Genomic DNA, 57,671 nt, shown 5'->3' on the forward strand with positions numbered 1-57,671 from the left:
ATGAAATTGTAGATGATTTAATTGATATTGTTAGTAAGAATGGAAATCTCTTATTAAATGTAGGGCCAAAAGCTGATGGTACTATTCCAGAAGATCAGCAAGCTATATTATTTCAAATTGGCGATTGGTTAAAAATTAATGGCGATGCAATTTATGATACTACCTACTGGAAAACTTTTGGTGAAGGACCTACCGAAGTAAAAAAAGGACATCATTCTGAAGGCGATAATGAAGGTTTGTCTTCAAAAGATATCAGATTTACAACAAAAGATCATAAGCTATTTGCTATCGTTCTTGATTGGCCAGAAGATGGTATTGTAAATATTGAGTCGCTTGCAAAGAATTCAGAATATGTAAAAGATTTAAAGATTACCAATGCGAAAGTTTTAGGTAGTCCGGACAAAATAAAATGGAGTCAAGAGGCTGATGGTTTAAAAGTAATGATGCCAACAGAAAAACCAGGAGACTTTGCTTATGTTATTCAATTCGATTTTTAGTAGTACTGTAGTTTAATTTTTAGTAGGTGCCAAGGCTTTGTTTTCTGACGAGTCTTGGCATTTTTTTTTAACCCTAATTTATACATGATGAAATTTAGAAATTCACACTATTCAAACATACTGGTGTATACTTTAATCGCCCAATTACTTTTTTTTATAGGATGTAAAAGTGCTGCAGATGTAAAAGTAGAAACAGCCAAAAATAGCCTAACAACAAATATGTTTGATGCAGAATTAACTAACTGGGAAGTCTGGATAGGAGCAGTTCATACTTCAGTAGATTTAGATGTGGATAAGTTTGACAATGTTCAAATAGGTAAACCTCTAGGGTTGCATAAAGATTTAAAAAAGGTCTTTTCGGTGCAAGAGGAAAACGGAGAAGCTATATTAAAAATTACAGGAGAAATTTATGGAGGTTTAACTACGAAAAAAGAATATGGTAATTATCACCTATCCGTACAATTTAAATGGGGAGATAAGAAATGGGAACCAAGATTAAATACAAAAAGAGATAGTGGCATACTCTATCACGCTAAAGGTCCTCACGGCGCTTTTTGGAATGTGTGGATGGCTAGTGCGGAGTTTCAAGTTCAAGAAGGAGATTGTGGAGATTTTATAGCTTTAGGAGATGTCTATGGGGATGTTCCTTCGGATAAAAAAATGAAAAGTGATGGGAAGCCTTATTTCGTTTATAATCCAGAAGGACCATTGATACCTTTAAAATGGGGAGCAGATTTTGAATCGGGACAAGCTAGTAAAGCCACCTTGCATGAAAAGCCACATGGAGAATGGAACAGGTTAGAAATTTATTGTTTGGGAAATGAAAGTCTGCATGTGGTAAATGGTATTGTAGTGAATAGGGTACAGAATATTCGGTATGATATAGATGGCAAAACAATTTCTGTGACTAAAGGCAAGATTCAATTGCAATCAGAGGCAGCAGAAGTGTACTATAAAGATTTAACACTAACTCCTATTACAATGCTTCCTCAGAAATATAAAGGTTTATAAGGCTTTCTTTTGTAATTAATCATTCGTTCTATATTCTAGAACATACGTAGTCTGTAATCCTAGTCTGTTAAATTAATTTTGAGTGTGTTACATGAGTAATTATTCCAATTTAAAATAATAGAATGAAAAATTTCTTTACAGGCTGTTTTTTTGCAGTGGCATCTTTTTTATCTGCCCAACAAAAGCCAAACGTTATTGTGGTATTAGCAGATGATATAGGAGTAGGAGATGTTTCTTATTACCGAAAGATGCATTCTGACGCTATAATCGTAGAAACACCCGCTTTAGACCAACTGGCAAAAGACGGTATGGTCTTTACTGATGCACATTCGCCTGCAGCACTTTGCGCACCCTCAAGATATGCAATCATGACGGGTAATAATTGCTACCGTAGTTACGCACCATGGGGGGTTTGGGGTGCGTACCAACCATCGCCAATTGGGCCAGATCAATTAACCCTTGGTAAGCTCATGAAGAACGCCGGATACAGCACAGCGTTTTTTGGAAAATGGGGATTTGGAATGGATTTTTTTAGAAAAGATGATCCCACGCAAATTTATGTAGCTCCTAGAAAACATATAGAACTTGACGTTGACATTCGGCAAATAGTAGGAAAAGGACCTATTCAAAACGGTTTTGATTATAGTCTAACATTTCCGGCCGGAATTCAGAATGTTCCCTATGCCGTATATGAGAATGAAAAATGGATGCCGTTAACACCAAACTCCGAAATAGGGTATATCTCTCAAGAGAATATGACAAAGCTTGGGGTTAAATTAGATAAGGATGAAGGTTTAGGAGATACCGCTTGGGATCCTCACAATATGGGGCCTTTATTGGTAAACAAAGCTATAGATTTTATAGAGAACAGCACAGAAGACCAACCCTTCTTTATGTATTATTGCTCTCTTGCAGTGCATTTACCTCATACGCCTTCTCGTGAACTTAATGCCGTTAAAATAGCAGAAACTACACCTTCTCATCATCTTGATCTTGTTAAAGAATTGGATGTGCAAATGGCAATGATAATTGAAACGCTTAAAAAGAAAGGAATTTATGAGAATACCATGATCCTATTTACTTCTGATAATGGCGGCCTACTCCGGAAGGAAACTATGAGTTCAGGACATCAATCTAATGATATTTATAGAGGAGGAAAAAATCAAGCTTATGAAGGCGGACAAAGAGTACCCTTTATTGCATCATGGCCTGGGAAAATTAAACCAGGAACTACATCTAAAATACCTGTACTGGGATTAGACGTTTTAGGAACCCTTGCCGCAATTACAAACCAAGAAATTGAAGAAAACCAAGCGTATGATTCCGCTAATTTATTACCTATTTTACTAGGTGAAAATTCAAAAGAAGTACACCCGTACTTAATCAATCAATCAGGAACAGGTAGAGAAGCTATGATTGTAAAAGATGGTTATAAATTAATTATAGCTTTTGATAAAAAGGATAAAACAGATCATACAAGAAAACCAATAGCACTATTCAATTTGAAAGAGAATAGTGAGGAGAACGAGAATCAAAATTTGATTCATAATCCTAAATACAAATCAAAAGTTGAGCACTTATTTTCTTCATATAATGAAACAAGAGCAGCCGGAACAAAGACAAAAATATAGTACTACTATTCTGGTATATACTGCTATTTTTTTTAGTAAAGTATGAATAGCTATAATACAAACAAACCACTTTTTGAAAATGATAAAATTAAAATTTACACTTTGCCTATCAATGGCTCTTTCGCTTAGTTATGGTCAAAAAGAAAGCATTCCAGCTACTAAAGACGTCAAGCATTTTGAAGAAAATTGGGATTCTTTAGAAAAGGTAAATGCATCACCTAATTGGTTCCAAGATGCTAAGTTTGGAATTTATGCGCACTGGGGTCCTGTATCTTCTGCTTTTGAAGGAACAAATCCTGATGAGTTTTATGCAGGGTGGCATGGCATGAAAATGTATGAAGATGGTAAAAAAGTTCCAACAAAAAATGGGAAGCCGAGTTCTAATTTTATTCATCATTCTAAAAAATACGGAAACCCTAAAAAGTATGGATATAAACATATTATAGAGCAGTTTGATCCATCAGCATTTGATGCCAAAGAATGGGCCGATTTATTCGCTAAATCAGGTGCCAAATTTGCAGGGCCTGTGGCTATGCACCATGATAACTTCGCCATGTGGGATAGCAAAACTACAAGATGGAATTCTATGAATTATGGAGGAATAGATCCTTCGGCAGCATTAAAGAAAGAAATTGAAGCTAAGGGCTTAAAGTTTATGGCTTCTTTTCACCATGCATTTACTTGGAAATATTTTGCACCAGCACATAAGTACGGTGGTGTAAAGGCTGAAGATTATGACTTGTATACCAACCCACATTCTTTAGAATCTGATACGCCAGATGAACAATTTTATAAAGATTGGTGGGCAAAAATGAAGGAGTATATAGATGTTTATCAGCCAGATTTAATTTGGTTTGATTGGTGGCTAGAAAATATGACCGAAGCGTCTCGACTAGAATTCTTGGCGTATTATTATAACAAAGGAATAGAATGGAATAAAGACGTTGTGGTTTCTTATAAAGAGTCTACTTTTCCAGAAAGTGTAGCAATCAAAGATTATGAACGTGGCAGACCAAATCAGCCTAAGTCTCCTTCGTGGTTAACAGATACCTCTCCAGGGGCTTGGTTTTATAGACCCAATGCAAAATTTAAAACTCCAAATGAACTGGTAGATATTTTGGTAGACATCGTCTCAAAAAACGGATTGATGCTTTTAAATGTGCCACCAAATCCAGATGGTTCTATTCCGCAAGAAATGAAAGATTTATTAATTGAAATGGGCGGATGGTTAGCTATTAATGGTGAGGCTATATATGGGACAAGACCTTGGACAATTTTTGGAGAAGGACCAACAAGATTACCGGAAGGCGGACATAAAGTAGAGAAATTTAAAATTGAGTATAAGAATACCGATATCAGATTTACTAGAAAATCTGACAAAGAATTTTACGTGATTGTATTGGATACACCAAAAGAGGAACTTATTGTAAAATCATTATCTACTCAAATTGGAGTTTTAAATTCTAAAATAGAACATATCTCTCTTTTAGGAAGTGATGAAGAAATTAAGTGGACAAGAGATGAACGTGGTTTGGTACTACAAGCACCTAAAAAAGTACCTACGAAATATGCACATGCTTATAAAATTCAATTGGAAGGGTATGTAGAGAACAACATTGGAGGTAATGTAGATTCTCATGTTGATTAAATTAAACTAAAACCGAATTATGAAAAAAAACTCCATTTTAGGTCTAGTTCTTGTCGTACTACTAGGGACTATAACTAGTAGTCGAGCTCAAGAGAATTCTACTATAGCACCGGGACCCTTTACCGCAACCGATGCTTCTTTAGAAACTTATGAATTTCCAGATTGGTTCCGGGATGCAAAATTTGGAATATGGTCTCATTGGGGTCCACAAGCGGTGCCAAGACAAGGAGATTGGTATGCAAAAAAAATGTATCAAGAAGGTAGCACTGTGTATAAGTATCACTTAGAACACTACGGTCATCCTTCAGAATTTGGTTATAAAGATATTATTCCGCTATGGAAAGCAGAGAAATTTGATCCAGAGGCATTAATGGCATTATACAAAAAAGCAGGTGCCAAATACTTTGTAAGTATGGGGACGCATCATGATAATTTCTTCTTGTGGGATTCTAAAATTCACGATTGGAATGCTGTAAAAATGGGACCTAAGAAAGATATTGTAGGCCTTTGGCAAGAAGCTGCAAAAAAAGAAGGTTTAAAATTTGGAATTTCAGAACATTTAGGAGCCAGTTATACTTGGTTTCAACCAAGTCACGGCGCAGATAAGGAAGGGAAGTTTAAAGGAGTTTCTTATGATGGTGCTAATCCTGATTATCAGGAGTTATACCACCAAAAAACAGCTGAAGGTGACACGGAATGGATGACTACGAATAAAGAGATGCAGAAAGAGTGGTTAGCGAGTATTAATGAAGTAGTTAATACCTACAAGCCAGATTTATTATATTCAGATAGTGAGATGCCCTTTGGTGATACTGGACGCGCAATGATCGCTAATTTTTACAATACAAACTTAGCTGCTAATAATGGTATATTAGAAGCAATTTACAACTGCAAAGAACCATCTGGCGGTAAGTGGGTGCAAGATATGGAGCGTGGTGTAATGGATGAAATTAACCCACACCCGTGGCAAACAGATACCTCTATTGGCGATTGGTATTACCGAACAGGGCAAGAATATAAAACAGCAACCTATACCATTCAGATGCTTTGTGATATTGTAAGTAAAAATGGAAATTTATTAATCAATATTGTTCAAACTCCAGAAGGTGATGTAGAACCAGATTTATTAAATACCTTAGAAGAAATTGGAGATTGGATTGCCATTAATGGAGAAGGTATTTATGGCACACGGCCTTGGAAAGTTTTTGGAGAACGACCAGCAAAAGCAATAACCGTAAAAACAGCGAAGTTTAATGAAAAGAACATTACCTATGGTGAAGATGATATCCGTTTTACCAAAAAGGGAGATCATTTAATGTACGCATTTTGCTTAGAGCAGCCCACGAAAGATATTACTATAAAATCGCTAGGAAAAACTGCAAACCTGAATACAAAAAAGATACGTTCCATTCAACTTCTAGGAAGCGATGAAGTGTTAGAATGGAAGGTAAAGAAAGATGCATTGATCATCAAGAAACCAAAACAATTACCTGATTTTAATGTAATCGGGCTGAGAATTGAATTTGAATCGTAGTTATTATATATAAAGGATTAGCAACGGCTTTCAATTTGAAAGCCGTTGCTAGTTAAAAATACTATCTAAACGTTAGAATACACCCTAAAATTGGTCGATTATTTGGTCTTGCGTACTACATAGGTATGTGTTTTTGGCTGTCTTTTATCCTGAATACTACTTCTTGTGGTCGTCAATAGCTTCCAAAGTTCTTCCTCGTTAGGCTTTTCTTTAAAATAGCTGTTACACATTTTTACTAAATAGGAATACCAGCTTTTTTCTTGTTGTTTCTCTAGTTCTTGATCTAAGTATATTCTCTTGCCCTCAGCGGTATCAGGACCAGTATATTCTTTTAAGTTCTTGTATTCAATAAGTGCAATGGTTCTTAATTTAGAATTGATGTTATGATAGGCCTCACAGAGTTCAAAGACCTCTAGTGCTTGTAGGTATTGTGGCGTATTTTTATAGGCAGATAAATCTATTCCTGAAGCTAAAGATGCGGCAGAAAATTTGCCAATCAAATAAGAGTCAAAGTGCAATTGATAGTTCCCTTTTTTCAAGTCCGTAATCTTCAAAATTTCTTCATTAATAGCTAAGGCGCTACTATATTTTTTTGCTCTTTAAACCTTTCGAGAATGGGGAAGGGGAGTGCTTCTTGTGTAACATCAAATTTAATTTTCTTTCTATTACTTACGAGTCCGCTTATGCTGCAATTACTTGCTAATGCTATTTTATTAGACGGAGCGTTGATTTGTATAGAAGACAATTTTTTGGGATTGAATACCGAAGTAATTATTTTGTAGCCATCGCGAAATGACCTAAATCTCCAGGGTGAATTCTATCAGGGCCAATAATAGTAAACGTGCTATCTTTTTGTTGACCCGTATGATTTATTTCATTTAAATAATCATAGAAATCTACTAATGGAGCTTCGTTTTCCTTAGCTAACATTTTAATATGAGCAGCACATTTAGCCAAAGCTTCATTACAACCAACATCATTAACTTGATCTATTTTTGCCGTTTGATCATAAATGGTGGGCGTCAGAAAAATAGGTTTTATAGCATGCTCTTTTAATAAGGCTACAATATGCGTAGTCTGTGAATAGTAATGTGCTAATGCTTCTTCTCTTTTTTTTAGTATCTCTTGGGTAACTTCAATACCTTCTGCATACAGCTGTCTTTGTATATCATTCATACCTAACTTCAAGAAGGCGTAATCTGGTTGTAATGAAAGGATATCTTTTTCAAACCTGTACAGAACACCATCAGCAACATCACCCGAAATACCATTATTATAAACTTCTAAGGCTAAATCTGGATATCGGGTAGTTAAATAAGATTGCAGGATCATATGATATCTGCCGTCTTGAGTTATACTATTGCCTATAAAACTTATTATATCATTGTTTTTGAGTTTAATTTTATTTTGGCCTTGTAACGTAAATACCAAAGCAATAAAAAGGACTAAAAATAACCTCCCATCACCTTTTGTTACTGCTTTAGGTAACTCCATTTTTTAATTTATAATGATTGGTTTGTATTTAATAAAAATCCCAAAAGTCATATTTTTCACCTTCAATATTTTCTTTTTTATCACCTAATTCCAATGCCTTTACTTTCATTTCGTTACGCATTTGAGTAAGCAGAGCTCTGTGTTCGGGAAAGAAAGATAAGTTTTGTGTTTCCCAAGGATCTGTTTTAATATGGAATAACTGTGTAACCTTTGAACCTGCTTCAGTTTCTCCATCTTTTTTAGAAAAATCTTTAGCACGTACATACTCTATTAATTTATAGTCCCCTTTACGATAGGCTCTTTGAAACTGTCGGTAGGCATGATACGTATAATCACGAACCCCTTTTACTTTATTCGTCATGATGGGCAATAGACTTTTACCCGAAACTGTATTTGGTGCGTCTACGTTGGTAAAATCACAAATGGTAGGAAAAATATCATGGATATAGGCAAAGCTATCATAACGTGCGCCCTTATTCTTAATAAGATTACCAGAAAAAATTAGAGGTACATGAATACCATCTTCATCATAGCTATTTTGTTTTCCCATTAAGCCATGGTTTCCTACTGCTAAGCCACTGTCTCCAGACAAAACAATCAATGTATTTTCATATTGGCCGCTTTCTTTTAAAGCCTTAATAACCTTTCCTATTTGTGCATCTAAATGGGAGATAATCGCATAGTAATCTGCTAATTGTTGTTTAGCTACTAGTGGAGTTCTAGGCCACGGAGCCAATTCTTCATCTCTTAGAAACATATGTCCGTTATCAAACGGATGTTGCGCCATATAAGAAGGTGGTAATTGTATGTTTTCTGTGGTATAGAGTTCTTTATATTCTTGTGGTGCTTGACGCGGATCATGTGGAGCATGAAACGCCAGATACATTAAGAATGGTTTTCTACTCGTATAAGATTTAAAATATGAAGCTGCTTCTTTAGCAAATACTTCAGAAGTATGTGGACCATTTTTTTCTGTTCCTGTAGGGCCTCTTTTGGCATCTTTAGGAATTGGTGCTTTGACTATTTTTCCTTGTTCATCATACACCAGTAAATAGGCATTTTCTTTTTTAAATTCTCCTGCAGTTTCGTAATCATAGAAGGGCATTCTAAAATGATCTACGAGGTAAACTCCTCTGCCCATTATTTTATCGCCAGAGGTAAAACTACGTTTTAAAGAAGCTCCATCTTGATGCCATTTTCCAATAATATGGGTGTTATATCCTGCAGCTCCAAATACTTCGCCAAAAGTGGCATTCTCTTTAGGTAGCGTATGTCCAGTTCCTTCTAATTCAAATACGTTAGTTCCTGTGAGCAGCATAGCTCTACTAGCCACACAGGTAGCACCCGTAAAAGCACCCATCAAGTAGGCGTTTTCAAAAGCTACCCCATCTTCAATTAATGCATCCATATTTGGAGTTTTAACTTCCATGCCTCCTAGTGCATGAATTCCTGAATATCTATGGTCATCCGTATAAATCAATAGAACATTTGGCTTTACACTTTTTTTTTGACTGTATGTAAGTGTACTTGCTAATGCTATAAATAGTATAGTGATATTTTTTATAGCGTGATAGGACTTTATCATTTTTTTGATGTTTTTGTTATTCTAATTCAAATTTAAAAACTGTGGCTAAGTCGTTCATTTCAACATTGGGCATGGTTAAATAAAAACTCTCTGAAGTAAGCTCCCAATCTACAGTAATGTCTGAACCTAATAAGCGTACGTTCTTTATTTGAGAAGGTGGTATGTTTCTATGATACCCGCCAATAGCGCGCATTTCTATTTTCTTTCCTACCTCTGGTTTACCCAGAAAAAATACGTGCATCGCCTTTTTATCTTTTGCAATGGTAAAGCGAACATCATCTGCGGTGTATTTTATTTTAGAAGATTGTCCGCCGTGAGAGCCATCTACCGCTTTAGCAGGTCCATAACCAAAAATAGTATGTGTTCTGGTACCATAAACAGCTTCACCATGTACTTTTAACCAATCGCCAATTTCTTTGAGAATGTTTCTTTGTTCTTGATTGATAACCCCATCTGCTCTTGGAGAAACATTTAGTAGTACAATTCCATTTTTACTCCAAACATCAATCATATTTCTAACGACTAGATCTGCTGTTTTGTACGGATGCCCTTCAACATACATCCATTTACTTTCTCCTAAAGTAATATCTGTTAACCATGGCAAAGGGTGTATATCTCTTCTTCCACCTTGTTCAAAATCTAAAACGCTATAGTCTAAGGGTAGATCATCTTGTTTATGTGCTGTAACCACTTCTTTGTTTTGTTTCAGCCCATTATTAAAATGATGTGCAGCCATTTCCATTCTTTTATCTTCAGGAATTAAATTCAGCCAAGAGTCATACCATAGAATATCTGGATGGTATTTGTCAACCACTTCATTTACTTGATCTAACCAATATTGATTAAATTCTTCTATGGTTTCAAAATTACCGAACAGTTTGCGCAATTTCGGGTCTGTAGTGGCGGTCGGTAGATCAGGGTGATACACATAATGACTATCATACGCTGTTTTCCAAGCCTCAGGCTTATGAGCATTTCGTTGCCCATTTCTTGCATGATGAAATGTGGCAATGGTTTTTATGTTTCTTTTCTCTAAAGAGGTAAAGAGTTCACCGAGAATATCTCTTTTCGGACCCATATCTGCTGCATTCCATGGGTTTACATCACTATCCCACATGGCAAAGCCATCATGATGTTGCGCTACAGGGCCAGCGAATTTAGCACCTGCCATTTCAAACAAGTCTGCCCAATTTTCGGGATCAAATTCTTCTGCTTTAAACATGGGTATGAAATCTTCGTATCCAAAGTCATGAATACTACCATAAGTCTTTTCATGATGTTTACGAATATCGCCTTGGTCTTTATACATGTTATGCGGGTACCATGCACTACCATAAGCTGGTACACTGTAAGGTCCCCAATGAAAATAGATACCTAATTTAGAATCCTGAAACCATTCTGGTGCGGCATCATGTTTTTTTAAAGATTCAAATACAGGTTCATAAGTAGTCTCCCTGTTAGTTTTACAACCTAGAAGGAGGATGGAAATAGAAATCAATAAAAGCTTAGTTGCGTTCATTCTGGTCTTTTTAAAATTCAAAAGTCAATGCTATTTGTATGGGTTCGTCTGAATTGCCAAAATAATTTTCAGTATTTCCCTGTGGTCCCATAGTGTCTGGTTCTTGAAATTTGGTGCCAATACCAGGTATGTTTTTTACAAAAGAAATGTCGCCTTCTGGATATTCAATACTCACTCTTTTGTTAGGGTCTTCGGATGGGTTTTCTGGGGTTAGCATGCGTAGAAATGTGTTTTCAGAGTTGCAATAGACGGTAAAACCATTGTCATTTTTTCCTTTAACTTTCACCCAATATAAGCTTGAGAAAAAGCCTTTAAATTCAGGATAAACATATTCAGTTTCACCAGTAATGGTATTGTTGTAATCATTCTCCCAAACCTTAAATTGGGTACCTTTCATTCTGTTTCTCCAAACCCGATACGGGCCATCGCCCAACCATTTCATACCACTTACCTCAGACTCAGGAAAAGAGAATGTAATGCCCTTGTATCCTTTTATAACTCTTTTGCCTTTAAAATCAACTGCCAAATCAAGTAAACCGTTAGAATGAATGGTCCATTTGATAACATCTGAGGATAACTCTTTGTGACTCGCCCAGGTAGGTGATTTATCTTTTAGCTCAAAAACGGTTGTGATCTCTATGCTGTTTTTTAAACTTTTAATAGCTACCGAAATTACGCTGTCATGCTGTGCTAAAATGATGGGTCCGTTATTGAAAGGAATCACCTTTCCGTTTTTGATGACTTCTTTTAAGAGACCAGTCTTTGTTGAGAATGTATAGTGAATGCCATTGGCTTCTATCGCAATACTATTATCCTTTATTGTCTTTTTAAATTTACTTTTTTCGGAAGAATTAATATAGGCAGCATTTAGTGCTTTGGGTGTTTTTACGGGATAGCTCCAGGTAAATATTTCCATGCCTTGAGCATCTACAGCAGTCAGATAAAGTACATCCGCCGATTGCCAATTGTCTGGTTTGGTAACCGAAAACGTTCCTTTAGTATTTGGTTCTAAAGCCGGTAATTCAATTTCAGATTCAGAAAGTACTTTAAACTTATCGCTTTCATCAGGACCATTAAATTGAACCCATTTTGCGGTCATTTTATTTTCATTCAAATTCGTAAAATGATACCTGTTCTCTACTTTAAAGATCCCATTAAAATTTGGGGTTATAAATCGATCTTCAATATAAATAGGAGACCAAACTTCTTTTATCGTGAAATAACTGGCTTCTTTTTCTCCATATGGGCCTACAATACCATCGGCAGCGTGATTGCCATCAGTGTCAAGCGTGTTATTTTTATCGGTACGAACGATGGCTTCATCAGCAAAATCCCAAAGAAAACCTCCTGCAGAAAGTGGCATGTTCCGCATTTTAGACCAGTAATCGTCTAAGCCTGCACCATGGCCACCATCATATAAGCCATGTAAAAATTCTGTTGGAAAAAGTATTTTATCTTTCGAATAACCGTCATTGGCTAAAGCATGATACTGAAAATAATGCAGCGTATTTGTTTTCTTGAAGATATTCCATGGGTGAATAACTTCTCTTTTCTGAATATCCCACAGGGCATAATCATCATCTAAATCGGTGTTCCAGCCTGTTTCATTACCATTTGCCCATAATAAAATAGAGGGGTGGTTAACATCTCTAACCACCGTTTCTTTCACTATTTTCTCTCCTACTTCAGTATCTAAATGTGGCGAGTGCCAGGTGCAGACTTCATCAATAACAAATAGTCCCAAAGAATCACAGGCATTTAAAAAATGAACATCGGGCGGGTAATGAGACATCCGTACCGCGTTCATATTCATGTCTTTCATCATTTTAATATGCTCAATACTCAATGCTTTTGGCGTGGTTCTGCCTGATGAAGGATGAAAAGAATGCCTGTTTACCCCTTTGAATTTAATTTGTTTTCCGTTGACATAAATTCCATCGCGTTCGCGAACCTCAACCGTTCTAAAACCAATACGATTGCTAGTGGTATGCAGCACTTTTTTCTTTGCGTCTAAGACCTCAATAGTTAATAGATAAAGGTTCGGCTTTTCAGGATTCCAAGTTTTAATGTCATTTGCTGTTGTAGTTACATGCCATGTTCCTTTTTCCTGTTTATTTTCGGTTATAGTTAAATCTTGAATTTTGTTATTATCCAAGTCAGATAGAAACATGTTTACAGATTTAACCTTGTTCGATGAAGAGAAAATATCGGCATTGATGGTACCATCCGCTTGTGCATCTATGGCAACCCGTTCTATATATTCTTTCGGAGAAATTTTTAGATACACAGGTCTAAATATTCCACCAAAAACCCAAAAATCTGCTTTTCGTTCGGCATGATTGATAGATTCATTGGCCGAAACTTTGTTGACCTTAACTTCCAATAAATTAGTTTTCCCAAATTTTAATAAATCGGTTATGGTATATTTAAATTCATAAAAAGCACCTTGGTGAATCTCCCCTGCTAACTTTCCATTAATTTTCACTTCGGCGTCGGTCATGACACCTTCAAAAATAATTTCTATCGTTTTATTTTCCCATTCTTCGGCAGCCAGAAATTCATGTTTATAAAGACCAAATTCTTTATGGCGTGTAGCAAGGTCATCTTGCCCATAATTGTAGCCGCCAAAACCTTGTTGTTCCCAGCAAGAGGGTACACTAATGGTGGTCCAAGAGCCACTGTTCATTCCTTCAGAGCAGTAGAATTGCCAATCTACTGTATTGTCTTTTCCAGTACCCGATAGGTATTGTATTTCTGATTTGACACTTGAGGTTTGCCCAACAGCTAAGAGGTGTATGAGAATAAAGAAGCTAGCGACGAGATATTTGAATTTTGTCATTACTCTTTTTCTTTTAATGCTTCATTTTGCAAACGAATACGCTCTTGCTGTTCTTTATTTAATCCCTGCTTATAATAAAATTCGGGCCTGTGATAGACATGGGCTTTTTTCATGCCTTGATCGTCTACATCTAAGCTTAAATCACAATCAAACCTGGTTAAAACAGCGTGATTTGTGTCCCAACCATTTACACTAGTAAAATGTGATATCCCCCAAGTAATACCTCTACCATCTTTGGTGTCTGTGAAAGCATCAGGAATAAAAGGACCTGCAGCATCTGGCATTAATTCTGTAATAGCGGCAATATTAAAATTGATGCCGTCTTCTGAATATTGTATGGTATTGTGTTCATTTCCATCTCTAATACTTAAGGCAGCTATACCGGTTTTAAAAGGAAAAAGGGTAGTCTCGTGCCCAGAATTCAATACTGGGTTTAAGGGATTTTTAGTAAATGGTCCAAAGGGATCTTCGGCAGTAGCTAGACCTTGCATTCGTACTAAGTTTGGTCTGCCCACAAAATCAGATTTATAGTATAAATAAATTTTACCTTTATAAACCAGTGGATAGGGGTCATGAATAGAGTATTGATCCCATGTATCTTTTGCTCCATTAGGAATAACAATTTTGTTGGTGGCGGTCCAAGGTCCATCTGGTGAAGTAGCATAAGACATCAGAACAGGGCAATCATCGCCTCTTGTTCCACTAGGCTCACTAAAACCTTGGTAATACATATAGTACTTTCCTTTCCATTTAAGAATATCGGCTGTTGATACGGAACGGTGGCCTAAATTAGGTTTTGGAGGTCGAGGAATAGCAACACCTTGCTCTTTCCAAGTAAAACCGTCTTTGCTCGTTGCATACCAGATCTCAGCCAAATCCCAATCGGCAGAAGGGATTGTTTCTGTTGCAGATGCTGCACCTTTAGGAGGGGTAGCGGTATGTCGATAGGTATACCAAACATAATATTTTCCGTTTTCAAAAATCACTTTAGAAGGATCTCTCCTACTAATGGTACCATCATGATTATTATAGTCTAAGCCTTTTAATTCGGTATATTTAAATTGAGAATAAAGTTCATTATCTTTTGGTTCTGGTGCTAGGTACCCATCATAATTACGCTCCATTGAAGTACTTAGCGGTATTGATGGTTTTTCTTTTGGTAGTTTATAAGGGAAAGATTGTGCGCTTGCGCTACACGCAATTAAAAAAAACAAAGCGATAATGGGTGTGTGTATTTTCATAATATTTAATCTATAATTAGTGTTTCTGGTCGTAGGTCTATAGTCTCTGTTTTTATATCAAGACTACTTATTTTTAACTCTTTAATGTGTCTTGCATACATTCCATATGCTGGTAATACGTTAAAGAAACTAAATTCTGGGTACCTAGTTTCGTCTTCAGGTACTTCAAATAGGTCAGACAATTTGCCTCCGCCAGGTAAGTCAATAGTAATATTCTCTAAGGTCAAAGCACCTATTTTATGCTTTGGAGTTCCTGTAATTAAAATTCCAGAGGGCGGTGAAACTCTTGAGCTATCTAAGCCTCTAGTAGTTGCTTTAATATTTTTTATACGAACATTATGAATAGAACCTACCGCCTGTTTGTCGGTGGTTCTGTAGGTTCTTAACCGTTCTCCTAAGCGCACAAAAATGGGCATGTCTACATGATTCATTTCTATATTTTCTATGAGTACGTCATGAATGTTAGCACCATCTACACTTAGTATTTTTATGCCGCCCCCTTTGGTATCTTCAATTTTACAATCACGGATATCAATATTATAGAAATCTCCCATAGATTCGGTACCAAACTTTATAGCTCCCCAATCACTCTTTAAGGTGCAATTGGAAACCTTGACATTATAAGTAGGTAATGGACTCGTAGATTTTATGCAAATAGCATCGTCGCCAGAATTTATGTTACAGTTTTTAATAATGATATCATGGCTAGAATCTAGATCAATACCATCATTATTTTGGTTTGCATGATTGTAAATAGATACGTTGTCTACAAGGATATTACTTGATTGAAAAAAATGACAGGCCCAAGCTGCGGCTTCCCGTAAATGGATGTTTTTTAATGTAATCTGAGTTGATTTTACAAAACGTAATAAAAAAGGACGATTACCTCCAAATCGATCCTCTCCCGAAATACCTAATGCTTTTTTTTTGATAAAAAGATTTTCAGGAAGAAAGGCTGTGCCGTTACCATCGATACTTCCTGAACCAGAAATACCAATATTTTTAGCACCCATTGCGCCAATCAAACAGGTACCACGTTTTTGCCCTGTAGCATCTACAAAAGTATCTATACTTTGATAATCTTGTGGGTTAGCACTGCCTAGAAGCTTAGCGCTTTTATCAATCTGAAGGGTAACATTATCTTTTAAAAGAATGGTGCCACTGCTATAAACACCCTCTTTAATAACTACAATTCCTCCACCATTTTTTGAACACTTATCAATAGCTTTTTGAATAGCCTTTGTATTAATGGTTATACTATCTCCTTTGGCACCAAAGTTTTTTATATCATAAATCTTTGGCTTCAGACTAAAAGAAACCATGGCTCCTAAAAGAAGCAGAGCAATAAATAACGAGGTTATGTTAAAAACAACTAATTTTTTCATACTATTTTTTACCATCAACTAATTCCCAAGACCGTACCCAATTGTAAGTGGTCGTTCTTTCGGCTTCAGTGCCGTTCATTCCGCCATCTTCTGGAACAGGATTCCAGTTGTACGTTTCTACGACCATTCTTAAATACATTTCAATGTCATAATCTGCAGGCGGCGTTACTTTTGCAAGAAAATTACCGTCTAGAAAAAACTGTACTTCATCTTTTGATTTCCACCATACACCATACACATGGTAATCATCATATACTTTTCCACCCACCAAAGCACCAGATTTATTCGAGCCTTTTTCGTAATCACACCCTTCAGGAATATTTCTGCTGTGTGTGTTGGAATTCATAGATTGGTCAAAATTCTTCATCCATTCGGCATCATTGGTAATTTGTCCAACACTCTCTTGAATATCTAACTCAGTAGTTCTTTTATCACAACCTTCTAATTCTTTAGACTCGTTTATGAGCCAAAAAGTAGAAGACATGAAGGTTTTATTGGCTTTCATTTCGCATTCATAGTACCCATAGGTCATGCCATTAACAGAGCCAACATAACCGCCACCGTGTGTGTATTCTTTACCTTGTTTTGTTACGGGCTGCGGTAGCAGTCTCGTAGTGATTTTTAAGCCACCATCTTCCACTTTTATATTTTCTGATTGAAATAAGCCGGGAGCTCTACCTATCCAACCTTGCCCAGAAATTTGCCATTTTTTCTCGTCTACTTTTTTGCCCTCAAATTCATCGGACATGTTTTTTACCAGTTTCCATTTTTGAGTGGTTGGTTTTGGATCTTCACCATCATTAAAGTGTGGAGATTTTTGTGCGATGACCGAACCGGCAGCAAATAGGCAACTAGTAAGTAGGGTAATCTTTAGTTTGTTTAGAATTGATTTCATAAGGATTGGTTTTATCGTTTTAATACTGTAATTCGTGATTAAGATATTTGAGCCTTTCTTGAATTAGTTTGTTGTTGAAAACAGCCTTGTCTAATTTTTTGATGTCTATATTAAATTGGTATTTCTGATAATAATCTTGTTGTAAAGCGATAGTGTTGAGTATTAAAAGCGCCTCTTTTTCATTGGTAGAGTCATATAACATCTCTGTTAAATAGTTAGAACTATCCAATATTCCGGTAATACCAAAAAATTCTGCAGCGCGCATTCTATTGATCAACAAAGAGTCAGACCTCATTATTTGCTGAATTTGATTAGAAAATACAGCTGCTTGTGTGCTAAAGCTAGAACACGTAATCAATGCCCAATAGCGTTCTAGATCATCAGAAGAATCTAAATACTTAGCTAATTTTGGTTTTGCCTTTTCAAACGGAATAAGCTGTAAATTGGCAATTTTTAAATAATTAGAAATTTCTTTTTTGTGGGCTGTCCCGAAAGTAATAGGGTCATTAAAAGCCTCGTCAATAATATAATTTTCAGGAAATAATGACAGGTCTGGCATTGATCTCATCCAACCACTTAGGTTTTTTCTAAGCTGTTTTAAGCTTTTTTGATATGCAGGATTGTTCGCAAGATTGATGGTTTCATAAGGGTCATTTTCAACATCATATAATTCTTCGGCAACCTTAGGTTTGAAAAATTGCGATTGTATGTCGTTAAGTTTTCCAGTATCGAAAAGTGCTTTCCATTCTTTGTACGCCAATTGCTTGTACCTATAGTTATTCATAAGCCCATCTACCATAAAAGGTTGAAAATTTCTTATATATTTTAAGTTGCCTTTTCGCAAGCTTCTGACCATGTCATACTTTTCATCAAACCGATCTGCATAACCATACGTTTCATTATTTTGCAGGGTGTTTTTTGAGATGTTCGTACCTAAAAAAGGTGTTCCGTCTATGGTTTCAGGTATTGTAATACCAGCTAAGTTTAATACCGTAGCACTAAAATCTATGAAGCTAACGAAGGTATTTGTTGCCGTGCCACTTGAAAAAGGGGATAGGTTTTGGTATTTTTCAGGAACGGAGACTACTAAAGGAACATGTAAACCAGTTTCTTTTAAATAGCCTTTGCTATTGGGTAAAACTCCGCCATGATCTCCATAGTAAAAGATGATAGTGCTTTCTAATAGGTTGTCACGTTCTAATTCCCGGATTACTTCGCCTACTTCAGCATCCATCTTAATAATTCTGTCGCGGTAAAATGCATTTGTATATGAAAAGGTTTTTGTTTGTGGATGATTGGGTTGTACAAATACAGATTCTAGGGCAGTCTCCGTTTTTAATGTCTCCATTTCTTTCTGAGAGAAATGTAAACTTCCTTCATGGGTGGTGCCTATGTTATACACATGAAAAAAGGGCTGTCCTTTTTTTCTGTTTCTCCAGCTAGCTTTGTTGGAAGAGTCATCCCAGACTTCATTGCTTTTGTGAATATTATAATCTTCCTTTGCATTATTGCTCGTATAATACCCGGCATCTCGCAGGTATTCAGGAAACATTTTAATGTTTTCAGGTAGTGTTACTTTTTGTTCTGATCTATGATAATGTGTTGCTAGTTTCGGTCCAAAAACACCCGTAATAATACTAGACCTTGCAGCACAGCAAACAGCAGCATTTGAAAAAGCGCGGTTAAACTGGATTCCGTTTTGGGCTAGTTTTTCAATATTTGGAGTGTGTACACCATGTGCATCAAAAAGTTTCATGTAATGTTTGGAATTGTCTTCTGAAACAATCCAAACAACGTTAGGCTGTTGTGCTTTAAGGTTGGCGAAACAACAAAATAGGAGTGTGGAGAATAAAAAGCGATAGTTCATCTTTTTAATTTAATTTTAATTCAGGATTCGTTAGCTCTTTTCCATTTAGATATACATTCTTGGCGTTTCCATTTATGACATCATCTAAAACTATAGCCTTACGCTTATCATCTGAAATAGTGATTAATTGAAAATTGTTGATATATAGCCCATCAATATGCCTAGCATAAACTCCAGAAGCGGGTAGTGTACCTACTTTACTAAATTCGGGCCACCAGCCATTTAAGGTTTCCAGTGTATATTCATTGATTTCTTTTTTAGTGGCATCTGCAAAAGTACCGCCACCAGAAACCGTCATTTGAATGTTATTTAATTGAATATCTCTGATGTAATTATCGGGCATTCCCGTTAAAAAAATAACTGAATTTTTATCGAGTTCTCGGTTGTCTATTATCATATTATTGAAAGAGAAACTATGCATTTCTTTCATCGGAAACATGGTTTCCGGAGTATCTACACCAGCGCGTTGCTGGCAAAAGGTCATGAAAATTGGTCTAGGAACATTTTTCATGACTATATTCGAAAAAATCATATTTTTCATTTCTCCACCTTCATTCATTTGAATTTTTAACCCTGAATCTTGTATGTCATGAAAAGTGCAATTGCTTACGGTTACAGATTCAAAGTCTCCTCTAGAGGCTAGACCAATACGCATAGCAGCCCATTTACTGGTAAATACACAATTGGTAATTACAATATCTTTACAGGGTTTATCGGGTCTTGAGGTTTGCAAACAAATAGAATCATCACTCGTGTCAAAAGAAGAATTAGCGACGCGTACATTGGTGCAGCCGTCAAAATCTAGTCCGTCTCCATTTTGGTTTACACGACTTATTATTTTAATGCTATCTACCACAATTTGATCACAATACAACCATGCAGAAGTCCAAGCGGCAGGGTTAATCAGCGTTACCTCTTTTAATTGAATATTGGTGCAATTAAGAAAGCGCATCATCATAGGGCGGCCACCTTTTTCTTTTGTAAAATATTTTGGATGTCCATTGCCATCTATGGTTCCTAAGCCTTTAATCGCAAAGTATTTGGCATCACTCGCAAAAATTAAGCAACGATCCATATGAGGTTCGTTTTTATACCTATTCTTATGAGTGTCTGTGGTGTAGTCCTCGTAGTTGGGGCTACCTAATAAAACAGCTCCATTTTCAATATAAAGGGTGACAAAATTTTTCAAGTAGATAGTGCCAATCAAAACGGTTTTACCAGCAGGTATAATTACGTTTCCACCTCCATTTTTAGTGCAGGCATCAATGGCAGCTTGCACCGCTTTGGTATCTTTAGAAGTTCCGTCTCCTTTAGCGCCATAGTCTAAAACATTATAATCATTGGCTTGTAAAATCGTTGTAAATCCTAAAAGGAATAACAGTAGTATTTTTTTCATCTTACAGACTGTATTTGGTATAAATACTGGTTAAATCAGTTTCATCTAACGTTTTTAATTGCCAGTCTTTTAACTTACTTAAAAGACTGGTGATGGTAGATTTTGATTTCTGTTTACGGATGAGGTTTCTTGTTTCCCATGGGTCATTTTTTAAATCATACAATTCTAAATTTCCCGTTTTGGGGTAAACGATTAGTTTTTTGTTTTGTGAGATAATACCTCGTTGGTCATCAAACATGGCTAGATAAATAGAGGCTCTAGCTTTTCCTGTATGAGTTAATAAAGGAGCTAAACTTTCGAAATCTGTTGGCTCTTTCATTTCAAGGCCTAGCAAATCAAATAGGGTAGGTACCACATCTTGTAAATACACTCGAGATGCAATTTTAGTATTAGGTTTAGCCAATGGTGCTTTAATAATCAATGGTGCGGTAACACTTGGTTCATAGAGGCATACCTTACCCGCGACACCATTTTCACCAAAATTAATTCCATGATCAGAAGTAAAAACTATGATGGTATTGTCATAAATTCCTTTGTCTTTTAAGGCTTGGATGATAGCTCCAATACCAGTATCCATATGGGTAACCATAGCATTGTTTTGCTGTACGCGTTGCTGCATGGTTTTAGATTGTAAGGGATCATTGGTATACTGGTATTTTACGTTTGTATTAAGCGGAGTATTATTAATTACACTTGGTGGTAAGACCATCTCCTCTGCGGGATACATATCATAATATTTTTGCTCGGTTTGTCTGGGAACATGCGGAGCATTAAATGCTACATAGGCGAAAAATGGTTTTGTTTTATCATAGGTATTTAAAAAAGAAACGGCTTCGTTAGCGGTAATATCCGTGATGTGCCCAGCAGGAGAATTGTAGGTTTTCAATTGCCCAGCTTGAATGCTTCCGGTTTCATCAAAAATTTCTTTAGCATTCTTTCCCATGGCATGCCATTTTCCGGTCATATAGGTATAATAGCCCTTATCGTGTAATTTTTCCGGTAGCGACTTTGGTGCGTTTTGCTTGTTTATTTTTTGAGATTCCCAAATATATTTTCCGTAGATAAGCATGGTCCTACTAGGAATGCAAACTGCGGGAGACCAACAACCCATATTGTAAGCGGCAGTAAAAGAAGTTCCTTCTTTGGCGAGTGCATCAATATTGGGTGTAATCATAGCCTCATTGCCATAGGCGCCAACTGCTTGATTGCTCTGATCATCAGATTCTATAAAGAGAATATTTAGTTGAGCTTGGCTGTTGATTGAATAGAAAACTGCTAAAAATAAAAATACCTTTTTTAAGTTCATTGTTGCGATGAATTAGAATCGTTATTTAGTTACTTCGGTATACAGTAAAATTATATATGGGAGTAGCTATTTCGTAAAAATTAAAAGTATATATAGCTCTGATGAAAAAGGGTAAGAGATAAGCAGAATACTACCATAGATGATTTTTTATGATCTAAAGGGCTATAAAAATGTCATAGATACTATTTAAAAAACCTCAAGTTGCTCATCTGTTTTAGTTGTTAAATCATTAGTGGTGTTGTTGTGGAATAAAAATATTTAGTTTTGAACTACCTAGTTTCAAACTATCCAAATGAAAAAAACAGCTATTTTATTTTTTACTTTCATGTTAATTACTGCTAAGGCAGAATGTCAAGAGAAAAGCAAAATTGATTTCTTCAAACAAATAAAAACAGAAAAAGTTATTTCTGATTCCACCATAGTTTGGAAGAATTTTGGTCCTGGAATGTCTGGATATAACGAAGAGTTTTGGACACACCCAACAGATCCAAATTCGATGTTCATGGGGCCAGATATGCATGTGAGTTATGGCACTTGGGACGGAGCAAAATCTTGGCATACCTTAAAAGATTCTGATGGCAGTGGTTTTGATATGGAACGTGTGTTGGATATTGTTTTTTCTAAGCAAAATCCTGATTTTGGGGTAGCCTTAGAACGCCGTGGAGATGTGTATACTTCCTATAATCGCGGAAGAACATGGAAATTAATTTATCATATCCCAAGAATAGAAGGCAACCACCCCAGTAATGCGCATACAAAAATAGCTATTCACCCTAAAAATGATAATGAATGGTTAATTGGTGCTGGTGATTTTTGGAATATAAAAGATAATCACAGAAGTTTAGCTAATCCTCACGGTGCTATTAATGACCGCGCTAGTTATGGCTATATTCTAAAAACAGTAGATGCCGGAAAAACCTGGTCTAAAATAGCTTCAAATATTTCAAAAAATTTAGATGTAGGTAGAATTATCTATCACCCAACAAATCCAAGTACCATTTTTATAGCCACAAATTACGGGCTCTATACTAGTACTAATGGCGGTGTAGATTGGCATGCAAGCCATGAAGGCTTACCTAATAATTTACCAAGAGACCTTACCTCTTATTACGATGAAAAAACAGGAGCGTTTATATTATATCTGGTTGAGCAAACAATGTATAGTTCAAATGGAAATACAATAAGTTCAAAAGGAGGGGTATATAAAAGTACAGATTACGGAAAATCTTGGGAGAATATTACCAGTAATCTAACTATCGATTTAAATAAAATTAATTTTTCTGCGGAGATAGATCGGTATTATAAAACTATTGGTTCTTGGTTTAATCTTTCTAAAAATGAAGCCAAAGATAAATATTCCAATTTGCCATCAGAGATCTTACCGGTGTTCAATCGGTTGGTGGTGAATCCCATAAATCCTGACGAAATCTATGTATCGTTTAATAAAAAGCATGACGTTACTTTTGGAGCTGGCGATGTTTGGAAAACAGATAATGGAGGTGCGTCTTGGTTTGCTTGTGCTAGACAGGGATCTTATTGGCTTAGTGAAAAAGATAAAGCATATTGGCAAGGGAGAAACAATCCTATAGGCGCTAATGTTGAATTTGCGCATTTGCAAACCTATATGGACCATGAAGTAGAACGTTCTGGTAATCGTATGATGAATATTAATTCATTAGGAGAAGTATTTATCGGTATAGATCAGCAGACCCTTAAGTCATCAGATCAGGGTAAAACATGGCAGCAGATAGATGATTACGAAACTTCTGTAGGAAGTAATAAATGGATAGGTCGTGGAGATAGTAATCTGCCAGGAAGGTTTATGTTGCTAGAAACAGGTATAAAAAATAGAAGATTATTAGCCAGTGGTGAACACGGATTATGGCAGACCACAGATTTAGAAGATTGGCCAGACAAACAAGCAGTGGCTGTAAAGCAGCTAGATGGTCAAGTTCAGGATTATGAAGGGAACCATGGGCAACATTCAACAGCTACGGTTGCAGTGCATCCTACTGATCCTAATATTATTTATTCCTTAGCTTGGCGTCAAGAACACAGAGGTAAATTTCGAAGAAGTAAAGATGCAGGTAAAACATGGGAAAATATAGCTACTATTTTTGATGCAGCAAATAATTCGTGGGAAGGCGTGGCTACTCAATATTCTTTAACGATAGATCCTGAGAATCCTAAAAACATGTATTTCTGTACGGTTAAAAATCCTATTTCAGAAGTAGGTAGTAAAGCACCTCAATTAACAAAAGGCGGCTATGGTTTTTACCGTTCTTTTGATGGAGGGTATACTTGGGAACTAAACAATACAGGCTTTCATAAAAATGCTAGTGTTCGTAGAATAACAATGGATCCACAAAATTCGAATAACTTATATGCTGCTTTGAATGATGCTAATGGCGGACTCTATAGCACTACCGATAAAGGGAGTACTTGGAAGAAAATGACACTGCCTGCAGAAATAAAAGCCGTCAATTCTATTTTTATTGACCGCAATAATGGATATTTCTACATCGCTACGGGGCGCCGTACGGGTAGTTATGAAGAAGGCGGTGTATGGCGTAGTAAAAATAAAGGAAAGAAATGGCAGCAGCTATTTAAAGCTCCTTTTGTGTGGCAAGTAGAATCATCACCTGTTAATCCAGAGTTGTTAGTGATAAGTGTCGCAAGTCAGCCAATAGCTATGGCAGATAATTTTAAGAATCCGGGGATTTATCTTTCGACGGATGCAGGTGAAAATTGGAATAAAATAAATAAGGGTCTAGGGCAGCCAGATAAAATGGTAGATGTAAAACCAGATCCGTATAATGAAAACGTGCTATGGGCAGCAGGTTGGGGTAGTGGTTGGTTTATTACCTATTTAAATGGGACTAAAGAACCTTGGTTGAACAAGTAACGCTTCATTAAATTTGAAATAGATATGAACCATAAATTAATGGGACTACTAATCTTTATAACTTTTTTTTCGGGGTTTTCGATGCAAAAAAATAAAGAGAATCCTCCTAATGTTATTTTAATTTTAGCAGATGATTTAGGTATCGGAGATTTAGGGTGTCAGGGTAATCCATGGATAAAAACACCGAAAATAGACGCTTTTTATCAGGAAGCTGTACGCATGACCGATTTTCATGTGAGTCCGTTATGCACCCCAACGAGAGCCGCACTAATGACAGGGCAGTATCCTATTAATAATGGGGCTTGGGCAACGTTTAAAGGAAGAGATGCCTTGTCTGAAGATGCTAGTACTATAGCTGATATTTTTAAGGCGAATGGGTATAAAACTGGCTTATTTGGAAAATGGCACTTAGGCGATAATTACCCATCAAGACCTACAGACAGTGGTTTTGATACGGCTATACACCATCTTGCCGGTGGTATTGGAGAATTGTCAGATTATTGGGGTAATAGTTATTTTGATGATGTGTATTATGTAAATAACCAGCCAAAACAATTTGAAGGCTACTGTACAGATGTATGGTTTAAAGAAGCGACACGTTTTATTGCTCAAAATAAAGAGGACCCATTTTTTGTTTACTTGCCTTTAAATGCACCACATGACCCTTTAATTGTTGCGGAAAAATATGCAGAGCCTTATAAGAAATTAGAAGGTAAAGAAATTAGTAGTGCAAATCTTTATGGTATGATCGCCAATATAGATGAAAATTTTGGCAAATTCCACCAGTATTTAGAGGAACAAAATTTGCTAGAAAATACCATTCTTATCTTTATGAGTGATAATGGTACTAGATTTGGTTATAGTAGAGACGGTAAGTTTGGCTATAACAAAGGCTACAGGGGTATAAAAGGTGATAAAGAAGAAGGTGGCCACCGTGTACCGTTTTTTATTCGTTGGCCTGATGGTAAGATAGCAGGGGGAAGAGATGTAAATACAAATGCTGCGCATGTAGATTTAATACCGACATTAGCTGCATTATGTCACTTAAGTATTCCTGAAAGCACACCATTAGACGGACTTGATTTTTCATCATCCATTTTATCCAAAGAGTCCTTAGCTTCTAATCGCACTATTTTTCTACACAATCGTCAAGATTGGAGGCCACCTTATTATGAAGATGGCACGTGTATTATCAAAAATCAATGGCGATTGATTAATGGTACGGCATTGTATGATATCACCAAAGACCCCCAACAACACCAAAATTTAGCAGACAAGTATCCAGAAATAGTTGTGCAATTACTAAAGGAAAATAAAGTATTCTTAAATTCCGTAAAAACAAATAAAACCTATTCTGAATTGCCTTTGAATCATATAGGATCTAAAGAGCAGCTAGAACTTAAACTTACAATTCAACATGCTATTGGTGAGGATGAGGGTATTTGGAAATGTGAACAGGTGGCAGAGGGAATGAAAAATACCAACAATACTCATGCAATATATGTTGAACAAGAAGGTGATTATTTAATATCCCTTCGTAGATGGCCCAAAGAATGCCCTGGAGCTATTTGGGATGTGCCCCACGAAAACCCAAAGAACTTATTTCAATATAAAAGGATTACACCAACAAAGGCGAAGATATCTATAGCCAATCAAATACTCGAAAAAGGCATCAAACCTCAAGAAGAAGAAGTAGTTTTTACAGTGCATTTACAAAAAGGCAAAACTTTTCTAATTAATGATTTTATTGAAAATGAGACATCATACGGTGTTTACTATACTTATATAACGCAAATAGATTAACGCATCATCATTTTTAAACCTATGAAACTAGAAATTGTTAGAAGTGCCATTTTTGGATTTTTTTTAGTGATTGTACAACAGAGTATTGCTCAAGAGAAGCCTAATATTATTTTACTTTATGCCGATGATATTAGTGCTAGAGAATTACCTATTTATGGCTCCTCAGTATGGAGTTTACCTAAAGGGGGCGATACTTCAGATATGCAATACCGAGCCCAAACTCCTGTTTTAAATCATTTGGCAGAAGAAGGAATCTATGTAAAAACGGCTTGGGCTGCTACCATATGTTCTCCGAGTAGAGCTATGATGATGACGGGCAGGTATGCACACCAGCACAAGTGGTGGCATAATAGCGATAAAGGAAAAGCACCTGACCAAAAAGGAAGCTGGAACCTGTATGATAGTTCTGCTTATACACTAGAAGATATTGCTAATAAAGGGGGGGTATGCTACCTACTGGGCAGGCAAAACCCAAATGAAAATTTCAGGTTTTAATTTTGATGAAGGTTGTTTTACTCCAGGTGAAGGATCTTATAATACGCCAATAGCAACTACTGATTTTAGGCTGGAAACTAGAAAAGTCAACGGTATCAAAAAAATAGTTAATGCGGATACTGATGTAGAAGTGACGTCTTATGTGCAATCTGGTTGGTATTGGAAACCCCATGTGCAATTATTAAATCACCCCAAGGCTTCTGAGTCTTTAGAATGGTGGCCCAATAATAAAGCGGCAAAAGACACTTTTGGGTTAAATACATTTGGACCAGATGTGGAATTAGATTTTATTTTCGATTTTATGGAACGGAAACAAAGAGAAAAAAAACCTTTCTTTATTTACCATACCAGTCATTTAGGTCATGATGCAATGGATTTTCTGAATCCCAATAGTAAAAATAAATGGCCCGGCACACCAAAAATTAATTGGGATGGAAAAGCATATACAAGAATACAGCCAAACGTAACGGGTGATAAAGGAGTTTATGATACCCACGGTACCATTACTGAAAGTGGTATTCATCATCATATAAATTATTTGGATTATCAGGTGTGGCGTTACATGAATAAAATAAAGGAAATGGGGGTAGCTAATAATACTATCTTTATTTTTTGTGCAGATAATGGTACAAGCGGCTATGGAAAGGGGAGTCCCGTTTCTCAAAAAGGGACACATGTACCTTTAATTATTTATGCTCCAGGAATGAACATGACTAAAAAAGGCTTGCAAGATATATTGGTAAATATGTCTGATATGTTACCAACTATAGCAGAGATTGCATCCGTGAAAATACCAGATAGTTATGAGGTAAATGGAGAGAGTTTACTTCCTTTTTTAACTACAGACAAACCAAAACATCGGGAGTGGATCTATGGCTATCATAAAGAAATGCAAATTATCAGGGGCGGTTTGGTTTTAAAAGATGGAAAAAATGATTGGTGGGATGTTAGTGAGAATCCTGATGATTTAATTAGTTTTAAGAAGATAAAAGATTGGAGCCAAGTTTCTGAAGCACATAGAAAAGAAAGGGATGAATTAAATAAAGTACTTCCTAATTTTAATTTGCATGAGACGGAGCATGATGCACCAAAAAATGGCCTAGAGAAACCTACGCCCTTGCAATTAATAGAGGACAATAAATAATTAGGAATGCACATTCCCTACATACGTGGAATAGGGATAAGAAAACCAACAATAAGCTACTGCTATAAACTATTGTTGGTTTCTTTAATTCCTCTTCTATTTCCTGATGTTATATATGGCTGCTTTATCATTATTATTGATAACTAGCACCAATTTTTTATCTTTTGAGGTAACACTTATCATACTCCTAACATCCTTATTTGCAAAAAATCCGGAGACCTTATTTGAAACAGGATTAAAATGACCATTTCCATCACCACTTAAAAAACTACCAATACCAGCATCTGCTCTAGTCGTTTCTACTTCAGATTGATAGTTGTTACCTGCCAGTAACAAATCTTTAGTCCCATCACCATTAAAGTCTTCATAGAGCATACTATTGATAGGTGACTTCTGCAACGCATTAGCAAGTGGAGTAAAATGGTATCCTTTACTACCATTATTCCTGAAAATTCCAGATCTAAATTCGTTAGCTGTATAATGCAAAGCTGTATTTATACGAGCTCCAACAATTTCTTCGACATTCTTATTGGCATATTCTATATACGAAGGTATTTTTTTTGATAGATGTGGTAATTGCTGGGTCATACAGCTTTTACCACGAACAGGGACTTGTTTGCCTTGATAATCTTTGGCTAGGATAATATCTTCAATACCATTAAAATCAAAGTCATTCGTGTAGATCTCAAAAGGATCTTCCTTTGAGGCATGGAACTTATAATTCAAACCTAAATTACCTGCAATAATATCTTTATTACCATCATTATCAATATCTTCAACAAGTAATTTATTCCACCAACCTTTGGCATTTGCAAGGGTAGGGTAGTCAAGACTTCTAATTAATTGGTTGTTTTTGTTTATAAAAATTTCAATTCCCATCCATTCGCCTGTAACCACAAGATCTATTTTGTTATCGTTATTAATGTCAGACCAAATGGCATCTGTGACCATTCCTATTTTTTCTAAGTCAGGAGCTAGTTCTGGTGTTTTGATCGTAAAATTACCTTCAGTATTTATTAAAAGATAACTGGTAGGCGCGTAAGGATATTTTCCTGGAACAACGCGTCCGCCTACAAAAAGATCTAAATCGCCATCATTATCATAGTCAGAAGAAGTTACTACAGAGCCCGATGAAGCCATTTCTGGAAGGTTGTTTTTCGTACGAGTAAAATCTCCTTGTCCATTATTTAAATATAATCGATCGTAAAGTAATTCTGGAGTTTGGTTAAATTCATAACTACCACTCACGACATATAAATCATAGTCCCCATCATTATCGGCATCAAAAAATAACGCCCCTTGGTCTTCAAATGCTTTATCATCATTAAAAGATTTTATATGCTTTTTTTGGAATGAATTATTTGGACTCCCATAAAGGAGCTGCCCGGGTTGACCTTTGCCACCACCAATATAGACATCTTCATAACCGTCATTATTTAGATCGATTTTGGTAACAAAAGGGCCTGTTTGTGACAATTTATGCGGCAAAAGTATTTGAAGTTCGTAATCATTAAAGTAGGGGTCTTTATGCGTGTAATCTACTTCTTGCTTTTTGAAAAGAGTTTCAGTCTTTTTGGTATATTCTTTCATACCATCTGCATATCTGTAGTTAAGAAGTAAACTCTGATTGGCTTTTACATCGCGTAGAATTTGAGTTTTACCATCTGGCCAAACAACTTCCACAGTTGCAATGTTCATATGTTTATTTAATCCGAAGTGAAGTGTGGTAGCAACCGAAGATAAAAACCCTTTAGTAGGAATAAGTTGCCTCGTTTGGGTAGAACCATCTGCAAAATTTAAGTGTACCGTAGTTCCAATTCCAAACGTATTTTTGCCAGGACCCACTAAATCTATTTTAAGATAATAGCGTCGTATTTGATCTAAAGTATTATTTCTAAGAACCGTAGCTTCTTCATTAATATTGTTGACGACAATATCTAGGTCCCCATCATTATCTAAATCGGCATAAATGGCTCCATTAGAAAAAGTTGGCTTTTCATCTGTCCATTCTTTTGAAGTATCTTCAAAAGTGTAGTCGCCATTATTTTTAAAAAAATAATTATTCAATTTTTGCTGTGGTAACATTTTAGCAAACCTGAGGAAATCTTCCTTGGTTGGCTTTCTATTATTAGCCTTTAAAATTTGTAAGATTTCACTGTTTTTGTCCCGATCAATTACATCACGATAAACCCCGTTGGTTACATAAATATCATTAAAACCATCAAGATCAAAATCGGCAGAAAGAATAGACCAACTCCAATCTGTATTGGCAATGCCAGACATTTTGCTAATCTCACTAAATGCGCCTTCACCATTGTTTAACTGCAGCATATTATGCATATATTGGTAATGATAGCCCTTGTCAACCATTTCTTCGAAACTGGAAATAGATGTCATGGCCATGGTTGTTTTTGAACGGATATAATCTTCAGGATTCATATCTAAAGTTAATACGTCTAATAATCCATCATTATTTATATCGGCTATGTCACTCCCCATACTATTAAAGGAGATGTGTTTAAATAATAAATCTCTGGATTCTGTAAAAGTGCCATCTTTATTATTTAGGTAGGCCAAATCAGGAATATTAAAATCATTACAGACATAGACATCTAACCAGCCATCATTATTTAAATCGCCTACTTGAGGGTTTAGACCAAAACCAATATCAAACTGTAAGCCTGCTTGTTCTGAAACATCTGTGAAATGGCCAGTGCCATCATTATTATAGAGCCTATCAGACCCTTTTAGTTCTAATGTTTTTGGATCTTTTTGAATTTTATCTAAATCTAGAATTTGAGTTCTACTGGTTATATCAGGAGTGTTAGATACATAGGCATCAAGATCATTATCATTGTCATAATCAAAAAAGGTGGTTTGTATGGTGCGGTTATCATCGGCAATACCTAACACTGCTGCTTTTTCTGTGAAGGTAAGATCGCCATTATTAATGTATAGAAGATTTTGAAATTTGCCATCATTATCTTCCCAACCTCCTCGAGAAATATAGATATCTAGAAGTCCGTCATTATTCACATCGGCCATGGTTACGCCTGTATTAAATCCAGGAGTATTCAGTATCCCTGCTTCTGTAGATATTTCTTTGAAGGTGAAATTCCCAAGATTTAAGTATAATTTATCGGCGGAAGAGTTAGAAGTAAAATAAAGATCTATATAACCATCATCATTAATATCACCTGCTGCAACACCACCACCTATATAGGTGTACATATATTGATAATAATTAGAATCTAAGGTTTCTTCTAACTGGTTAACAAAATCTAATCCAGAATGTTTAGAGGAAACAGCTGTAAATAATTTTTGTTCTTCAGGTATTGGCGCATCTGCTCTTTGCTCTTTACAGGAATATACTCCTAAGTTTAAAAGAATACAGATAGCAATTGGATACAATTTTTTAATACTGAAATAGGATTTGAATGTGGTCATAAGGCGTCATATAATGGGTGATGTAGGGCTCTTGTAATTTACATTGGTTTCTAAACTAAAGCAAACATAGTAGGAGCAAAAAGCGGTAAGATTTTTTAAAATCTTACCGCTTAATTCTAAAAAAAACTAACTCAATATCTAATTTGCTAGGTTTGGATTTCTATCTACTTCAGTTTGTGGTAGAGGCACAAAATAATTTGATGGCGCTAGAGAACCAATTATAGCATTTGTTTCTGATGTTATAGGTTCATTGGTAAGTGCGTTTATAGAAACTCTTGGGTTTCTAGCAGAACCACCGAGTGCAGCCTCAACCTGCTCTTTTCTTACCAGATCATTCCAACGTAAATATTCACCTGCTAATTCCCATTTTCGCTCTGTAAAAGCTAAATCTTGAATTGTTCCATCTGACGGACCTACATCTGGCAAGCCAGCTCTATTTCTTACATCATTTAATGCTTTCCATGCTTCTGCGCCTGCAGTACCAGATTCTCCTGAGGCTTCAGCATAAATAAGTAAAACCTCGGCATATCTCATATAGTAGTCATTTCGGTCGCTTTCAAAACCTCCAAAAGTTCCTTCTTCAAACGGACCAACAATTTTCTTGAATAGGGGTTGTTGTTGATCTACAAAGCTAGTCCACTCTAAAAAGCCTCCAACAGGGTCGCCTGCGGTAGCTTTGTCATTTTCATCTAAAGGTACTTGCGTATGGTAGGTTGCATCTTTTCTAGCGCCTTCTGGCATATCTTCGAAAAATCTAATTTCTGCAAATGTCTCTTGCCAGCCTTGTGTTTGAGGATCACTTGGAAGTCCAAGTTTACCAGTTTTCCGGTTAGGAAGACCACAAGATGAACAATAGGCAATGGTAAATATAGATTCTATATTTTCTCTACCAGCTACGGTATATAAGGTTGAGATATCATCTACAAGGCCAAAACCATGATCACCAGCGTTATCAATGACTTGTTTAGCACTAGAAGCCGCTAAGGCATATTTTGAAGCATCTTTCTCAGGAAATCCTGCCCAATCTAAATAAAGTCTTGCAAGTATAGCTCTGGCTGTACCTGAGTTAGGATTGGAAGCTCCAATATTTGTTTGTACAGGTAACATAGATTCAGCGTTTAATAAATCGCTCTCTATCTGCTGGTACACCTCTGCTTGGGTTGCCAAAGGTCTTTCAAAGTTTATTTCTAAGTCTAAGGGTAATACTATTCTTCCGTGTATACGTGCTAAATGATAAAACATTAAACCCCTTAAGAAATAAGTTTGCCCCACTAACTCTTTTTGACGAGCAGCATCAGCAGGAAACGCTACACCTTCCATATTAATTAAAACAGTATTAGCGGCTTTCACCATAGCATAAATACCTGCCCAATTTGTGGCTGTTCTTCCGTTTGAAGCAGAGATGTCTCTTTGATCATATTCTCTAAAATCGCCTTTATTACTTTCTCGGTGCGTGGTCATATCATCACCAGACCAACCATTGACATAAAAAGTGGTCATCCAAGCGGCTTTGTTTAGTTTTCCAAAAATACCGGTTACGGCTAAATCTAATTCCTCAATACTATTGTAGGGTTCTACGGCTAAACTAGATTTACCTGGCGTTTCGTCTAATTCAAATTGTTCACAGCTATGAAGAAGCATAGCGAAGGCAATGATTACCAAGAGAAATGGTTTTACCTGAAATGAACGGTATGTGTTAATTGTTCTCATATTTTTTATTTTTTGTCTAAATCTTACTTCGAATTAAAATCTAATTTTTGCTCCTAAAGTGTAGGTTCTTGGATTAGGATAAGCACCAACATTAATACCTGGCGCAACATCTTCATTTCCTTCCGCACTTCGTCTTGAACTAGATTCAGGGTCATAACCAGAATAATCAGTAATTAAGAATAAATTTTGGCCACCTGCATATAGCTTAATGGAAACATCATTTAAGGTTTTTATATCTTTTAAAGTATAGCCTATAGTTAAGTTACTTAATCGGATAAAATCACCTTTTTCTACATAGCGACTAGATTCATACAGGTGGGCGAATGCGGGAATATCTGTTTCATTTGTTGGGGTCCATTGGTTAACTTGGTCTGGAGATAAGAAGCTTCTGGAATCTCCGGCACCACCAGTGATGGCAGCTTGTTGAATATTATAAATATCAAAACCATGCACTCCTTGAAGGAAGATATTGAAGTCCCAGTTCTTAATAGAAATAGTGTTGTTAAAGCCCCAAGTTAATTTTGGTGTACCGTTACCAATTGCACCAAATTTTACTTCATTATTTTCGTCTAATACATATTTAGCTTCTCCAGGTTTTGCAATCGGAATGCCTTCTGAATTTAAGGGAATATCATCTGTAGATTTCCACGTACCTAAAAATGTAGCTCCGTTAAATTGTCCTAAGGGCTGATTAATTTCTATGAAGTTAAGTATGTTTCCTTGGCCCCCTGGAGCCTGAAATTGTCCAATTATTGTGGTTAAACCATCGTTTAATTGCGTAACCTTGTTTTCTACATAGGATAATGAAAAGTTAGAACTCCAATTCGTATTTTCTGTAGTAATAAAATCATATCCTACAGTAAGATCAATACCCTTATTTTCTACTTCACCTACATTTTTTAAAATCGTATTAGCACCTAATTCACCGCCATCATAATCTGGGATAGTAGCATTTAATAATAAATCTTCGGTAACCTTTTTATACCCATCAATACTTATGTTTCCTTTTCCATTTGCAAAGCCTAGGTCAATTCCAACATTTAATTGTGAAGTTGTCTCCCAAGTAGCAAAAGGGTTACCAATACTATTTATAAAAGTACCCGTAGTAGCGGCAGTACCATTAGCAGCATAGCTATTAAATCCTAAAGTTGTGAATGAAGAGTAGGGGCCAATATTTTGATTTCCTACTTGTCCCCAGCCTGCTCTTAGTTTTAAACTACTTAGACTATTAGAGTTTTCAATCAAATCATTTAGGCTATACGCTAAGGCAACAGAAGGAAAGAATCCCCATCGTTCTTTTTCTCTAAAAACAGAACTGGCATCATAACGTCCTGTAGCGGTAAGAAAAAGATTGTTATCTAAAATATATTCTGCTCTCAGCATAAATGAAGATAATTCTCTTTCATTGAACTCATTGTTTACAGTTTGACCTGAATTAGGAGCTAATTCTGCAAAATAAAATCCACGTCCTTGTAGTGAAAGGTCATTGGCATTCCATCCATTGCCCTGAAATTTAGAGTTTGAATATTCTTGGACTCCTGTTAATTTAATATCATGAATATCACCAAACTCTTTTTGCCAAGTGAATATATTACTCATTTGGTAACTGGTGTTTTTATTGTTGTTAAAAGAGGTATGAGGTAGTTGATCATCGCCTATTTCAACAGCATATCTTTCCACATTTAAACTAGATATTTGAGTACCTAATATTAAAGAATAAGTAAAATTGTCTGTGATGTTGTACGTAGTGTTAATCGTGGCATTTAATCTTTCTTCATTATCTCTGATTCTAGTTTCATTCAAACTTCTCACAGGGTTGTCATTTAAGGATGCCACAGAAGATCTGATATTGTATTCTCCTGCTGCATTATACACGGGAGTAGTGGGGTCCCATGTTAAGGCTTTATAAATAAAACTCCCTTGACCATTACCAAAACGATCTGTATTATTTTTATTTTCACTTCTACTACCATAGACGTTAAGGCCAATTTTGAAGTTGTCTTTTACTTGTGCTTCCACATTAGATCTAATAGACAATTGATTGTAACCAGTGTTAATGACAATTCCTTCTTCATCTCTATAATTCCCCGAAAAATAATATCTAATATTACCTTCAGAGCCATTGGCTGAAATAGCTAAATTTTTACTGATTCCTGTGCGTAGAATTTCTTGCTCATAATCCGTACCACCATTAGCAGCAAATGCCGCTATTTGGCTTTCGGTATAAATAGCTGCTCCACCAGAATTTGTTCTTCTTAGATTTTCTATGATGGCAAAATCTTCAGCACCCAATCGGGGTACGGAATTAGGACTTGAAGAAAAAGAAGTAAAGTAATTAACGTTTATTTTTCCTTTTCCAGACCCTTTTTTTGTGGTAATAATAATAACACCATTAGATCCTCTTACACCATATATTGCTGTAGCTGATGCATCTTTAAGAATATCCATAGCGGCAATATCATCGGGATTTATGGTGCTTAAATCACCACCGAGCACACCATCAACTACGACAAGTGGTTGGTTGTTTCCAGTGATAGAATTGACACCTCTAATTCTAACCTTTATGGCGCCACCTGGTTGGCCATTAGCTTTTGCCACGGTAACCCCTGCCGCACGACCTTGTAGCGCTTCTTCAACTCGAGTTACCGGCTGATCTTCAAAGGACTTAGAATCTATTCTAGATACGGAACCTGTAACGTCACTTTTTTTGACGGTACCATATCCAATAACCACAACGTCATCTAATTGTTGCACATCTGATTGTAGGGTTACGCTTATAGAGGTCTGACTTCCGATAGCTATTGTTTTAGAAACATGGCCAATATAGGATATTACCAAAACCTCCTCTGCCAATGCTGTAATACTAAAATTGCCATCAAAGTCGGTAACGGCTCCTTTAGTAGTGCCTTTTATAATAACATTGGCTCCAGGAATAGGAACCCCGGTTTCGTCACTAACAGTACCGGTGACTGTTTTTTGGGCTGCTCCTTGATAAAAGCCCATTAAGGAGAGAAAAATCCCCAATAGAAGACATTTCTTCGAATACTTGAAAAAACTGTTTTTCATAATCATTTGTTTTACGTGTGTTTAGTTGAGTATATGTGTGATTTTAATAGATTATAAGTATGAACAATATTGAAACCAAGCTTAAATGTGTGTGGTGTAGTCAGTTAATTTTTAAGTTTCAAATAAGAAACTGGTTTCTTATTTGAAACAAATATATACATTTTCACATAACATTAACATGCGTCATTGTTATATTTTCTATTATTTACTTAAATAACTAATAAATTGATAAGAATGCGCCTAAAAATTTAAGGGTTTGATAAAGCTGATGTTTTTGAAGAAATAATACAGAAGGCAGCAAGACGTAAATGCCATTAGATATTTAGATAAACGGCAAAAAAACACCCATAAATTTGACTAAATTTATGGGTGTATAATTATTGTAATTTTACTTAAACGACGAAACTCATTCGCTTGTATATCATAAAATTTGATATTATCTATTAAAGTATATTAATGCTTACTATCTGGGTAAAGGTCATTTGTATACCTGTAAACCTCTGCCTTTCCTATGCCTCTAGCATTTGTAATTTCTTCTTTCCATTGTTGTCTTAAGTTAGCTAATACCTCTGACTGTTGTGGATTGTTGGCTAAATTAGCCAGCTCATTAGGGTCGTTTTTTAAATTATATAATTCTTCATAAACAGGTTGCTCTCCATGTAAAGGTGAATCTATATAATCACGATATATAGCAATCTCAGGATCATGCATATTGTATAACATCTCATTCAAAGGAATGCCCATTTCCTTAGCGTATTTAATTTCTTTAGCTGCCGAAAAATTGTTATTTTTATAGTATCTTATATATTTCCATTCTTTATTTTGAATAGCTTCACATCTTGGATTACCGAAATGGGTAGACCATAAGTTTTCCGTGTATACATAATCTCTAACTTCTACTTTTGACCCTATTATTAAATCTGAGATATCTTTACCTTGAAACGTAATTGGAGGAGTAATGCCGCCCATAGCAAGCATTGTTGGGGCTATATCTATGGTTTGCACTAAGGCATCACTTTTTAATCCTCTTTGTTTTTTAGGAGCTTTAGGATTAAATACAATAATAGGTACATGCGTAGTTTGTTCATAACAAAGTGCTTTACCTCCTAAACCCTGTTGCCCACCAAACAAGCCGTGATCAGAGGTGAAAATAATAATCGTATTTTTATCTAGTTTTAAATCTTTCAGTTTTTTTTGAAGGTTTCCCACTAAGCGGTCAATCCCTGTCATGGCTTCTAGCTCTCTTATGTATCGTTCTTTAACGCCTTCTGGTGTATCTACATAGTTATATCCTTCTTGTCTATCTTCTGCTCTAAGTAAATCTGCTGGAAGTTTTGGTGTTTTAATAGCTGCTTTAGCGACATAGTTTTTGTGTAATGGAATGTCTAAATCACGATAGAGTGTTTTATAAATAGCATCATCACTTTCTTTTAATTTCATAGAACGTGTTCCTGCGCCATGTGGTAAATTAAAGTTGATGGAAAGCATAAATGGTTTGTTTGCAGGCCTATTTTCTAAAAAATGTAAAGCACCTTTTAATTTTCTAGCATTAGGATCTAAGAACTCATCTACACCTTCATTGATGATTTCGGGTTGGGTAAAAGCAATAGCGTCGTTAAAAATGCTATGATTGTCTTTCGGATAAAAACCTAAATGTCCGTGTCCAGCATACCAATAATCAAAACTCTTTTCCATGAGTCCGCTATCATATCCTCCTTTACCAATAGGGGCATGGTTCTTACCTACCCAGCCGGTATAATAGCCATTATTCCGCAGTATCACAGGATATGAATTTTCCCATGCAGTATCTGAAACACTTGTGCCAGAATTAAAATTTACACCGTGTTTCCTTTCGTATTGACTTAATAATATAGATATTCTACTAGGTGTACAAATGGCACTCGTGACATGGGCATTTGTAAATAATATACCCTCTTGGGCTATTTTATCAATATTAGGGGTTTGAACTACAGGATTGCCTGTGCACCCTAACAAATCATAAGATTGATCATCCGTTAGAATGAAAACAATATTAGGGCGATCTTGTGCCTTAACGATTGTGGTTAATAAGAAAAGGAATAATAACGTTTTTTTCATGTTTCATTTTTTTTGATGTTTATTGAATAAAAATTGGTTAAGGAATTTAGAGGATTACTTAACCAATATCATGTTGCAATTATTTTTAAGGATTTGTAGACCATAAAGAAGCCCCTTTAAGCATAGCTCTTCTAGGAAGTTTTAAACCGGCAAGAATCAATTCAGCAAAATCTTCGGGTTGCAACACGCTATCTACTGAACCTTTTTCTGCAATACCGGCTTCAATTGACATATCCGATTCTATGGTGCTTGGGGTCAATGTAACAACCCTGATATTGTTTTTACGTACTTCCTTCATCAAGGATTCAGACATGCCAATAACTGCAAATTTTGATGCTGAATAGGCTGATGTAGTTGCATTTCCATTTAATCCTGCTGTGGAAGACACATTAATAATATCGCCTTCATTTTTAGCAATTAAAGACGGTAAAACTTCTTTAGTCACATAATACATGCCCATAAGATTGGTTTGTATAATTTGAGTCCATTGTTCAACCGGCATGTCATTAAATGAACCAAAGCCCCCTATACCCGCGTTATTAACTAAAATATCTACACCGCCTAATGTGTCTATGATTTTTTTAATACTTGTTTTGACGTCCTCATAATTGCCCACATCGAATACCGCATAAGTAGCGCTTACGCCCAGTGCTTCAATTTCTGAAACGGTTTCTTTTAATGTACTTTCGGTTCTACCAGTAATGGCTACATCAATACCTTCTTTGGCAAAGGCAATTGCCGTCGCTTTTCCAAGACCTCTACCACCACCTGTTATAATTGCTTTTTTGTTTTTTAGATTGCTCATGTTTTTTCGTATTAGTTAACTTTTGTCCAGTAATCCATAATAAAAGCACCTCCTATTATTGGACCAACTTTACTTACCAAATCTAAATGTGCTTTATGAAAAAGATAAATTTCTCTGGCATGCTCATCATTAAATGTTATTGTGAAGGTATGCGTAAAACCTTCACTGTGACCTTCTTCACTATCATTAACACCCCATTCAATATTCACGATTTCTGGAATTTCATTTTTAAGATTTACAAAAGTTTCAACAGCTTCATTTATTTGAGCTTCGGTAGCTTCTTCTTTATATTTAAGATTTACTATGTGTCTTAAAAATTTGCCTTCTCTATTAATTTTCGGTGCAATTTTATAAGTTACCACCTTATTCAAATCAAACTGATTAGAGCCTGCAATAAGAAAATCTTGATTGTCGATTTTATGAGATCTTAAACCGTAATAGATGGAAAATCCTGTTTCTAAATAATTGATAGGACTAAGAATGCCAGCTTCGTTTAATTTTAATAATTGAATACTCGCATCATCTCTTGTGCCAACTGCTAAAACAGCTTCGTTATTATCGCTTGAAACAATTTCAATTCGTGTTTGTCCTTGTAGTTTTGTGGTTTCATCATCTTTAAGAACAAAATGTGGTACTAAAGCTCCCTTTTTATTCACTTTAAATACACTTACACCATCACCATGATAAGTGAATTTTTTTCTTTTTATAAAGTTGGTAGTAGTATCGTAGTATTTGTGATGTCTATGACCTACTATTACGTACTTATTTTCGCCTAAAGTTACTCCTGTTACTGGGTATGCTCCTGTTAAATATCTATCTGTATTATTATCATCAATATTATTTATGTTCTTGAAAGTTCCGTCATCATAAACTCTGAAACTACTAACACCATTGTCTTGAAAACCTCCTGTGTATAAAAAGGTTTTACCCTTTATTTTGTGAGTAAACATGCCAATAATTCCATCAGTGTGAATGGTTTCATCATCTTTCATAGATTGCACATGTGTTAGCTTTCCATCGTTTTGTATTTTGAAACTACTCAAGCCAGGTGTTTCTTCTAGGCCACCAATGAAAAGATATGATGCATTTTTCATATGTATCACTTGCAAGGTAATTGCCGTTCCCAAATGGGTTTCATTCGTATCTTCAACGAGAGAAACACGATCTAAAGATCCGTTGTCTAAAATTTTAAAGGTTTCAATAACATTGCCATGTTTGTTTGCCACAAAAAGGAAGTCAGTGCCATTAATATTATCGGCTACCATACCGCGAGAAGGTCCAGTTCCCTTATAAAGTTCGTGGTTGCTAATTGGAGTAAGTATACCGTCTTTATTTAAACTATATACATCTACATTACCTACGCCACCTGCATAAACAAGATGAATACCGTTTTTTACGTAACTAGTCACCGAAACTGTGTTTTTTCCAGAGATGCTCTTGAAGTCTTTTCTGTACAGCATCGAATCATCTGAATTTTGAGCAAGGCTAAATTGCGATAATGCCAAGATGATGATGAGTGCAAAATATTTTATTATTTTCATGATTAAGGTTCTTTGTAAATAATTAGTCTACTATTGATTTTGCTCCTGCTGTAGCTATTGCTCTATCTTGTTCTATTGTTCCGCCGCTTACACCTATGGCTCCAATAATTTTACCGTCTTTATTTTTAATAGGTAAGCCGCCGGGAAAAGTAATTAGACCCCCATTAGAAAGCTCAATATTGTAAATGATACCACCTGGTTGGGTTAATTCGCCTAATTCACCGGTGTCAATATCAAAATATCTTGCCGTCTTTGCTTTTTTGATAGCTACGTCTATACTTCCTAAAAATGAATCATCCATCCGAATGAATGCCTTTAAATTTGCGCCTGCATCGACCACTGCAATGTTGACTAGCACGTTTGAATCTTCAGCGTTTTTCTTCGCGGCTAAAAGAATTTCAAAGGCTTCTTCATGTGAAATGTCATTTGTAATTTGAGCATATGTTGTAGTAGACATAGGTATTAATGCCAGTCCGATAACGCACACTTTAATTTGCTTAAATAAGTTCATAATTACGTTTATTAGTTAAGCTTGCAAATATTGAAAATCACTTCTGGAAAATAGTTGAACAAGTTCAACTCGATCATGATTATTGCATTTTATCTTGTTTTTTTATTTTACTTAAAAACTCATGCGTAATGCCTAAATAACTCGCCATTTGTCTATCCGTAAGTTTCAAAACAATTTCAGGATAATGTGTCGTAAAATAATTGTACCGCTCTTTTGCTGTTAAACTGTTGTTTCTAACCACTCTTCGCTGCCAAGCAACAATTGATTTTTGGAACATGATTCGAAAAAATTTCTCAGCCATTGGTAATTCATTATAGAGATTGGCTTTTTCTTCTTGAGAGATGATTAACATCTTGCTGTCTTCTAAAGCTTGAATATTTAAATCTGATGGTTTGTGGTTCATAAAACTGTCTATATCCATCAGCCACCAGTCTTTGGCGGCAAAGTATAATGTGTTTTCATTCCCTTTTTTGTCTAGTGAAAAAACTCTAAAACACCCTTCAGTTACAAACGCTTCAAATTTGCAAAACTCTCCTTGCTTGAGTAGAAATTCTTTTTTCGAAATAGTTTTAGCACTAAAAAAATTACAAAATTTTTCAGCTTCTACCTTCGACACTTCTCTGTTTTTAGTAATGTTTTCTATTAATAAATCGTAAATCATATTTTATTCAAATTCCACATGTAATACAATAATTATTGAATGTAATAGTACCATTTTAAATATTGTGCTGTCAAATAATTGGCGTAGTAGCATGTACTATTCTCAGTTTATATTTTTTTGATGTAAACGTAATAGGCAATATTTGATTGGTTTTCAGCATCAACAAAATTTGCAAAAAATTTAGTTTTTCCAGCTTTTAAGTCCACCGAGAAATCTGCTGAACTTGCATCTTTTTCAACTTCAGTTTCTACTTTTAATTGATTTTCAAATTCAATAAAAGCTTTGGTATACTGCATATTTTTTCCTTCAGGAATAGCTTTTTCTAAACCAGGAATTTCAGTGGTTGTTATTTTTGATGTGCTACTATTAATGCCTAAGTTGGCTTCTATAGGATACCTTCTAAGTGCTACTTCATATGTGCCTTCTTCAAGAATATCAACACTCCAATACCCACTGCCAATTTTACCTTCTCTAATTTGAATTTGGTTCCAAGGTTGCATTGTTTCTTTACCATGAGTGTCATGAGCAGTAAGCGTAATAGGGTTTTCATTTTTTGATCCTATTTTAAAATAAATTTCTTCATTGAAATCTTTAGAAACTTGAGACCACCATTGCTCATAAAATGCTTTCATTTCATTAACTTTCTCGGGGTTTTCAGGAGCAATATTGGTAGCCTGACCTATATCTTCGGAAATATCATAAAGTTCTTTCCCATTAATTAAGCGCCAATTAGCTTGCATCACCGCAGAATTTTTCCATTTTCTCGGGTTTTGTACGCGTTGAGAATCGGTCACTAGCATTCTAGTGTTTAAGGTATCTTTTCCTCTTAAAAGCGGAACAATACTCTGGCCGTCCAGTGCCAAATGATCTTTTGGTAAAGCTATACCACAAAGGTCTGCAAGAGTGGGCAGAATGTCAATTTGAGCAGCAAGGGTATTTATATCTTTTGGTGTATTAATTTTTCCGTCTTTCCAGTGTATAAAGAAAGGAACCCTATGTCCGCCTTCATACTCACTCCCTTTAGTACCGCGCATTTCAGCATTAAACCCCGTAATTTTTCCTTTTTTATTGTAATATCCTGCCGAGGTACCGTTGTCTGTCATAAAAATTAAAATGGTATTATCAGCGATGTCTAACGCTTTTAATTTGCGCCTTAGGGTTCCAAAATTGTCATCAATATTGGTAATCATCCCATAAAAACGTTTTTGCGTATCTGCTAAAACAGCATCGTCTAAATCTTTATACAAGTCATAATATTTAGTAGGTACATTATAAGGGCCGTGTGGAGCATTGGGAGCTAGATAGCAGAAAAATGGCTCATCCTTATTGGTTTCAATAAATTTAATGGCTTCGTCAAAAAAGATATCAGTACAATATCCTTCGTATTTTTCAGGTTTTCCATTATGAAAATAGGTGTCATTAAAATAGGTGTTATCCCAATAATCTGGAGTTTGTTGTACGCCACCACCTCCATGCATTACCGTTTCTTGAAAACCACGATCTTCTGGTCTAAAGGGGTAATTATCTCCCAAATGCCATTTTCCAAATCCACCAGTTTTATAGCCAGCTTCAGCAAACATATTGGCCAAAGTTTTCTCATTTTCACGTAATAAAGACCACCCACCAACGGTATGCCAAACCCCAGTGCTATTGGCATATCTACCCGTCATTAACCCAGCACGTGTAGGTGCACAAGTAGGGCCTACATGAAAATTGGTTAAATGCGAACTCTCTGTATAAAAAGAATCTATGTTTGGAGTTTTAATGATGTTGTTGCCATGAACTCCTAAATCTCCATAACCTTGATCATCTGTAATTACAATAATTACATTAGGTTTTGAACTCTTGTCCGTGACAACAAGTTCTTTCTTTTTTGATTGGCAACCTATTAGAGTTATAATACTAAATAGTGCTAAATATTTCATTTTCATAAGATGAATTTCAATTTAAATATACTTCAGTGTTTACTATAATAGAACTAACGTATCCTCCAGAATCTGGAAAGGTAAGTTCAACAATATTTTCTCCTGTTCTAATATTTTTTAGGGATGTTGGTACGGGAATAACACCAAAAAATTGTTCCCTACCGGCTTGATCATATCCTGCCCAGTTATCTGGGATAGTTACGGTAGTACCATTGATTTTGAGAATGGGCTTCTTACTTAATTCATGTGTTCTTCCAAGCCCCATTTTTAGTGTCGCTACTCCTTTTTCTCCGGAAATAACATTATTAATTTTGAAAGTCAAGGTTTTATTGGCTTCAATTTTTTTAAGACATGATTTTGAATAATAGTTACGTTCCGTAATGCTATTTTGAAATGTATTTTCTTTAAGATCGTAGTCTATAATTACCGTTTCTCCAACCTTTAGCGTAATATTGGTTTTGTCATTGATATCTGTAAAATAGACTAATTTAGGAAATCCTGATGCGGTAGTATACGATCTTCTAATGGTAATGTTTTCTATAAGGTTTTGACTTCCATTTAAAAAATTTAGAGGAACACTTTGGGGTTCATCGGCTAAATTATTCAAAGCAATATAAGCTTTGTTCTTATTTAGAAATGCGTGTGCTTGAATATCAGGATTCATGGATTGTACATGAATACGTTTTCCTTCAACTCCTTTCCATAGTTCCCAGAACTTTTTTAAATGGGTGTACTCATAGGAACCATCCTCTGTCTTTTTGAGTAAAACCCAAGGATATGGGTGTTTATTTGGGTTTCTATCATCTTTATAAAACCAAGTAGCTTTACCCGTGATAAAAGGTACTGCCTTTAGAAGACGGTCTGGTTTATCTAAGAGCGACATTAATATTTTATTATAAGACATTAAGCACACTCCGTTTAGGGTAGGAGAGTAGGGTTCTCCTTGCAGGCCTTTAGCCGTATACCCATATTCTGAAATTAAATGAGGTTTTATAAGATTCCATTTCTGGTAGCTATAGGATTCTATAAGGTCTAGAATTGCTTCGGAATTACTTCCGGATCTGTAATTGAAATCTCCTTCAACATTTCGCCCATCGTAAAGATGTGTAGCAAAAAACTTCATGCTTTCACCGGCAGTATCCATAAATACTTTCATGCGGCTATTCCAAATAGCAAAATTATTTTTGTCATATTCAGGCCAAGCAGCGCTGTAGCCACCAACCATAATATTTGGAATTTCGGCATGAACTTTATCAGCCACTAATTTATGAAATTTAGACATTTCAAGAATTACTTCGTCTGTTTCATCATAGGTTTTTACATAGTCTTTAGCATGTACAAAAGGTTCATTCATCACCTCATAGTATTTAGGCATTTCAGGATAAGCATTCTTTAAATAAGCGATAGTAAACGCTGCTGCTTTTTCATAATCTTTTTTTAGTTGAAAAGCATCTCTGGGATGGTTGGTGATAATAAGATCAGTAGTCTTATAATCCTTATATAAAGGCGAATTTAAAAACCGCTGTGCATTACTTTTGGCCAGTCTTTCGGCATTTTCAATAGACAGGTCGCCCTTTTTATGGTTCGCATAAGGGCCTGGACCACCAAAAGTTCTTCCAAATTCAATACCTAAATTATCATATAAATAGTCTGGATCGGCTGCAATTTCATGATCATTATAAGAGGCATGTATCGCAAAGTATTTTTCTCTTTGCAATTCGCTTTCTGATCCTATATATTTTTGTGTGGTAAAGTCAATGAATACTTCATTGTTTTGAGCGAAACTCACACTAAAAACAAGACCAATTATAAGTTGTGTTATTACCTGTTTCATAAGACTAAAATTTTACAAATTTATAATAATCGTTAGTGCTTGTTATTGCAAAATAGGCTCCCTTTGATAGCGTACTTATGGTGATGTGTTTACTGTTCAGCTCTTCAAGAATAATTTTACCATTTCTGTCAATAATTTTAATAAAATCAAAAGCGGAAGAACCAGGAAGTGTTAAAATATTGGATGATTTGTTTACAGAAATTTGAATGCTTTTATTATTAATTTCGGCCATAGTAATTTGTGCAGTGGGCTTAAGGAACTGTACTCCAGATATTTCTTTGGTGATCGTGTTTTTAGCAGTAAAATCTTCCGGCAGCCCAAAAGATAACACTAACCTATAATCTTTACCTACCAGAGGTTCCTCATAGTTAATAGCTATTTTTTTAGAGCCACTGCCGGCACCAATAGCTATTCTTTTGGAGGATGCTAACCAATTATTTTTTTGCCACAATGCTATTTGAACTTGCATGGGTTTGCTAAAAGAATAGTCCACATCAAATTGGTATTTCGCTGTATTTTCAATAATGGTGTTTAGTAAAGGAGAGAATGAAGCATTCTCAGAAAAGGAAACTGGTTTTTTGATGAATTCAATATTATTAATAATTTGACCAACTCTAGTCGTTTCCCAATTTCCATTTACTGCTCTTAGGCTAAGTACTAATTTATATCCTTTTCCCGGTGATGGTTTTTGTGCTGAGGTAATCGTTAATTTTTGAATGCCTTGTCCTTTTTTTATCTTAATTTTTGTAGTGGCATAATATTTTGAAGGCCCTCCACTAATGTCTATAGATAAATCTCCATCTGCTAAAGCAATATAACCTATGGTAAAATCATAGGAATCGCTTATCAGAATTTTTACGGGTTGTGGTTTTACAAAAAGTACTTTTTCAGTTAGCTCTTGTGCATTTATTTGTAGGCAAAAAAGAAGTATTATTAGGGTAATTAGAACTCTCATGGGTTGTTTATTTAGCTTTAGGAATTATATTTTTAGGTATATCAAGATTTCTATCATGTGATCCTTTAGCAAAATTACTCACCTTGTAGTCATTTTTGTTTTTCCAATTACTTTCAATTCTACCATCGCCTAAAACAATAGCGCCAAGTTTTATTCTAAACCAATCGGCTAAAGCCATATACTTTTTATCATTTGCAATATTATTCTGTTCTAAAGGATCATTACGCAGATCGTACAATGCCATTTGTACTTCCTCTCGAGGTGCATCTAATCCCCATTTAATATTCTCGTTGGGTACATATCTTCCTCCGGGATTACCATTTAAAGGTCTTGGTCTCATAGAAAATGCAAAATTTTTGGATCGTAAGTAGGTTCTTGGACCAGCTACACTATTTATTTCACCGATGATATAATCACGCTCATTTTTTTTATTGATGCATACGTCTGCCAGGTTATACCCATCTAAGAATTTTAATTCTGCTGTTTTTAAATCTATACCCCCAGCAGCCAAAATGGTGGGCATTATATCTACGTATTCTACTAAGCCTTTATAAATCTTGTGTTCAGGAATTATCTTTTTATCTGAGGCTACTAAAATACCTGTGGTATGTGTTGCAAATTCCCAGGGAGAAAATTTTGATTCAATGCCTTGTTCACCTAATTGCCAGCCATGATCTCCGCTAGTGTATAAAATAACGTACTCTTGCTTGTTTTTTTTGCAGTAGGTTTTAAATGCTGTGATAGCCTTGCCGATGAGATAATCACCATAGGCACAAAAGGCATAATAATCTCTGATAGCTTGTTGTTTTTCTTCATAGGTCAAACCATCAATTTTTAATTTTGTATATAAATCTACTAGTTGTTTAGGCAGTTTACTGAGCTCTTTTTCCTTATTAAAGGACGGAATTCTGTATATTTTTTCTGTAAATAGTGCTCTAAACTCTTTTGGAGGCATTACAGGGGTATGTGGAAAGTGAAAACTTAAACTGGTAAAAATGGGCTTGTTAGTAGTTACGCCTTCCATAGGATACCCTTGCAGTGTTTGATAGGTTTTGTTTTCGTTTTCTAGGTAACTTATATATTCCGTTAAAATGTTAGCATCTAAAGTTTTATTAGCCGGCATTGGGCTTACACCACCTATGATTAGATCTTTAGACTCTTTTGTGTACGCATATAAAATGTCTAATTCTTTTTCTACCTGTCTTTTTATCTTTAGTTCTTCTTCTGAAATATTCTTTTGACGACTCCATGATTTTTTTTCACCGTTGGGGTAAAAGAATTCTGTCCTAGCGTCGATCTTCGCAGGCCTGCCATTTACTTTTCCAAAAATTGAAGGATTGTACCAATCGGTGTGCCCAGCTCTACTTAATTCAGTATCTAAAATGTATTTTTCATAAAAGCCCTTAAACTCATTTTTTACATTCTTCTTGATGCTTTTGTTCCGATAACCCGCTTTACCAAAAAGGCTAGTTTCATAACCATTTTCGCCCATGACCTGTGGAAGTGTTTTATCAAAAAAATCAGTTTCAGCATTAAAATATTCAAAACCATAAACGCCACTATGGTGTGGATATTTACCCGAAATTATAGAGGAGCGCGAGGGAGCACATGCAGGAGAGTTGCAATACATATTGGTAAAAACAATGCCTTCCTTCGCAAGACGATCTAAGTTAGGAGAAGAAACATAACCTAGTGGACTATTTTTTTCTCCTGTTACTATTTCATTATAAAAGCCATTAGAATCAACCCTTTGGTCATCGGTTATAATCCATAAAATATTAGGTTTCACCTGTGCCTGACTGCACGCATATATGGATAAACTGAAGATAAAGCTAAGAATAAGGGTGTTTTTCATAATTTTGAAATCACTTATTGAATTCGTTTTAAAATAAATCCGTTTAACCAAAGGCTTCCTTTTTCATTTTTACTTTTAAATTTTAGAATAACAGGGTTAGAGCCATCTGATTCTAAGATTGAATGAATAGAAATCGGTTGACGTTCACCGGTACTATTATTATCATAATAATTTACAATATGGTCATCTGAAGTTCTAGTGAAGCTACCATCTACATCATCAACAGTAACCTCTATTTCATTTGTTATTTTAATATCGGTATTTCTCGCATGATGAAATGTTTCTAGCGCATACTTTCCAGTATTTAAGTTTGATAATTTTAAAGTGAGTTCTCCTTTTTCAATATACACACCATCAGTACCTACAAAACTCAAATCGCCCAACATACTAGTGCCATTTCCTAACCAATTTATCTTTTCGTCAGCACTTATTTCTACTTGAGTATCCGTTTCTTTAATGGTATAGTTTAAATCATTGTCAGTATTTCCTGACCATTCATTCCATTCAAATTGTACCAATTGTTTCTCTCCACCAATATCGACTCTGGTAATGGGGAAATCATAGATAGGTTTAGCATGGTTTGCAATTTCGTTGGTGTTAAATTTTACGGTATTGATTGTAGCTTTACCAGACTTTAGGCCTGTTGCTTTTGCCGTAACGGTAATTGTTCCTGTTTCATTCGTTGCTTTTACGTAAATAGCTGCAACTCCATTATAAACAAGGGCAGGGTTTGCATAAATTTTCCCGTTATCAATGATTTCGCCAGGTCCAGAAATAGAAAACTGAACTTCATTTTTAGTATTGGTTACAACTTCACTATGTTCATCTAAAATAGAAGCGTAAACCAATCTTATATCTGATCCTCCAGCATAAAAGGGTTTGTCATTAATATTATATTCAACTTTTATATGATGTGGCTTGCCTTGTTTGTGTCTTGTGAATTCCATCACTTTTTCGCCATTGGTATATCCAATAGCTTTTAAGACGCCTTCTTTCCAATTATATTTAAAGGTAAATGAGGGATGGTTTAAATTTATTTTGGTAAGGTCATTATCGGGTACCTGCCGCGCAATTAGTTTTCCATTATGGTATAAGGCGACTTCTTGACAATTGCTGAATACTCTAATTTTCCCATCTCTAGAAGCGGTTTCATCAGCTATGTGAACCATAGGCTTAGCTACCAATTCAGATTGGTACCAGTAATACACAGGCTTTGGCACTCTATAAGGGGAAAGTACACCGTAGGTGGTCATGAAATCTCGGGACCATTGGGCATCTACAATATCAGGTTGCAAGTGATTGTAGTCTGCACCCAACCAGGTAATAGCCGCAAAATTATTTTTATTGCCTTTATAGCGTGATATATGAAATTGATTTACTTCTGAATTAGGAGAACTACCATGTTCCATAACCATGGTGAAGGCACTTTCTGGGAATTCTGTTCTTCGATAATCCATAGTGGCATGTACATCTGTAATACCTTCGTTCTTTGGTCCATCCCAAGGGGCAGAGGCAGAGGCCGTTAATCTAAAAGGATCTTCTTCTTTAGCAACGGTTTGCATTCTTGGAACCGGACCTCTATGATTAATTCCTGCTCCCCAAACAATAATAGACGGGTGATTTCTATGATTACGGATCATAGTTCTGGTTGCTTTTTCTAAATTTTCAAACCAAGTATCGCCACCCCATTCAATCCATGTAGAGGGTTCTTCATAAATGAGGATGCCCAATTCGTCACAGGCTTTTAAGAACGCATCGTCTTGTGTGTAGTGCGATGTTCTGATAATATTCATTCCTGCTTTTTTGTACTGTAGCGCTTCATTGTAATGAAATGAGTTGGGAACAGCATCTCCAATATTAGGATAACTTTGATGACGGTTGGCGCCAACTAAAAATAAAGGTTCTCCATTTAACACAAAGCCTTTACCTTTTTCTAAAGTAAACTTTCTAAAACCAAAAGTGTTTTCAACGAAATCTACTGGGGTTTCATGATCATAAATAACGGAATTTACGCGATACAAATAAGGACTGTCTGGTGACCATAGGTGGTACTCATCTTCAATTACCAAAGACTGTCTAAATGTATAGTTAGCATTCGCGGCGATTGTAGCTTCGGAACTTACCTTTTTGAGTACCATACCATCCTTATCAATGATGGTTGTACGTATAGTAGTTTTCTTAGCTGCAGTAGATTCGTTTTTTACAGTTGTTTTGATTGTCACCGTACCATTGTGTTTATTAACCGTAGGCGTGGTGATATGCACTCCTGCGTCATAATTTTCCCAATTAAAATTTACATGTAATGGGTTTGTAGCAACTAAATAAACGTCTCTATATAATCCGCCATATTTTACATAATCTGTTCTGTGAGGATCCGGAGCTATAGTTTGACTAAAACTATTATCTGCTTTTATCGCGATAGTGTTTTCTTGTCCTAGTATAACAAAACCGGTAATATCAAAATGAAACGGTACATAGCCGTTTACAGCGTAATTCCCTACTTTTTTTCCGTTTACCCAGACTTCGGTAGCATTATGAACTGCTTCAAATTCTAAGAAAATTTTATTGGAGGACTTACTATTAATCTTTATTTTTTTGCGATACCAACTGATATCTCTGAGGTATTTTTCTTGTATCCAAGTTTCTTTAATACTATCCATCTCATAGGAAACTAATTGTGTGGTGTGAGGAATAGAGACATTTTCCCAAGAGCTATCATCAAAATTTGTAGCAGTAGGAGTGTGCTCTAAATCTCCCAAATGAAATTTCCATCCAATGTTTAAGTTTGTTTTTGTACGATCGCCTGCTTCAAAACCTTGTGGTAATTTTGTGTTTTGAGCAAATGTTACTGTGCTAATTAATAGGCTGATGAATAAATAGTTTAGTTTCATTTTCAGTGAGTGATATTTGTGGTACTAAAATTATTTATTCTTAGAATGGTAGGTCAGTAGAAATGTTTGTAAACATACCACATATGGTTTATTGTAGTTAGATACCCAGTAATCTTGGAAACCGAAGTTTGTTTTGATGAAAAAAAAGCGGAATGTTACCTGAAAACAAAAAAGACTTTGAAATACATTTCAAAGTCTTTTTCTATTAGTTGAATTAGATCTAGTTATTTTAGTTCTAATTCTTTTATTTCTACAGTTGTTTCGCCTCTTAATTCTTCATAGGTAGCAACCATCTCTTTTAGCTTTTCTGGATTAGAAGCGGCTAAATTAGTTTCTTGCTTTCTATCTGTTTTAAGATTGTAAAGTTGGTACGTATCTGCTATTCCTAATTCTATATTCACCTGTGTGTTTATTGGATTGCCTTTATAAGGCGGAATTAATATCCAGTCGCCACTTCTCAGTGCTGTTTTTTGACCAGCTTCCAACACTAAATTAGTTCTTCCTATTTTAGATTTACCTAATAATACATCAATTAACTCTTCACTATCGTCTGTAGTGATGTCACTGTCTGCAAGTTTTGCTAAAGAGTTTAATAAATCTATTTGACAAACAAGCGCATCAGAAACACTAGGTGTAATGGTGCCTTTCCAATAGGTAATAAAGGGTACGTGTGTGCCTGCATCGAATAGGCTGTATTTTCCTCCTCTTAAGCCGCCAGTAGGAGTATGGCTACCTAGTTTTTCTTCTGCATCATCAAAATAACCATCATTTAAAACAGGGCCATTATCACTTGTAAATACTATCAATGTGTTTTCTAATATTTTTTCGTCTTCTAAAGTTTTTATAAATTCTCCGATAACCCAATCAGCTTCAAGAATTACATCACCACGTGGTCCCATACCAGATGTTCCAACAAAACGAGGATGAGGAGTACGCGGTACGTGTGGTTGTTGTAAGGCATAATATAAAAAGAAAGGTTCTTTTTTATGATTTTTGACATAGTCTTTTGCTTTTTCTAGAAAGTGATCGGCCATATCAACATCCTTCCATTTAGCAGCTTCACCACCTTTCATAAATCCAATTCTAGGGATCCCATTAACAATACTATTGTTATGACCATGGTGCCATTTCATTTTTAATAACTCAGGATTATCTTTTCCTGTGGGTTGCCCTTCATAATTCTTCGCATAATCTACTTCAATAGGATCATTAGGATCTAAACCATCTACATGACCACCTTTAATATACACGGTAGGAACTCGATCTTGTGTTGCTGCCATAATATAGGAGTAGTCAAAACCAACTTCGTTAGGACCAGGAGATACGCGTTCATTCCAATTAACATGACCTGTTCCTAAACCAAGATGCCATTTGCCAACAATACCGGTAGTATACCCTTGTTGTTTTAACATTTTAGGAATGGTAGTTTGTTCCGTACTAATGATTAATGGTGCTGTACCAGGTAATATTTGGGCATCTTTATTTCTCCAAGGATATACCCCTGTTAAAATACCATATCGGCTAGGAGTACAGGTAGCTGAGGTAGCATAACCATTTGTAAAACGTACTCCGCCATGTGCAAGTTTATCTATATTAGGGGTGCTAATTTCTGTTGCCCCATTAGCACTGATATCACCATAGCCTAAGTCATCTAAGTAAATTACAACGATGTTAGGTTTCGAAGTGGCTTCTTTTGCTTCCGTAGTGGCCGTTTCCTTTTTCTTATTCTCCTCTTTACAGCTAAAAGTAAAAACGATTAAAAGTAATAAATCAAGTTTAAAAAAAGTGTTTTTAGAGATTGGATGTGAAGTCATAGGCTTGTTATTTAATTTTTTTATTTAAGGATTTATTTCTGTCGCCTTGCCATTTTTCGTCCTCTTTAAGGACATTTTCGGCATGCGGGTCCAACCAACCTGGAGCCATGTTTTTGGCATCCCATTTTTTGTAGGCTTTTTCTAAGGCGACTATAATTTCAGGGTTTTCATTAGCAATATCATAACGTTCCAGATGATCTTTTTCAAGATCAAAAAGTAAGGTTTTGTTTTTGTAAGCACTTTTGTAGAGCTTGTAGTTGCCTTTTCTAACGGCATACTCAAAGTTTCCTGATGATCTCCAGAATAAGGTTTCATGAGGAGTTTCTTGTGTTTTCTGCAGAATGAAAGGAAGCAAGTCTACTCCGTCTAACTGACGTTCTTTTTTTGCTTTACCACCAGCTGCATTTAAAAATGTAGGAAATAAATCTAAAGAAGATATTGGTTCATTATACGCGTATTTTTCTTTAATTTTTGTTGGCCAAGTTATAAAGAATGGCACTTTAATTCCGCCTTCAAATAGCATGCCTTTATGGCCTCTATAAGGTCTATTATCTGCATGTTCTATTCTCCCTCCATTATCACTTAAAAATACAAGAATGGTGTTTTCTTTTAAACCGTTAGCAATTAGTGTAGAATCAATTTTACCAACATTAGCATCTACAGCATTTACCATGGCAGCATATACACTTCTACCGGCATATTCTATATGTTTGGTTTTCTCAAGGTATTCTTTTGTTGCTTGATCTGGGGCATGAGGCGCATTATAGGCAAGGTACATGAAAAAAGGTTTTTCATCTTTTTGGGTGATAAAACGAATGGCTTCAGTTGTAAAATCATCAGTCAAGTAGGTTAACTCCTCTTCGGGTACTACCTTTCTATTTCTATAGATTGTCTGAATTTCATTTTTAGATTCGCCCCAATAATTCATACCGCCTCCAGGAAAACCAAACCAGTGGTCAAAACCTTGTGCTGGTGGGTATAAATCTGGATGGTCTCCCAAATGCCATTTTCCAATAGCGCTGGTCCTGTAGCCTTGTTCTTTCAATGCTTCAGAAATCATTTTTTCTGATAGTGGAGTGCCTACAGAAGCATCATTTTTTCCATCATAAGGCATATTACAGTCATGACCAAAACGTGCTTGGTAACGACCCGTTAATAACCCAGCTCTCGAAGGACTACAATAGGGATGTGAAACATATCCGTTAGAAAAAATAACACCTTCAGAAGCAAGTCTGTCTAAATTTGGTGTAGGTATATCTGTTGCTCCGTTAAAACCAACATCTGCCCATCCTTGATCATCTGTGAGAATCACTATAATATTAGGTTACTCTTGCGCATTGGTCTTTAAGACTAAACTAAGCAAAGCAAATAGGAATAAGAACTTCTTGTGGGATATCATTCTATTCTGTTTTAATGATTAAGCTTGCTGTAGCTAAATTTTCTCCGGTTGCCGTAATAGTAACTTCTCCGGTGTTTTCAGTACCTTTGATAATCGCTAAACTTTTACCAAAAAATGACTTGATGTAGTTTTCCTGAAAAGATTCTAGCGAGGCAGAATTTCCATTTCCAACCGCTTCTAATACTCCTGCTCCTTCCACTTTAAAATTAATCAAATTAGCTGCATTAGGGCATAAATTGCCGTCTTTGTCTTCTATGCTTACGGAGACGAAAGAAAGGTCTTTACCATCTGCCTTAATTGTATTTCTATCGGCTACTAACGAAATTTTAGCAGGCTTTCCTGCCGTTTTTATTTCTTTAGAAGCTACTTGCTTTCCATTCGTATACGCAACCACTTTTAAGCTGCCTGGTTGGTAAGCCACCTGCCATGATAGTCTGTATTTAGATTTGTAGATACCTTTCTTAAAGCCATTATATTCAGTAAAAACGTCTGTTAGATCTTTGCCTTTTACTTTTTTTCCAAAAGAGGTGCCGTTTACGAATAACTCCACTTCATCTGCATTGGTATAAGCGTAAACTGGGATTGTTTGTCCTTCTTTGCCTTCCCAATTCCAATGTGGTAAAACATGAACCATAGGAGCCGATGTCCATTGACTTTGGTATAAATAAAAGCGGTCTTTAGGGAAGCCTACTAAATCTACAGGAGCAAAATAAGAGGCGTGAGAAGGCCAATCATCATTCCAATAGCCATTCGTGGAATTATCTCTACCACCATAAGGGGTTGGTTCTCCTAAATAATCAAAGCCTGTCCATATAAATTCTCCTAAAGAATGTGGGTTTTTTTCTTGCGCATCAAATTCAATATCTGGAGCATAGGCCCAAGGCGGACCAACAGTAACATCATAACTAGAAACTTGGTTGGTTTCTTTGTTGACATGGTAGTCTTGAGGAACTTCATAAAAACCTCTTGTACTTGTTTGTGATGAAGTTTCTGATCCGTAAAAAATCATATCTGGGTTTTGTTCCCTGATTTCTCCATAATATGCAGGTTTGTAATTAACCCCAACAACATCTATTTGAGCGGCTAATTGATTTACAAAAGAAGCAGGATAATAATTGAAGCCGGCAGTTGTGGGTCTAGAATCATCTTCATCATGGCAAATATCATTCAACATTTTGGCAATTTTCCAACCGTCTTTTTTACCTTGCTCTAAAATCTCATTACCAATACTCCACATAATTACAGAGGGATGATTGCGATCTCTCTTAATCATGTCTCGCAAATCTTTTTCTGCCCATTGGTCAAAATAGTTGCTGTAGCCATTAGGAACTTTTGGTTCTTTCCATTCATCAAAAGCTTCATCAATAACCACAATGCCTAATCTATCACATACTTGTAGCATTTCTGGTGATGGTGGATTATGACTTGTACGTAGCGCATTGGCACCCATATTTTGCATAATTTGCATTTGACGCTCTGTTGCTCTGTAATTTACGGCAGCACCTAAGGGGCCTAAATCGTGATGCATACAAACGCCATTAAGTTCTACCGCTTTTCCATTTAAAAAGAAACCTTCTTTTTTAAATTCAATCGTTCTAATTCCAAATTCCGTTTCAAATTCATCTACAATTTGATCTTTTATTTTTACACGGCTTATTGCTTTATATAAATTAGGCTTGCCAACATCCCAAAGACTTGGATTTACAACCGTCATATGTTGTGTTAATTGCTCCTCTGAATTATTTGCTACATCTATGGTCTCCGTAGCTATACCCATAGTTTTATTGGAAGCATCAACAATCGTAGTTTCTAAAAATATCTCTTGAGGTTTATCAGTAGCATTTTTCAACTTTGTTTTAATCGTTACCGTTGCTTTTTCTGATGTAACTTCTGGAGTTGAAATAAATGTACCCCATTGCGGGATATGTACTTTCTCATTTAATTTTAAGCGTACGTTGCGATAAATACCGGCTCCGGGATACCATCTTTCTGATAAAACTTCAGGAGCAAGTTGTACTGCGATAATATTGTCTTCACCAAATTTTATAAACGGAGTGATGTCAAACTCAAAACCACTATACCCGTAATGACGTTCTCCAACAAAATTTCCGTTTACATATATTTTGGAATTATCCATGACCCCATCAAATTCAATAGCAACTTGTTTGTTCTTATTTTTAGCGTCAATGGTAAAGTGTTTTCTGTACCATGCAATTCCATCAATAGGCAACCCGCCATTTCTGGCATTATTTTTAGAATCAAAAGGACCTTCAATGGCCCAGTCGTGAGGTACATTTAGTTTTCGCCACGTACTATCATCTAAATGTATGGCTTCACCTTGAGGAACAGTATCTTTAATAAAAAGCCAATCTTTATTAAAATCTTGATCGGCTATAACTTCTACGCCGTTCTCTTGGCAGGAAGATATAAAAATGGAAATGAACAAAATGATCAATGGGGTACGTTTTAAAGCTTTCATGCGTTTTGTTTAGTTTTAGTCGAGTTGTTTTAGTTTATGGCGACAATACAGTCACTAATATCAAGAGGATCGTCCATTTCCTTTTGTAGTTTTTGTAAGTCTAGAAACAGTGTTTTTATTCTTTTTTGTTCCTCTGGAAGTTTTGAAATGTCATTCATCTCCTCAGGGTCATTCTTTAAATCAAAGAGCAGTATTTTTTTAATTTTCGGAAAAACCATTAGTTTATATCCATCTTTACGAATCATTCGTTGTACATCTAAATATGCCCCGTAAATAGCATCATAGCTGCTTTTGGATTCTTTTCCTTTTGCAATGTTTAAGAAGCTGTTGTATTCGATGTATTTTGGTTTGTCTATACCCGCAAGATCTAATGAGGTAGCCATGGCATCTTGCAAGTATACGTCTACATTCGTTTTTTTGTTTTTAGGAATATCTGGACCTAAAATAATTATTGGGGGTCTAATACTATGGTCAAACAAACTTTGT

General features: G+C 35.7%; 37 protein-coding genes (2 of these 37 only partly in view). 9 read left to right on the top strand and 28 right to left on the bottom strand.

Annotated features, from left to right (window positions below; translation table 11 throughout):
- The 5 genes from CELAL_RS12260 to CELAL_RS12280 all read left to right on the top strand — a co-directional run.
- Window positions 1–497 carry the end of an alpha-L-fucosidase gene (locus CELAL_RS12260; protein WP_013551227.1) on the top strand. 1,048 nt of this gene lie to the left of the window's left edge, so 497 of the gene's 1,545 nt are visible here — the last part of the coding sequence; its start codon lies off the left edge, out of view; its stop codon occupies window positions 495–497.
- An 84-nt stretch (window positions 498–581) separates the two neighbouring features.
- Window positions 582–1,508: a 3-keto-disaccharide hydrolase gene (locus CELAL_RS12265; RefSeq protein ID WP_013551228.1), complete on the top strand. Its 927-nt coding sequence runs from the start codon at window positions 582–584 to the stop codon at window positions 1,506–1,508.
- A 122-nt stretch (window positions 1,509–1,630) separates the two neighbouring features.
- Window positions 1,631–3,139, top strand: coding sequence for a sulfatase family protein (locus CELAL_RS12270; RefSeq protein WP_013551229.1), 1,509 nt, complete (start codon window positions 1,631–1,633; stop codon window positions 3,137–3,139).
- A gap of 79 nt (window positions 3,140–3,218) precedes the next feature.
- Window positions 3,219–4,787: an alpha-L-fucosidase gene (locus tag CELAL_RS12275; protein WP_013551230.1), complete on the top strand. Its 1,569-nt coding sequence runs from the start codon at window positions 3,219–3,221 to the stop codon at window positions 4,785–4,787.
- A 19-nt stretch (window positions 4,788–4,806) separates the two neighbouring features.
- Window positions 4,807–6,321 (top strand): alpha-L-fucosidase, encoded by a 1,515-nt coding sequence (locus CELAL_RS12280; RefSeq protein ID WP_013551231.1) that lies wholly within the window; start codon window positions 4,807–4,809, stop codon window positions 6,319–6,321.
- A 98-nt stretch (window positions 6,322–6,419) separates the two neighbouring features.
- Here CELAL_RS12280 and CELAL_RS12285 read toward each other — a convergent pair whose 3' ends face one another.
- From CELAL_RS12285 to CELAL_RS12335, 11 genes are all read right to left on the bottom strand, one after another.
- Entirely contained in the window at window positions 6,420–6,875 is a 456-nt protein-coding gene (locus CELAL_RS12285; RefSeq protein WP_148229675.1) for a hypothetical protein, read from the bottom strand.
- A gap of 217 nt (window positions 6,876–7,092) precedes the next feature.
- Window positions 7,093–7,815 carry an SGNH/GDSL hydrolase family protein gene (locus CELAL_RS12290; protein WP_041557722.1) on the bottom strand — a complete coding sequence of 241 codons (723 nt, stop codon included), beginning with the start codon at window positions 7,813–7,815 and terminating at the stop codon, window positions 7,093–7,095.
- Window positions 7,816–7,843: 28 nt separating this feature from the next.
- The gene (locus CELAL_RS12295) at window positions 7,844–9,400 is read right to left on the bottom strand and encodes a sulfatase-like hydrolase/transferase (protein ID WP_013551232.1); all 1,557 of its coding nucleotides are present in this window, start codon (window positions 9,398–9,400) and stop codon (window positions 7,844–7,846) included.
- 16 nt (window positions 9,401–9,416) lie between these two features.
- Window positions 9,417–10,919: an alpha-L-fucosidase gene (locus CELAL_RS12300; protein ID WP_013551233.1), complete on the bottom strand. Its 1,503-nt coding sequence runs from the start codon at window positions 10,917–10,919 to the stop codon at window positions 9,417–9,419.
- 10 nt (window positions 10,920–10,929) lie between these two features.
- Window positions 10,930–13,758, bottom strand: coding sequence for a glycoside hydrolase family 2 TIM barrel-domain containing protein (locus CELAL_RS12305; RefSeq protein ID WP_013551234.1), 2,829 nt, complete (start codon window positions 13,756–13,758; stop codon window positions 10,930–10,932).
- Complete coding sequence (locus CELAL_RS12310; RefSeq protein WP_013551235.1) at window positions 13,758–14,999, bottom strand: glycoside hydrolase family 117 protein; 1,242 nt, start codon at window positions 14,997–14,999, stop codon at window positions 13,758–13,760. The genes CELAL_RS12305 and CELAL_RS12310 overlap by 1 nt, the downstream gene beginning before the upstream one ends.
- Before the next feature lie 5 nt (window positions 15,000–15,004).
- Window positions 15,005–16,384 carry a glycoside hydrolase family 28 protein gene (locus tag CELAL_RS12315; protein ID WP_013551236.1) on the bottom strand — a complete coding sequence of 460 codons (1,380 nt, stop codon included), beginning with the start codon at window positions 16,382–16,384 and terminating at the stop codon, window positions 15,005–15,007.
- Between the two features lies 1 nt (window position 16,385).
- The gene (locus tag CELAL_RS12320) at window positions 16,386–17,279 is read right to left on the bottom strand and encodes a family 16 glycosylhydrolase (RefSeq protein ID WP_013551237.1); all 894 of its coding nucleotides are present in this window, start codon (window positions 17,277–17,279) and stop codon (window positions 16,386–16,388) included.
- A gap of 19 nt (window positions 17,280–17,298) precedes the next feature.
- The gene (locus CELAL_RS12325) at window positions 17,299–19,146 is read right to left on the bottom strand and encodes a sulfatase family protein (RefSeq protein WP_013551238.1); all 1,848 of its coding nucleotides are present in this window, start codon (window positions 19,144–19,146) and stop codon (window positions 17,299–17,301) included.
- 4 nt (window positions 19,147–19,150) lie between these two features.
- Window positions 19,151–20,542: a glycoside hydrolase family 28 protein gene (locus CELAL_RS12330; RefSeq protein WP_013551239.1), complete on the bottom strand. Its 1,392-nt coding sequence runs from the start codon at window positions 20,540–20,542 to the stop codon at window positions 19,151–19,153.
- Between the two features lies 1 nt (window position 20,543).
- Window positions 20,544–21,848, bottom strand: coding sequence for a sulfatase-like hydrolase/transferase (locus tag CELAL_RS12335; protein WP_013551240.1), 1,305 nt, complete (start codon window positions 21,846–21,848; stop codon window positions 20,544–20,546).
- Between the two features lie 292 nt (window positions 21,849–22,140).
- On the opposite strand from CELAL_RS12335, the gene CELAL_RS12340 reads away from it, so the two are divergent.
- From CELAL_RS12340 to CELAL_RS12350, 4 genes are read left to right on the top strand one after another with little or no spacing between them, the layout of a single operon-like run.
- On the top strand, window positions 22,141–24,753 hold the full coding sequence (locus CELAL_RS12340; protein ID WP_013551241.1) for a VPS10 domain-containing protein: 2,613 nt from the start codon (window positions 22,141–22,143) through the stop codon (window positions 24,751–24,753).
- A gap of 24 nt (window positions 24,754–24,777) precedes the next feature.
- A complete protein-coding gene (locus CELAL_RS12345) occupies window positions 24,778–26,556 on the top strand; it encodes an arylsulfatase (RefSeq protein WP_013551242.1) in 1,779 nt (592 codons plus the stop codon).
- A 21-nt stretch (window positions 26,557–26,577) separates the two neighbouring features.
- On the top strand, window positions 26,578–27,051 hold the full coding sequence (locus tag CELAL_RS22730; protein WP_013551243.1) for a sulfatase-like hydrolase/transferase: 474 nt from the start codon (window positions 26,578–26,580) through the stop codon (window positions 27,049–27,051).
- Window positions 27,032–28,195, top strand: coding sequence for a sulfatase-like hydrolase/transferase (locus CELAL_RS12350; RefSeq protein WP_013551244.1), 1,164 nt, complete (start codon window positions 27,032–27,034; stop codon window positions 28,193–28,195). Before CELAL_RS22730 ends, CELAL_RS12350 begins: the two co-directional genes overlap by 20 nt.
- A gap of 96 nt (window positions 28,196–28,291) precedes the next feature.
- Here CELAL_RS12350 and CELAL_RS12355 read toward each other — a convergent pair whose 3' ends face one another.
- From CELAL_RS12355 to CELAL_RS12435, 17 genes are all read right to left on the bottom strand, one after another.
- Window positions 28,292–31,642, bottom strand: coding sequence for a VCBS repeat-containing protein (locus CELAL_RS12355; RefSeq protein ID WP_013551245.1), 3,351 nt, complete (start codon window positions 31,640–31,642; stop codon window positions 28,292–28,294).
- Window positions 31,643–31,780: 138 nt separating this feature from the next.
- Window positions 31,781–33,352: a RagB/SusD family nutrient uptake outer membrane protein gene (locus tag CELAL_RS12360; RefSeq protein WP_013551246.1), complete on the bottom strand. Its 1,572-nt coding sequence runs from the start codon at window positions 33,350–33,352 to the stop codon at window positions 31,781–31,783.
- Window positions 33,353–33,385: 33 nt separating this feature from the next.
- Entirely contained in the window at window positions 33,386–36,418 is a 3,033-nt protein-coding gene (locus CELAL_RS12365) for a SusC/RagA family TonB-linked outer membrane protein (protein ID WP_013551247.1), read from the bottom strand.
- A 453-nt stretch (window positions 36,419–36,871) separates the two neighbouring features.
- Window positions 36,872–38,515: a sulfatase-like hydrolase/transferase gene (locus tag CELAL_RS12370; protein ID WP_013551248.1), complete on the bottom strand. Its 1,644-nt coding sequence runs from the start codon at window positions 38,513–38,515 to the stop codon at window positions 36,872–36,874.
- 85 nt (window positions 38,516–38,600) lie between these two features.
- The gene (locus tag CELAL_RS12375; RefSeq protein WP_013551249.1) at window positions 38,601–39,320 is read right to left on the bottom strand and encodes a 3-ketoacyl-ACP reductase; all 720 of its coding nucleotides are present in this window, start codon (window positions 39,318–39,320) and stop codon (window positions 38,601–38,603) included.
- Window positions 39,321–39,331: 11 nt separating this feature from the next.
- A complete protein-coding gene (locus tag CELAL_RS12380) occupies window positions 39,332–40,861 on the bottom strand; it encodes a Dabb family protein (protein WP_013551250.1) in 1,530 nt (509 codons plus the stop codon).
- A 22-nt stretch (window positions 40,862–40,883) separates the two neighbouring features.
- Window positions 40,884–41,372, bottom strand: coding sequence for a GlcG/HbpS family heme-binding protein (locus CELAL_RS12385; protein ID WP_013551251.1), 489 nt, complete (start codon window positions 41,370–41,372; stop codon window positions 40,884–40,886).
- A gap of 79 nt (window positions 41,373–41,451) precedes the next feature.
- Complete coding sequence (locus tag CELAL_RS12390) at window positions 41,452–42,033, bottom strand: Crp/Fnr family transcriptional regulator (protein ID WP_013551252.1); 582 nt, start codon at window positions 42,031–42,033, stop codon at window positions 41,452–41,454.
- A 107-nt stretch (window positions 42,034–42,140) separates the two neighbouring features.
- On the bottom strand, window positions 42,141–43,964 hold the full coding sequence (locus CELAL_RS12395; protein WP_013551253.1) for an arylsulfatase: 1,824 nt from the start codon (window positions 43,962–43,964) through the stop codon (window positions 42,141–42,143).
- Between the two features lie 10 nt (window positions 43,965–43,974).
- On the bottom strand, window positions 43,975–45,792 hold the full coding sequence (locus tag CELAL_RS12400; RefSeq protein WP_013551254.1) for a hypothetical protein: 1,818 nt from the start codon (window positions 45,790–45,792) through the stop codon (window positions 43,975–43,977).
- Between the two features lie 4 nt (window positions 45,793–45,796).
- Window positions 45,797–46,747, bottom strand: a complete 951-nt coding sequence (locus CELAL_RS12405) for a hypothetical protein (RefSeq protein ID WP_013551255.1) — start codon at window positions 46,745–46,747, stop codon at window positions 45,797–45,799.
- Between the two features lie 7 nt (window positions 46,748–46,754).
- Window positions 46,755–48,602, bottom strand: coding sequence for a sulfatase-like hydrolase/transferase (locus CELAL_RS12410; RefSeq protein WP_013551256.1), 1,848 nt, complete (start codon window positions 48,600–48,602; stop codon window positions 46,755–46,757).
- Between the two features lie 14 nt (window positions 48,603–48,616).
- Window positions 48,617–51,493: a glycoside hydrolase family 2 protein gene (locus CELAL_RS12415; RefSeq protein ID WP_013551257.1), complete on the bottom strand. Its 2,877-nt coding sequence runs from the start codon at window positions 51,491–51,493 to the stop codon at window positions 48,617–48,619.
- 224 nt (window positions 51,494–51,717) lie between these two features.
- On the bottom strand, window positions 51,718–53,307 hold the full coding sequence (locus tag CELAL_RS12420) for a sulfatase family protein (RefSeq protein WP_013551258.1): 1,590 nt from the start codon (window positions 53,305–53,307) through the stop codon (window positions 51,718–51,720).
- Window positions 53,308–53,314: 7 nt separating this feature from the next.
- Window positions 53,315–54,619 (bottom strand): sulfatase-like hydrolase/transferase, encoded by a 1,305-nt coding sequence (locus tag CELAL_RS12425; protein ID WP_013551259.1) that lies wholly within the window; start codon window positions 54,617–54,619, stop codon window positions 53,315–53,317.
- Between the two features lie 88 nt (window positions 54,620–54,707).
- On the bottom strand, window positions 54,708–57,185 hold the full coding sequence (galB, locus tag CELAL_RS12430) for a beta-galactosidase GalB (RefSeq protein WP_013551260.1): 2,478 nt from the start codon (window positions 57,183–57,185) through the stop codon (window positions 54,708–54,710).
- Window positions 57,186–57,214: 29 nt separating this feature from the next.
- Window positions 57,215–57,671 carry the end of a sulfatase-like hydrolase/transferase gene (locus CELAL_RS12435; RefSeq protein ID WP_013551261.1) on the bottom strand. Its footprint extends 1,061 nt past the window's final position, so 457 of the gene's 1,518 nt are visible here — the last part of the coding sequence; the start codon falls outside the window, past its right edge; its stop codon occupies window positions 57,215–57,217.

The sequence above is a fragment of the Cellulophaga algicola DSM 14237 genome (genome assembly GCF_000186265.1).
In the GTDB taxonomy this organism is placed as follows: Bacteria; Bacteroidota; Bacteroidia; order Flavobacteriales; family Flavobacteriaceae; genus Cellulophaga; species Cellulophaga algicola.

What these genes read in the sequence shown, in the direction of transcription:
- CELAL_RS12265 (WP_013551228.1), top strand. Translation starts at nt 582, where the DNA reads ATGATGAAATTTAGAAATTCACACTATTCAAACATACTGGTGTATACT.
- CELAL_RS12270 (WP_013551229.1), top strand. Translation starts at nt 1,631, where the DNA reads ATGAAAAATTTCTTTACAGGCTGTTTTTTTGCAGTGGCATCTTTTTTA.
- CELAL_RS12275 (WP_013551230.1), top strand. Translation starts at nt 3,219, where the DNA reads ATGATAAAATTAAAATTTACACTTTGCCTATCAATGGCTCTTTCGCTT.
- CELAL_RS12280 (WP_013551231.1), top strand. Translation starts at nt 4,807, where the DNA reads ATGAAAAAAAACTCCATTTTAGGTCTAGTTCTTGTCGTACTACTAGGG.
- CELAL_RS12290 (WP_041557722.1), bottom strand. Translation starts at nt 7,815, where the DNA reads ATGGAGTTACCTAAAGCAGTAACAAAAGGTGATGGGAGGTTATTTTTA.
- CELAL_RS12295 (WP_013551232.1), bottom strand. Translation starts at nt 9,400, where the DNA reads ATGATAAAGTCCTATCACGCTATAAAAAATATCACTATACTATTTATA.
- CELAL_RS12300 (WP_013551233.1), bottom strand. Translation starts at nt 10,919, where the DNA reads ATGAACGCAACTAAGCTTTTATTGATTTCTATTTCCATCCTCCTTCTA.
- CELAL_RS12305 (WP_013551234.1), bottom strand. Translation starts at nt 13,758, where the DNA reads ATGACAAAATTCAAATATCTCGTCGCTAGCTTCTTTATTCTCATACAC.
- CELAL_RS12310 (WP_013551235.1), bottom strand. Translation starts at nt 14,999, where the DNA reads ATGAAAATACACACACCCATTATCGCTTTGTTTTTTTTAATTGCGTGT.
- CELAL_RS12315 (WP_013551236.1), bottom strand. Translation starts at nt 16,384, where the DNA reads ATGAAAAAATTAGTTGTTTTTAACATAACCTCGTTATTTATTGCTCTG.
- CELAL_RS12320 (WP_013551237.1), bottom strand. Translation starts at nt 17,279, where the DNA reads ATGAAATCAATTCTAAACAAACTAAAGATTACCCTACTTACTAGTTGC.
- CELAL_RS12325 (WP_013551238.1), bottom strand. Translation starts at nt 19,146, where the DNA reads ATGAACTATCGCTTTTTATTCTCCACACTCCTATTTTGTTGTTTCGCC.
- CELAL_RS12330 (WP_013551239.1), bottom strand. Translation starts at nt 20,542, where the DNA reads ATGAAAAAAATACTACTGTTATTCCTTTTAGGATTTACAACGATTTTA.
- CELAL_RS12335 (WP_013551240.1), bottom strand. Translation starts at nt 21,848, where the DNA reads ATGAACTTAAAAAAGGTATTTTTATTTTTAGCAGTTTTCTATTCAATC.
- CELAL_RS12340 (WP_013551241.1), top strand. Translation starts at nt 22,141, where the DNA reads ATGAAAAAAACAGCTATTTTATTTTTTACTTTCATGTTAATTACTGCT.
- CELAL_RS12345 (WP_013551242.1), top strand. Translation starts at nt 24,778, where the DNA reads ATGAACCATAAATTAATGGGACTACTAATCTTTATAACTTTTTTTTCG.
- CELAL_RS22730 (WP_013551243.1), top strand. Translation starts at nt 26,578, where the DNA reads ATGAAACTAGAAATTGTTAGAAGTGCCATTTTTGGATTTTTTTTAGTG.
- CELAL_RS12350 (WP_013551244.1), top strand. Translation starts at nt 27,032, where the DNA reads ATGAAAATTTCAGGTTTTAATTTTGATGAAGGTTGTTTTACTCCAGGT.
- CELAL_RS12355 (WP_013551245.1), bottom strand. Translation starts at nt 31,642, where the DNA reads ATGACCACATTCAAATCCTATTTCAGTATTAAAAAATTGTATCCAATT.
- CELAL_RS12360 (WP_013551246.1), bottom strand. Translation starts at nt 33,352, where the DNA reads ATGAGAACAATTAACACATACCGTTCATTTCAGGTAAAACCATTTCTC.
- CELAL_RS12365 (WP_013551247.1), bottom strand. Translation starts at nt 36,418, where the DNA reads ATGAAAAACAGTTTTTTCAAGTATTCGAAGAAATGTCTTCTATTGGGG.
- CELAL_RS12370 (WP_013551248.1), bottom strand. Translation starts at nt 38,515, where the DNA reads ATGAAAAAAACGTTATTATTCCTTTTCTTATTAACCACAATCGTTAAG.
- CELAL_RS12375 (WP_013551249.1), bottom strand. Translation starts at nt 39,320, where the DNA reads ATGAGCAATCTAAAAAACAAAAAAGCAATTATAACAGGTGGTGGTAGA.
- CELAL_RS12380 (WP_013551250.1), bottom strand. Translation starts at nt 40,861, where the DNA reads ATGAAAATAATAAAATATTTTGCACTCATCATCATCTTGGCATTATCG.
- CELAL_RS12385 (WP_013551251.1), bottom strand. Translation starts at nt 41,372, where the DNA reads ATGAACTTATTTAAGCAAATTAAAGTGTGCGTTATCGGACTGGCATTA.
- CELAL_RS12390 (WP_013551252.1), bottom strand. Translation starts at nt 42,033, where the DNA reads ATGATTTACGATTTATTAATAGAAAACATTACTAAAAACAGAGAAGTG.
- CELAL_RS12395 (WP_013551253.1), bottom strand. Translation starts at nt 43,964, where the DNA reads ATGAAAATGAAATATTTAGCACTATTTAGTATTATAACTCTAATAGGT.
- CELAL_RS12400 (WP_013551254.1), bottom strand. Translation starts at nt 45,792, where the DNA reads ATGAAACAGGTAATAACACAACTTATAATTGGTCTTGTTTTTAGTGTG.
- CELAL_RS12405 (WP_013551255.1), bottom strand. Translation starts at nt 46,747, where the DNA reads ATGAGAGTTCTAATTACCCTAATAATACTTCTTTTTTGCCTACAAATA.
- CELAL_RS12410 (WP_013551256.1), bottom strand. Translation starts at nt 48,602, where the DNA reads ATGAAAAACACCCTTATTCTTAGCTTTATCTTCAGTTTATCCATATAT.
- CELAL_RS12415 (WP_013551257.1), bottom strand. Translation starts at nt 51,493, where the DNA reads ATGAAACTAAACTATTTATTCATCAGCCTATTAATTAGCACAGTAACA.
- CELAL_RS12420 (WP_013551258.1), bottom strand. Translation starts at nt 53,307, where the DNA reads ATGACTTCACATCCAATCTCTAAAAACACTTTTTTTAAACTTGATTTA.
- galB (WP_013551260.1), bottom strand. Translation starts at nt 57,185, where the DNA reads ATGAAAGCTTTAAAACGTACCCCATTGATCATTTTGTTCATTTCCATT.